Genomic DNA, 56130 nt, shown 5'->3' on the forward strand with positions numbered 1-56130 from the left:
TAGATAATTTCAAAGCCTTTAATGACAAATACGGCTTTGAAAGAGGCGACCAGGCTCTTTTACACACAGCCCGCCTACTCAGCTCGTGCTTAGCCGAGAATTGCGCTTCTTCAACCCGAGACTTTCTAGGCCACATCGGCGGCGACGATTTTGTCATCATTACGACCCAGGAAAACGCCTTGGCCCTCTGCCAAACCATCTGCCGCCAATTCGATCAGGATATCCATTCCCTCTACCCGCCGGAAGACCTGCAGCAACAACACATCCGGGTCCTCAACCGCAAAGGAGAAGAAGAAGTATTTCCCCTCATGAGCCTATCGATCGCGGTAGTTCACAACCAACAAGAAACCTTCGGCAACTATCTGGAAATTTCCGAGCTTGCGGCTAGTTTAAAAAAGAAAGCCAAAAAGATACCCGGCTCCGCTTGGTGTGCGGATCGTCGTTCCGCTGCACCGCCGCAAGCCGCTACTTCCTGACTTTCTATCACTCATTTTTCTTTATTGGTTCTTGTGACCTTGTTCCCAGATCTGCCGCAATCGGCGGGCCGCGCCGCCTATATCCTCAGCGCCCAAAATAGCGGATACTACAGCAGCTCCTTCTAAGCCGCTTTGACGAACCTCCTGCAAATTGGCGGCATCAATGCCGCCAATACCAACGGCGGGGATATGAAGCACTTCTCGCATCGCCTGAACATCCGCCCAAGATAATTGCTGCACATCTTTTTTAGTAGCTGTAGGAAATAAACTCCCAATACCTACATAGTCTGCTCCGCCTTTTTGCGCGGCAACCGCTTCCTCCACCGAGTGCACTGATACGCCAATCAGCGCCTCTTGTCCCAGCTGACTCCGGGCAATAGTTAACGGCAAATCTTCCTGGCCCACATGTAAGCCATCTGCATCAACCGCCAAGGCGATGTCTAGACGGTCATTAATAATCAAAGGAACTCCCAGCTTCCTGGTTACTTCCCGCACCGCCAAGGCTTCTTCGTAGAAAAAACGGCTTGAAGCATCTTTTTCCCTCAGTTGTACCAAGGATGCGCCATTTCGGCAAGCCTCCTCCACGCAAGCAGCTAACGTTCTCCCTTGCAAAAAGCTGCGATCCGTCACCAGATATAATGTATAGTCAACATGGGTCTTTTTCATGCTATTTTACACGCTCTCCTTTTCCAGCTTCTTTCTTGCGTCGCGCTTTTTCACGCAAATAGGCAATTTGTACTACTGTCGGTATGGTTTTACGGTAAGCCGGCCCTGCCAAATCCCAGCCTACTACCAAGGCGCCCAGCGCCAAGCCCAAAGGACCAAGCCAAGCTGCCGCCACCCCCTCGCCTAACAGTCCGGCGCCAGCCTCGCGAGCAAAAGCAGTCGCCACTAAGCGCGCTATATTCCAGCTTACAAGATATCCCACCGCCGGCAAGAAATGTCGCAAAGTCCCTTCTAAAAACAGCCGTTCCACATCCTCCGCCTCAGCGCCTTCTCGCGCCAGCATCTGCCGCAATGGCTCCTTTTCATCCAGAGACAAGTGTTCTATCGCCTGATGAAATACCTGCAGATAAATGCGTTGTTCCAGTTCCGCCTCTGTTTCTTCTTCTGTCCAGGAAATTTGCAGCGTCTTAGCTACATCCCGAACCAAATGCAAATACGAGGGCATGCCTGAAAAATGCCGCTTCACATCATGACTGCCATGCTGCAAAATAGCCGCCAACAATTCTTCCGGCGAAGCCTCCGGCGTTTCGGGCAGATTGTATTCCCGCAAGACGTCCAGATCAGCCGTCTCTGTTTCTTGCAATAACGCCATAAGTCTGGCATTGGATAATTCCATTACATCCCGTTTCATACGCATCCCTCCTTTGCAGTATCATTCGCGCTTTCCGGCAAACTTTCCTGCCCTCTTATACACCGACAAACGCCCTGATCCTCTTTTGCTAGCTACTTCTAAAGTCACAAAAGGCGGCGGAACCTTGTATCCAAGGAATCCGCCGCCTCGTTTCATATCCCTCTCGAGACTGTTTATTTCTTTAGAACCGGCACCGTATTAGCGCCGTGTTCCATCACAGTAACCGTAAAGTCGTCACGGCCGATTTTTTCCTTGGCAATGGCCATAGCCTCTGCCGCGCTTGTCGCCGGAATAATGCCGCCGGCATTATTCATGAAATCTACATTGTTAGGATGCGTCACGATAATCAAGGAAACCTGTTTGGCAATATTAGCCAGTTTAAACGCTACATAACCAGGAATGGTAAAACGTTCCCGCAATGCCAGTTCAAATTCATGAATATCTTTGTGTTTGAACCAGCCGCTGAATTCCGGCGGTTCCGTAATATCGCGGCATTCTAAGAAGCAAATGATAACGCCCCCTGGTTTTACCGCCATGAATGCATTATCGATCGTTTTAGATCCTTGGTAGAGGTTGATATCTTTCGGATACCCACCGGCGGAAGCCAATACCAAGTCCGCTTTAGCCTCGATCGGAATCCCAAAAATTTCTTCCACCGTCTTGGTTCCTTCGCGCCAAGCAGTACGCCAGTTACCAGCCACAAAGCGGGCAAACTTCCCTTCCGGCGTGAACACGGCATTAAGCAAAAAGGCTGGTTTCAACAGTTCCGCATGTTCTTCCATATCCAGATGCATAGGGTTTCCGTCCAGCTTACCGGACACGCAGTCCGGGCTAATCCCCTTGCCCACAACTTCGTTCAAAGCGATGCAGTGGTTGCTTTGAATGGCTTCCCAGCTGCTGACGCCAGGCATAACTGACTTGCGTCCGCCGCCAAAACCGGCCATTAAATGGTATACAATGCCGCCGGTCAAAATCACTTTGTCCGCAGCTGCAACCAGCTTATTCATATACGCTTTAACGCCCCGGCTTGTTGTCCCCATATAAGTAAGCTTTTCCGGATCGCTTGCTTCATGCTGATGAATGCGAACACGCCGGCAAACTTCCTCGCCGCAAACGCTGCGGTCTTCTTCCGGCGTATGCGGACGATGGCTGCCTAGAGCAACCACAATATCAATATCCGAGTCCGGCACGCCAGCCTCGTTCAGCTCATTCAACAGGGTCGGTAAAAATTGATCAAACTTCGTCCAAGCGCGCGTAACGTCGCTAACGATAACAGCTACTTTTTCACCCGCTTTGACCACTTCTTTAAGCGGCGGCGAGTCAATCGGATTGCGCAACGCTTCCTGTACCGCCGCATTGACATCGGTAATCGCCGGAGCGGCCTTGCCTTCAATCACATGCAAGACCTGCTGCGCCGGCACCTGGACCTGCACTTGTTGATCGCCCAGTCCAAAGGTAAATGTTTTTTCCATAATACTAAGAGCCTCCTTTAGTTTCCCAGCCGCACCAAGCAGGTTCCCCCGCCGGATAAGCGCCGGAAAGCCGGAAGCATATCGCTCCGGCTCTTCCCGCCCACTTTTATTCCTATCGTATGAATGCAGCGGTTTTGGTTTTATTGTCTTTCGTATTCGCCGCTATTCCGGACATTTCCTGCAAAAAATTTATACTGCCTGCTTTTCTGCAATACTTTGGATACTTTGATCCGGTTTTACCAAAATCCAAGCGCCAACGCCGATCAAAGCCGACAAGGATGTGAAGATAATAGCCGCTTGCCAGCCGTAGGTTGTCGCAATCCAGGCCGTCACAATCGGCGCCAAAACGCCGCCGACATTGCCCCAGAAGTTCATCCATCCAGCAACCGAGCCGGCGTAAGCGCCGCCAATATCATGACAAGCCGCCCAAGAAGCGTTAAAGGTAAAGCCCAACGACCCCAAAGATACAGTAAGCCAAAGCACGTTCATCCAAGGATCGCCTGCCGTAGCCGCTAAATATAACGTGACACAGCAAACAAGCAAACCAGCAATCCCGAAAATAGTCCGCGCTTTATTTTTTGAAACCCCCGAAGCAACCATGCGGTCACTGATATAGCCTGCTAAAAAGGTAATACCGCAAAGCATCGCCCAGGGTAAAGCGGCCGCCCAACCCATTTTTTGCAGTGAAAATTTCTGCGCCTCCATCAAATACAGAGGCAGCCACGCTAAGAATACAAACATAATGTAGTCCGTAATAAAATATTGGATCCCAATGGCCCAAAACTGACGCGAACGCATAAAAGCGCTCCAAGGAGCCATTTTCTTGCCGCCCGCCACAGCGCCTGCTTCGATATATTCCTTCTCCGCTGCGTTAACCAACGGACTTTGCCCAGGAGTCTCTTTCACATAACGATACCAGAGAAGCGATACAATAACACCCACAACGCCGAAAATAACAAAAACGGAACGCCAGCCTAAAGCCAGCATCAAGGCTACCGTAATGGCCGGTCCGAACACAGGGCCAATAAAAGAACCGCTCAAAAGAAACGAAGAAGCACGAGCTTTCTCCCCCGAAGGAAACCAACGACCGATAAAGTTGTTAAACGCCGGATATACCGGGCCTTCGCCCATGCCAAAGAGGCAGCGAACGGTTGCTAACCCAGGGAAAGAAGACGGAACCGCCGTCAGCACGGTAAAAACTGACCACCAAAGCACCGAGCCGGACACGACGCGACGGTGTCCAAAATATTCCGCCAGCATGCCCCCCGGTATCTGCATCAGCGCATACCCGGCAAAAAAAGCGGTCTGCAGCCAACCAATTTCCATCTTTCCATAACCAAACTCCTTCATGATTTCCGGAGTGGCTACCGAAAAGTTAACTCGGTCCATATAGGACACAAAGCTTACAGCAAACATCAGCCATGCAAACCACCAGCGAGTTTTTGTCATTGTCCCACTTCCTTTTCCTTGCTTTTTGTATACAATAATTATTGCAATTTTATTCCACTCGTTCCGTTTTGTCAATTCATTTTTACAACTTTACACTAATTTACAATACTTGGTTTTCCAAAAAAGACAAATGAAAACAGCAGCCTCAGCTTTATCTGCTGAAACTGCTGTTTTCGTTGAATGAGCCCTTGTAATCAAGCCAACTTAGTAAACATAATTTGATTTCCTGTGCGGCTCATGCGCAAATGATCGCCCTCGGCAATATCTCCTGCTACAATGCGCCGGCTCAAAGCCGTTTCCACACTGCGGCTGATTTGCCGTTTCAAGGGTCTAGCGCCAAACTGAGGATCAAATCCTTCTTCCGCCAGCCAGGCCAGAACGTCTTCATCCCATTCTAAACGGAGCTGCAGCTGGCTCTCCAATCTAGCAGCCAGACGTTGCAGCAAAATAGCGGCAATTTGCCGTACCTGCTCCGCCTCCAGCGCATGGAAGACCACTACATCATCAATACGATTGAGGAACTCTGGTCTAAAATAGCTTTTTAACAGCTGCAACACTTCATCGCGCGCTTTTTCGCCGTGCTGTAAAATATCCGCCGAACCAAGATTGGACGTCATAATAATAATCGTATTTTTAAAGTCCACAGTCCGGCCTTTACTATCAGTAAGACGGCCATCGTCCAAAATCTGCAGCAGCACATTGAACACGTCGGGATGCGCTTTTTCTACTTCATCCAACAAGAGCACGCTATACGGCTTACGGCGGACCGCTTCGGTCAGTTGACCGCCTTCTTCATGCCCCACATAGCCAGGAGGAGCTCCTATGAGCCGCGCTACGGAGTGCTTTTCCATATACTCAGACATGTCTAGGCGAATCATGCTGCGCTCATCATCAAAGAGCACTTCTGCCAGCGTTCTCGCCAGCTCGGTTTTGCCCACCCCAGTCGGCCCCAAAAAGAGGAACGATCCCACAGGACGGTTCGGGTCCTTAATCCCTGCACGAGCGCGCAGAATCGCTTCGCTTACCGCATCGACCGCCTCATTTTGCCCCACAACGCGTTGGTGCAGAATTTCTTCTAAATGGGCCAGTTTTTCCCGTTCTCCCGCCAGCATGCGATTCACAGGAATTCCCGTCCAACGGCTGACCACTTTGGCAATATCTTCTTCGCCAACCTCTTCCTTCAAAAGGCGTCCTTCCGCCGCGCCCCCTCGCTCTTTGGCCGCCATTTGCTTTTCCAGCTCCGGCAGCCGCCCATACTTGAGCTCGGCTAAACGGTTTAAATCATAAGCGCGCTCAGCCTCTTCCATCTGCGCCCGCAACGATTCCATTTCCTTCTTCAAATTACGCTGGGCAAAAATTTCTTGTTTCTCTGCATCCCAACGCTGCCGCAAGGCCGTTTCCTGTTCGCGCAGCCTAGCTACTTCCATCCGCAGTTGCTGTAGTTTTTCAGCAACCGCAGCGCCTTCTTCTTTAGCCAGCGCTTTTTCTTCTATTTCCAATTGCATCAGCCGACGCATAATTTCGTCCAGCTCGCTAGGCATGGAATCAATCTCTGTGCGCAGCTTAGCAGCCGCTTCATCCATCAAATCAATCGCCTTATCCGGCAAAAAGCGGTCGCTGATATAACGGTCCGACAAGGTTGCCGCCGCCACTAAAGCCGCATCCGTAATCCGCACGCCATGATGCACCTCATAGCGATCCTTCAGTCCCCGCAGAATAGAAACCGTATCTTCCACTGACGGCGGCGCCACGAGAACCGGCTGAAAACGCCGTTCCAGGGCGGCATCCTTTTCGATGTGCTTGCGATATTCGCCCAGGGTAGTAGCGCCGATACAGCGCAGCTCACCCCTGGCCAGAAGAGGTTTCAGCAAGTTGCCTGCATCCATGGCCCCTTCCGCCGCTCCAGCTCCGACTACCGTATGCAGTTCGTCAATAAAAAGCAGCATGGCGCCTTCGGACTGAGCCACCGTCTTCAAAACATTTTTTAGACGTTCTTCAAACTCGCCTCGGAATTTTGCGCCTGCGAGCAGCGCTCCCAAATCCAAAGAGTATAGGGTCTTTTCTTTGAGAGACTCCGGCACGTCGCCAGCCACGATACGTCGAGCCAAGCCTTCTACTATCGCCGTTTTCCCGACGCCTGGCTCGCCAATAAGAACCGGGTTGTTCTTGCTGCGCCGGCTGAGAATTTCGATAGTGCGTCGAATTTCCTCGTCCCGGCCGATTACAGGGTCCAACTTTCCCTCTTTAGCGGCTACCGTTAAGTCCCGTCCATAGCGAGCCAACATTTCCTGCGCCTCATCAGCGGCAGTTTCTTGGGGCCAACTCTGACGCAGTTTGGAACGACTCAGACCATGCTTACGAAACCAGGCTACAACCTCTTGCTCGCCATCATCCGCCAAGGCCAGCAGCAAATGCAACGGCGCCACTAATTGTTTTTCTTCTTTGGCCAGACGTTCCGCCACCGCCATAATCCGAACAAAGGCCGTACTAGGACGAAGCTGCCCCTCCTGCCCCCGTACCTGAGGCTGCGAATTCAATAAAGCTTCCGCTTCCTGTAAAAGACGGCTTCGTTCTAAGCCCAGCGTCTCCCAAAAGCGATTCCAGCGCGCCTCGCTTTCCCTCAAAAGTGCTACTAGCAAATGCTTGCCCGTCAATTCCTGATGGTACTGTACGGCGGCAATCTGCTGCGCCGTTTGTATAACTTCCAACGCCTGCGGTTGATATTGTTCTTGGTTCATAGAAAATCCCTCCTTTGGGTATCTTTTAATCTTATTGTAGCAAAGGGATTTTCACAGCACAAGTATTTTTTAGACCTTTTGACTTTTATTTTATCAAAAAGTCAAAACAAGCAATAAAAAAAGCCTGTCCTTGATAGGACAGGCTTTTTTGTAAGTAAAGCTTATTCGGGGCTAATGGCGCTAACCGGACAGGTAGCAGCACAAGCGCCGCAATCAATACAGGTACCTGCATCGATTACAAACTGAGTGTCGCCTTGGGAGATAGCTCCAACCGGGCAAGTGGATTCGCAAGCACCACACTGAATGCAAGCATCGCTAATTTTGTAAGCCATTTGTCTTCCTCCTCACCATACAGAAAGTTGAAATAACATCCAAATACATAATATCACAAAGAGCTTCTTTTACCTAGTGCTTTTTTTTATTTTTGAAGAGCAAATTTATTCAGACTCTAAGAGCTGCAACGCACTACGAACTAACAATTCCGCCGCTGGCGCCAGCACGGCCTCATCAAAATCAAAGCGTCCATTATGATGTCCCGCCGCTAACTTCGCGCCAAACATCGTATAGCACCCCTTGCCGCCTTGCTCTTGCACAGCGCTCAAAAGATAGGCGAAATCTTCGGACGCGCCAAAATCAACGCGTGTTTCAATCTCCGTGAAGAAAGGAATGCTTCTAGCAGCGCTCTCCACCTTAGCTATTACTTCGGTGTCACTTTCCCCGCCTTTAGTACCGCCTACCACATCAATCTGATAGGTTACATCCCACATAGCCGCCGCCGCTTCAATAATGCGCCGCGCTTCGCCCTGCATGTATTCATCCAGTTCGCTGGTAGCGCCTCTCGTTTCCAACTGAAAAAAAGCGTTTGGAGGAATCACATTTCGTCCCTGTCCTGCATGAAGCGTGCCAACGGTAATGCGCGTAGCGCCGCCGCCATGACGAGAAATCGCATGAAGGTTCAATGCCGCCGAACAAGCAGCTAACAAGGCATTTTTCCCTTGTTCCGGAAATGCTCCGGCATGTGAAGACACGCCCGAGTACGTGACATCCATCTTTGTAGTCGCCAAAAAATTGTCGGTGCCGCAAATAACTTGGCCGGTCCGAGTCGCTTTAAAGCCAATATGCGCCCCCAATAAATAATCCACATTTTTTACCGCGCCAGCGCTGACCATCGCTTTAGCTCCGCGCACGCCTTCTTCCGCAGGCTGGAAAATAAGGCGTATTTTCCCGCGCAACTGGCTGCGCTGCGCCGCCAGAGCTACCGCCACCGCCAGTCCAACCGCTACATGGCCGTCATGGCCGCAAGCATGCATAGCGCCCGCCTGTACCGAAGCAAAACCTGCCGCCTGCGGCCGATGCGCTTCTTCTGTACTTTCCACACAATCATTGGCATCCAAATCAAAGCGCAGCGCCACCAACGGCCCCTCGCCGCAATCCATATCCGCCCACAGCGCCGTAAAACCGCCGCGCATCCGGTCAAGCCATTTTTCCGGCGTTCCTTGCTGCAACGCCCGCGCCTCCTGCTCCGCCAAGACCTCCGCTTTTGGAACCCCCATGCGATCTTCGTCGCGCAAGGCGTCTTTCCCTACGGTCAGCACATACCCAAGTTGTTCCAGCCGTTCCGCCACTTTGGCCGCCGTCCGGTATTCCGTCCAGCCTGTTTCCGCATAGCGGTGCACATCACGTCGATCTTCCACCAGTTGCTTTTCGCCTGCGGCTAAGCTTTTCTGCCACTGTTCCATCTTTTTGCCTCCACCCTTCGTGAAACGATCCAATAACGGACGTTTCCGTTTTTCTTGTATACTTAGTTTACCCTTTGTTTTTGATATTGACAACAAACATTCTTGAATATTCGGCGGAATTTAATAAAAAAAGCTGCCGCCTCAGGCGTACAGCTTTTCGATTAAATTTAGGAAGGCCCGGACGACTCCTCTACAAACCATAAATGGCACAATCTCTGAGCAGTCCACAAATCTAAGAACCGGCGTATTTTCCCTTGCGGCAACGGTGGGCTAAACCAATAGCCCTGCAAATAATCGCAGTTCAATTTGCACAAATGACGGAACTGTTCTCTTGACTCAACGCCTTCCGCCACAACCCGCAATGACAGATGATGAGACATCTCGATCACACTGCGCACAACCGCTTCAAATACCGGATCATTTTGAATATCCTGAATGAAAGTTTTATCCAGCTTCACCGTATGAATCGGAAGCTTTGTTAAATAGGTCAAAGAAGAATAGCCGGTACCGAAATCGTCCAAAGAAAACCGTACCCCTGCATCACCTAGCTCATGCAAGACCTTTACGGCCTTATCAAAAGAAGCGATCAGCAGGCTTTCGGTGATTTCCAATTCCAACGCCGCCGGCGGCAGCCCCGTTCGCTCCAGGACATCTAAAACCTGGCAAACAAAACCAGCCTGCTCAATTTGTTTAGCCGATACGTTAACCGCCATGCGCAAATTGCGCCCCGTTACTTTCCGCAGTTCCACAGCATAGGCGCAAGCCTCTTCCAACACCCATAGGCCAATGGCCTCAATCAGTCCATTTTCCTCCGCCAGCGGAATAAAATCTCCCGGCGAAATAATGCCTTCTTTCAAGCGGTGCCAACGAACTAACGCTTCTAATTGAACCACTTCCCGAGTACGCGGATCTACTACCGGCTGATATTCCAAAAAGAATTCTTCATTTTTTAACGCCTGATACAGGTTCTGCTCCAGCGTCGTTTTTCGCTGTAAGCGCTGTTTCATGGACGGTTCAAAAAGAACCCAGCCCTTTTTGCCCCTTTTTTTCACTTCATACAACGCTACATTCGCATGCTGCATCACTTGCGTAGCCGAAGTGCCATGTTTGGGATACATGGCTACGCCAAAACTGGCGCTCAGATGACAAGATTGCTCTTTAACGACAAAGGGATCTCGGAACATTTCCGCCATATTTCCCACCCAGCCGGAAATATTCAAACGCTCCGGCGTCATCGCCGGACAAACCGCTACAAATTCATCACTAGAAGTACGCGCCAGCACACAGCTTTCATCCAAAGACTCACGCAGACGCCCGGCGACCTGCTGCAACAGCAAATCACCGCAGTCTTCTCCCATGGAATCATTCACCGTCTGAAAATTATTCAAATCAATGGAAATAACAGCGCCCTGACAAGAGGCCGCCATTTCCTCCAGCAAATGCAGCAAATACGTACGATTAGGTAGCCCTGTCAAATTATCATAAAAAGCCAGCCGCCGTAGCTTTGCCTCGCCTTGGCGCAATTCTTCCCAAATATCTGGCCGGCACGAAGGAAATCCCATAAATTCGCTCCATTTATCATCCATTTTGTGCATCTCCAGCAGCAAAGTTAATAGCACACTAAAAACATTTTACATGTTTTCTAAGAAAGTTCAAAGCTATTTTTTATCGCTAAAGGATTTTTAACAATAAACAGGATTATTTCTTACAGAGCGAGAACTAACAGACTTAGTGATTTTGCACTCAAAGTCTCTTTTTCTGGTCGTTAGAACTTAAATTCAAGGAGGTTTTTATCTTGTCAAAATCCATCATCATGCGTCTTAGCCTAATCGCTCTTGTTTGCTTATTCCTTGGTTCTCTTTCTTCAGCCGAAGCCGCTACCAAAGAAGAAAAGCGTCAAGATGTACGCAACATGGCCTCGACTGCGTTAAATCGACTCTACGACGCCCGCCCTTCCGCCCGTGAAGCGGTTGAAAACGCTGCTGGTTATGCAGTCTTCCAAAATACAGGCATCAAAATTTTCCTGCTGGGCAGTGGCCACGGCAAAGGAATTGCCGTCAATAACCAAAGCGGTGCGGAAACCTTTATGAAAATGGCCGAAGGCCAAGTCGGTCTAGGACTGGGCGTAAAAAAGTACAACGTGATCTTTGTTTTTGATACTCAGGACGCCTTTAACCGTTTTGTCAATAAAGGATGGGACTTCGGCGGTCAAGCTACCGCTGCCGCCACCGACAGCGTTTCCGGCGGCGCCTTGGAAGGAGCCGCCAGCGTCTCCGAGGGCATTTGGATGTACCAAATGACCGATTCCGGATTAGCGCTAGAGATTGCGCTCAAAGGAACCCGCTATTATAAAGACGGAGACTTAAATTAACCATTCTGAAAAAAGCCAATAGGGGGCGGTGCTGAAACAACGTTTCAGCACCGCCCCCTTCGCCTTATTCAAGTACGAAACTTCTGAATTTCCGTTTGCAATTCTTGGGCTAACTTTGCCAAGCTTTGACTTGCCGATGCAATTTCTTCCATTGACGCAGATTGCTCTTCCGTAGCGGCCGAAACCGACTGCGCCTCTCCAGAAGTCTGTTTGCTCAACACTTCAATTTCCTTCACAGTCCTAACAATTTGCTGTGCAGATACCGCCAAACGCTGCATGGAGGTCGATATATCGCCCACCTGCTCGGATACGCCATCTACCAGGGTGGCAATTTCTCCAAACGTATCTCCTGCCACTTTAACTACGTTCGCCCCCAGTTGCACCTCTCGCGTACCGCTTTCCATCGCCGTTACCGCATTCTTAGTGTCCTGTTGAATTTCGCCAATCAACTCTGCAATCTTCTTGGCCGCCTCTTGCGACTGATCCGCCAGTTTTCGGACCTCGTCCGCCACTACAGCAAAGCCCCGCCCTTGTTCGCCTGCGCGAGCGGCTTCAATGGCTGCATTAAGCGACAATAAGCTTGTCTGCGAAGCAATCCCGGCTATCGTCTCGATGATTTGACCAATTTCCTCTGAGCGTTTCCCCAGCTTTTCGACCACCTGGGCCGAATGATTAACCGATTCTTCAATTGTCGACATCTGGGAAACCGCTTTCCCAATCGCTTCATTCCCATTTTTGGCTTTCCGAGCCGCCAGCGCCGATTGCTGCGCCATTTGCTCCGAATTACCGGCTGCCGTTTGAATGCCTGAAGACATTTCATCGACTACATGAGTCGCATTTTCCGCCGCTCCAAGCTGTTTATCCGCCCCTTGAGCGACTTCCATGATCGACGAGGCTACAGCCGTTACTGCATGCGCCGATTGATCAGCGCTAGCCGTCAATTCTTCCGAAGCAGCCGCCACCTGCTCCGCTGATTCGTTCACATGCTTAAAGATCAAACGCAAGCTGGTACGCATATCCGCAAGCGTATCCGCCAGCCTGCCGATTTCATCCTTTCGAACTATGCTTCGCGGCTTATCCCGAAAATCCCCCTGCGCAAAACCTTCGCAAACGGAAACCATCAATTGCAACGGCGCCGTAATGGCCTTGGAAATCAATTTTCCAACCACTCCCAATACAACTAACAACAACAAGCTGACCCCCAGCATCGTCATTACGGCCTTTGCTACCTCTTCTTTACTGGTCTGATTGGTTCGCTCCGAAATCTCCGCATAGTAAGCGATGAGCTTTTCTAGGTTTTCAATATAACGTAATGTCAGCGGATTCAAACTGCTGACATATACTGCATAGGCTTCTGCATTTTTATTTTGCATGGCTAACTCTAAAACCTGATTTCTAGCTTCGCGATTTTTCTTTTGCGAATCTTTTACAGCATCTAAAAGCTCTGTAGTTTTATTATCTTTCGGAACTTTTTCAATCACTTCCATAATTTCATTGTTTCGTTTAATTCGCTCAGAAATAAAGGCCTTCAATTCTTGGTTTTTCTTGTCATCGGTAGTCAGCATCAATTCTAAGACCGCTGCGCTCACGCCTCTTGCATTCGCGCCATTCTCTGAAAGCAACCGTATCGGCACCAAACGCTGCTCATACGTAGACGTTAATAGCTCACTACTTTGTTTTAAAGAAAAATAACCTACGCATCCCACAATACCAACCGCAATAACTGCAATAACAATCAAAATACCAAGCTTATTCCCCACTCGCAAGTCGTTTAGAAACTGCATTCGCTCACATCCCTTCAATAACCGTTTTTGATAGCCAAAGTAGTTTTTATAGAATTTTCAGTTATATTTCTCGCCCCCAAAGATGTATTCCTTCTTTTCCTATAAGGGTTTTGTTGAATACACCATACCTTAAGGACGTCCCCAATAAAGCGCCACAAATTAGGAGCCATAGCAACACCACGCCATGATAGACCAAGAGTGGTTATCTCCTCAATGAGGTAACCACTCTTGGTCGCTTTCACATTGTGTTCAGCTTAACCCTACTAGAGCAGCCCTAACTATATACGAAATTTGCTGATTTCCGTTTGTAAATCTTGGGCCAGCTTCGATAAACTTTGACTCGCCGAAGCAATTTCTTCCATAGATGCCGTCTGCTCTTCCGTTGCCGCCGACACAGATTGAGCTTCTCCCGACGAATCTTGACAGAGTTTATTTATTTCTCTTACCGACGAGACAATTTGTTGACTAGAGCCGGCCAGTTCCTGCATGACTGCAGAAATTTCGCGTACTTGCTCGGCTACATCCGTAACTACTTGAGCAATCTCTTCAAAAGTTGCTCCCGCCGTGTTGACCACAGTCGCCCCAATTTTAACCTCTTCCGTTCCTTCCGCCATCGCTCTAACGGCTTTATCGGTTTCGCCTTGAATCTCACTAATTAACTCAGATATTTGTTTGGCCGCATCTTGCGACTGCTCTGCAAGCTTTCGCACTTCATCGGCAACCACAGCAAACCCGCGGCCTTGTTCCCCCGCCCGCGCCGCTTCAATAGCAGCATTTAACGCTAATAAATTCGTTTGCGCCGCAATTCCTGATATCGTATCAACAATCTGCCCGATTTCTTTAGACCGTTCGCCCAGTTTAGTGACCACCTGCGCTGAATTGGTTACCGAGTCTTCAATATGAGCCATTTGTGTAACTGCTTTTTCAATAGCCGCATTACCGTCTTTCGCTTTTTGCGCAGCTTGTACCGACTGAGAAGCCACCTGGTTTGAGGTAGCTGCGGCCTGCTCAATCCCGGCAGACATTTGCTCTACAACCTCCGCCGTTGTATTGCTTTCTTTCAATTGATTTTCCGTTCCTTTTGCGACATTGTTGATAGAAATTGCAACTGCCGTTGCCGCATGGGCGGATTGATCGGCGCTGGCTGTCAACTCTTCGGAAGAAGCCGCCACTTGTTCTGAGGATTCATTAACATGCTTTAACACCCCACGCAAGCTATCACGCATATCAGAAAGAGAATCCGCCAACTGTCCGAGTTCATCTTTTCGAACAACCGTACGTGGTTTCTCCCGAAAATCACCTTGTGCAAATTCCCCACAAGCGGCTACCATTTTTCGCAAAGGAACGGTAATGATTTTGGATATAAAGAAGGAAAATCCGCTCAATATGATCAAGGCAACAAAGGATATTCCAATTAACGTTCTTGTGGTTACGGCAGCGGCCGCTTGATTGTCATTATTAATCCTTTTCCCTATCTCCGTATAATAGCTTGATAGTTCTTTTACTTTCCCTATATAAGCATTACTTAACGGAACCAGTTTGGACGTATAAATCGCATAAGCTTCCGCATTCTTATTCTGGAGGGCCAGCTCAAGAATTTCATTCCGAGTTTCGCGATAAGGGCCTTGCGCCTTTTTTATATCGCTCCATAAGGCCGCCCCTTTGGCATCTAAATTCACTTTATTCATTTTAGCTACTAGACGATTAGACTCTTCGACATTTTTAGCAAGTTTATTCTTCAGCACGTTATTCATATTGTCATCGGTAGTTACCATCAACTCCAATAGATAAGCATTGTTTTCATTAACAACCGTTAGCATGCTTGTAATCGCATCATTAGGAACAAAGCCTTCTTCGTACATCGCATTCATCATAAGGCTGCCTTGCTGGGTAGTATAGTACCCCACGCCGCTAACGATACACAAAGAAACAAAGGCCACAAACGTTAAAAAAGCTAGCTTCGTTGCAACTTTCAGGTCATTGAAAAATCCCATTTTTAAACCCTCCTTTGCATGATTCGACGCTTACTCTCTTTCATTAAATCAGTCCCTTATAATTTGGTATTATTCTTTCTTAGTTAAAAATACCCTTCAACTTTCATCTTTTTTGACTATTATTTCCATGTTATTTACTTTCAAAACGGTGGTATGTAACACCATTATCAAACCATACTTTGCTATAAAAAAAGTGCATGAACTCAATGTGAGTTTCTGCACTTCATTTACTTCATGTCACGCTTTAAAATTCAAAACAAGAATTGAAGAAATCCGATCGCACCACCGGCAAAGATAAGCCAAGTAGTATTGATGCGGTACTTAAAAACAGCAATAAGAGAAAGCCCCCCCAGTATGGCCGTCAGCCCGTCAATCACCGAAGAAACCGCCAGCGTCCAAGTAACCGAAGCCATAAGAGCTAGAGAAGCCACGATTACGCCTGCAAGAAAATCTGATGCCATTGCCGAGTTTTTGATTTTCTTCAAAAAGAGACTTATGACAGGTACAAAGATAAAAGACGGCAAGAAAATAGCAACTGTAGCAATGATCGCGCCTGGAAGCCCGGCAATGACATAGCCAATAAAGGTTGCTGTCGTAAACACCGGTCCAGGGGTAATCTGGCCAATCGCCACGGCATCCAACAGTTGCTGAGAAGTAAGCACTTGGTAATTTTGCACAAAGTCCGTCCATAAAAAGGCCAGCAAAACATAGCCGCTGCCATACAAAACCGCTCCGATTTTAAAAAACGTAACGAACAACGTTGCTAATGAAAGCTTAGCGCCAACTGCAGCCTGGGCGATCTCACTTTTCGTCACATCCATAACGGCAAGCATCGGCGTCAACAATACATTCATTTTTATCTTTTGCGCTCTTTTTATCGCTATCATGCCCAAGCCGCTCAGCACCAAAAGAAACAATGGATTACTAGCAAAAAAAGCAAGAGCCAAGGCCATTCCGCCGATTAACATCCCTGGGATGTCTTTAATTGCCGTTTTCCCCAAATTCCAAATCGCTTGAGCAATAATCGCTACTATTACAGGTTTTACGCCATAAAGAGCGAAGGAAACTTGCGGTAATTCTCCATACAAGACATACATATGCGCTAAAAACAAAACAATCAGCATGGCCGGCAGAATGAAAAAAACGCCCGCACCAATTAGCCCCGGCCAGCCAGCTTTTAGATAGCCGATATAAATGGCAAGTTCTGTCGATGTAGGCCCCGGAATTAAATTAGACGCGCCTACTAGCTCAAGAAACTTGCCTCGCTCCAGCCATTGACGTTTTTGTACAAATTCGTTTTCCATCATGGCAATATGCGCAGCCGGACCGCCAAAAGACAACGTACCTAGCCGCAGAAAGGCCAAGCATACTTCCCTCAAATTTGCCTTCGTCTGATGTTCTTGAAGCATAGCTCCCCCCTGCTTTCTTTGAATAAAGGATACGCTCCCCAACGAAAGACTTAAACCCTAAACAAGATGGCTCTCCTGTTACCGTTTTGAAAAAGCAAAATCCGCTAACAGATTTTAGACAGAAACAAAAAACCGCTCTTCATGATAATCTATTGTAAGAATACCATCAACGAGCGGTTTTTCATTTATAATGCGGTAATAAAGCTTGAGAAAGAACCGCACGCGGCAACTAGTTAATGGTTATGGCAAACGTTCCAACTACTTCATCATCCACAACCAGTTGGTAGCCAAAGAGACCGCGCTCAGTCGTATAATTCCACTTAACATTATAGCCATATTTATAGTTTTCTACGTCAGCTTCAATCATCGATGCTTTTGTCTTTTTTATTTCCTTGTCGTTTGTCAAATCTATAATTTTAGCATAGATAATATGTCTGCCCTTGCTCAGCATTACTTGATCCAGCGTATCATAAGTTACTGTAGCGGCATTAACGCCTGCCGGCAGTTTAAATCCCAACGCAGGCGATCCGTTTAACACAAACATTCCATTGACCCTATAAACGGCATCCGTAAAAACATGATTGATAACATACACCGATTTTTCTCCAGCCAAACACACCGACATTGAAAAAAGCAACGATACGATAACTCCCATGACGATTCTTTTTCCCATAAAGCACCCCATCTCTTTATAATCACATAGTAATTCTACTTTTTGTAAAAATTTCCTGCACACTCTTTCCTGCAGTCTCTTTAGTTGTTATCTCAAACCATCTTATTCTCACTTTTTCAACGTTAAACTACGCATTCAACCGGAACTATTCCTTTGCTTAAAACAAAACCGCCCTTCATGATAATCTGTTTTAAGATTATCATGAACGAGCGGTTTTAATCGTTTACACGGTCAGTTCTTGTTATTCAACTGTGACACTTTTTGCAAGGTTACGCGGTTTATCTACGTCGCAGCCACGAGTGACGGCGGCGTAGTAAGCCAGGAGCTGCAGCGGAATGACCGCCAGCAGCGGCGCCAGGTATTTATCGGTCGCAGGAATCTGAATGACATGATCCACATACTTTTTCAGCTGCTCATCGCCTTTGAGGCCAATGCCGATAACGACGGCGTCCCGCGCCTTGACTTCTTTAATATTGCTCAGCGTTTTCTCATACACGTCGGTCTGTGTAGCCAGCGCGATAACCGGCACGCCTTCAATGATCAAAGCCAAGGTGCCGTGTTTGAGTTCGCCAGCCGCATAGGCTTCCGCATGGATGTAGGAGATTTCTTTGAGCTTTAGAGCGCCTTCCAACGCCACGGCGTAGTCCAACGAACGGCCGATGAAGAACACGTCTTCGCTGAAGCCGTATTGCTGCGCAAAGGTTTTAATAGGCTCTACGTCTTCCAGGATTTCATGCGCCTGGGCAGGCAGCTCCCGCAGGCCGCGAATGAGTTCTTGGATTCGTTCGGACGGCAAGGTTTCTTTGAGGCCTGCCATATAGATGCTCAGCATGCACAGCGTAACCAGCTGCGTCGTATAGGCTTTGGTGGAAGCTACGGAAATCTCCGGACCAGCCAGAGTGTACACTACTTGGTCCGCTTCCCTGGCAATGGACGAGCCCAGCACGTTGGTAACCGCCAGCGTGCGCGAGCCAAGGCGCTTGGCTTCTTTCAGCGCCGCCAGGGTATCGCTGGTTTCACCGGATTGGCTGATGACAATGGTCAGCGTTTTTTCGTCGATCAAGGGCGAACGGTAGCGGAACTCGGAAGCGATATCCACTTCCACCGGAATGCGTACCAAGCGCTCAATGAAGTTCTTGCCCACCATGCCTGCATGATACGCCGTACCGCAGGCCACAATGGCAATTTTGCTGATATTGTCCATATCATGACGGGACCATTTCAACTCTTCAAACACGATATGGCTGTCGTCTTTTGCCAGCCGTCCAGTCATGGTTTCCCGCACCGCTTTAGGCTGCTCATAGATTTCTTTAATCATGAAATGCTCGTAGCCGCCTTTTTCCGCAGCTTCCGCATCCCATTTTACTTCGAATACTTTTTTGGTAACAGGTACGCCTTGGCGATTCATCACCCAAACCGCGTCCTTGGTCACGATGGCCATTTCACCGTCGCTGAGAATATACGTACGGCGGGTACGCTTGATGATGGCGGGGATATCGGACGCGATGAAGTTTTCCCCTTCGCCCAAGCCGATAACCAGGGGATTGTCCTGTTTGGTGCAAATCAGCTTGTCCGGATCTTCTTCCGACAAGAATACCAACGCATAAGAACCTTCGATTTCAGCCAAAACTTTTTTTACGGCTTCTTCAAAGTTTCCCTGGTAATGCTCTTCCAGCAAATGCGCCACGACTTCCGTATCCGTCTCGGAAGTAAAGACATGGCCTTTAGCAATCAAGTCTTCTTTCAGTTCCAGATAGTTCTCAATAATCCCGTTATGCACCACCGTAAACTTGCCGGTGCAGTCCGTATGAGGATGGGAATTGACGTCCGACGGACGTCCATGGGTCGCCCAGCGGGTATGTCCAATACCGACATGTCCTTGAGGCGCCCGATTTTCCAGGCGTTTGCAAAGAGCATTCAGACGTCCGACGCTTTTTTCCACATTCACTTTAGCGCCGTCGAAAACCGCAATGCCTGCGGAATCATACCCGCGATACTCCAGCTTGCTCAAGCCTTCCAACAAAAATGGAGTCGCCTGATCGGGACCAATATAACCAACAATACCACACATAATAGTATCCTCCTGCTTACACTTCTTAGGGAGGTTCCTGCCAAGACGCATTGTCCCCGCGGTCACCCTCGGGTTTTGTCGTCTTTTTGCGGCTGCAGGCCCGCCGAGAGGCATCCGCTGATCATCTCGATGCTCCTCTTCCTCGTCCTCTTGACTGTAACACAATCAAGAGCCAGCGCTTCATGGTCGGCTTTGCTTGCCTTGCTGCTTCCACCTCCTTGGGGCAAAACCAGCCTGACAGTAAACGAAGGAGCACCTCCCGTGCTCCTTCGCAACGTCATATATGGCTATTGTACTCGACGTCCGCCGTTTGGTCAACTTACTTCTGTCTTACGACTTCCTTTAAGCTTGTTCGCGGTCAATAACAGCCGCCACTTCCTGCGCCAGAGAGTCAAGCTGTTCTTGCACCGGACCTTCCGCCATCACGCGAATCAGCTTTTCCGTACCGGAAGCGCGCACCAGAATGCGACCTTCTTCGCCCAAAACGGATTCCGCCTTTTCAATCGCTTCGCAGATGGCCTCATTATCCTGCCAGCCGTCTTTGGTTCCTACGCGTACATTGACCAACACCTGCGGGAACCGCGTCATCACGCCTGCCAGTTCAGACATGGCTTTGCCGCTTTCCTTCAAGTTCGCCAACAGCTGCAGCGCCGTCAAAATGCCGTCGCCGGTAGTGCTAAACTGGCGGAAAATGATGTGACCGGACTGCTCGCCGCCTAATGAAAAACCGGAAGCCCGCATGGCTTCGAGGACATAGCGGTCGCCTACCGGCGTCACTACCACCGTGCCGCCTTCTTTGCGGATCGCCTGATGCAGCCCCAAGTTGCTCATGACCGTCGCCACCAGCGTGTGCTCTTTGAGCTTTCCTTGACGCAAAAGAGCCAAGGCGCAAATGACCATGATCTGGTCGCCGTCAACAATATTTCCTTTTTCATCTACAACAAGGCACCGGTCAGCGTCGCCGTCGTTGGCAATTCCCACATGCGCTTTTTGCTGCAGCACTTCTCGCTGCAGCGCTTCCAGGTGCGTAGAACCGCAGCCTTCATTGATATTAATCCCGTCAGGTTGATTATACATCACCGTAACGTCTGCGCCCAAACGCTCTAAGATGCGCGGCGCCGCTTCAAAGGCGGCTCCATTGGCGCAGTCCAGAACTACGCGCAGGCCTTGTAAATCGCCTTTGATGGTTCCGGCTAAGTAATCTAAATACCGATCTAAAAGCTCATGTCCCTGTTCAATAGTACCAACCTGAGCGCCAGTCGGGCGCTTGCCGCCTTTTTCGTCGCAAGACAGCACAAGCTCTTCGAGCTGGTCTTCTACTTCATCAGGCAGCTTATAGCCTGTGCCGGCAAAAAACTTGATGCCGTTATCCGGGTACGGATTATGCGACGCAGAAATAACAGCGCCTGCCTGGGCTTTACAAGAATGTGTCAAATAAGCTACTGCCGGCGTTGGCACTACGCCCAAAAGCACCGCTTTACCTCCAGCAGCGCAAATGCCGGCGGACAATGCCGCTTCCAGCATCGGACCCGATAAGCGAGTATCGCGGCCAATCAAAATGGTCGGCTGGCTTTTACTATGCCGCCCGAAATAGGTGGTCGCCGCCCAGCCCAGCCGAAATGCCAATTCCGGCGTCAGTTCTTTATTTGCAATCCCCCGCACTCCGTCGGTTCCAAACAATCTTGCCATAGTATTTAAAATCCCCCTCTAGAAAATCTTTAACCATGCCGCCTAACGCGGCGGTCCATACGACTCCATTAGCGACAACGCCGCCATATACCCGTCAAGAGCCGCGCTCATAATGCCTCCGGCGTAACCAGCGCCCTCTCCCAAAGGATACAAGCCCTGCAACGTAAGAGATTGAAAATCCCGGCCTCGCAAAATACGAAGCGGCGCAGAAGTACGCGTCTCTACACCGGTCAAGACCGCTCCCGGATGATCAAAGCCCTTAATCTTTCGGCCAAAGTCCGGCAGCGCCTGCCGCAGGGTATCACCGACAAAAGCAGGCAGGCAAGCGCCTAACTGGGTTCGTTTGATGCCTGGCCGATAGCTTGGGGAGGTTAAAAACTCCGTGTTGCCGTCATGGCCGTGCAAAAAATCCCCCACCGCCTGGGCTGGCGCGGCATAACCGCCGCCAGCGGCAGCAAAAGCCGCTTGCTCCCACTGCCGCTGGAAAGCTACGCCCCCCAAAGGAGTGCCGTCATGATCCTCCGGCAGTACATTCACAACCAACGCACTATTGGCAAGCCCCGAAGCGCGGCTGTAGAGGCTCATGCCGTTCGTCACAACGCCGCCTTCTTCAGAAGCGCTGGCAATAACCAAGCCGCCCGGGCACATGCAAAAGGAGTACGCGGTCCGTCCGTTGCTAGGATGATGATAGACCAATGCATAATCAGCCGCCCCTAGGCGCGGATGCCCTGCAGCAGCGCCGTATTGCGCCTGGTCGAGTACTTCCTGCGGATGCTCAATGCGCAGGCCAATGGCGAAGGGCTTGGCTTCCATCGCCGCCCCTCTTGCCTGCAGCATCGCATATGTGTCCCGTGCGCTGTGGCCAATGCCCAAAAGAACCGCCGCGCAGTCCTCGCGTTCTTGTCCGTTGATTTCAACGGCGGCAACGCGCCCTTCCGTCACCTGCAAATCAGTAACCTGATTCTCGAAGCGTACCTCGCCGCCTAGGCGCTTAATCTCTTCTCGCAAATTCTTAACAACCAGCCGCAATAAGTCCGTACCCACATGCGGCTTATGCAAATAGGCGATTTCCGGGGGCGCGCCAGCTTCCACCATAATTTCCAGCAATTCCTGCATCCGCGGATGGTTTACCCGCGTCGTCAGTTTGCCGTCCGAAAAGGTACCGGCGCCGCCTTCGCCAAATTGCACATTACTCGCTGGATTCAGACGCCCAGTTTGCCAAAACTCCGCCACATCCCGGCTGCGCTGCTCCACATCGCGTCCTCGCTCCAGCACCAGCGGCCGATAGCCATGCCGAGCCAACGCCAAGGCGGCAAAGAGCCCTGCTGGGCCTAGGCCCACTACTACAGGCCGCCCGCTTAAGGGCGTTGTTCCCAGGAGGATCGGAGGCCGTTCTTTGGGCTGTCCCAAAACAACATCCCGATCATTACGAAGTTTTTTGCATACCGCCTTTTCCAGCGGCGTTTCTACCTGCAGGGTATGGACAAAAGAAATATGCGGCTTACGCCGCGCGTCCACCGCCCGGCGGACAATTCGCACCTTTTGGATGTCTGCTTCTTTTAGCCCCAGCCGTTTAGCGGCGGCTGAGGCTAAAGGAGTTTCATCCTCCAGAGCGGTACGAAAATTATGAATGACTATCAAACTGCTTGCTCCTATCTTTAAAAAACGCTTTAGCGCTCTACACTAATTTGCACACGTACTTTAGTCGGCTGGAAAACCACGCCCGGCTGCGCCTGCAAGTTCAATTCCCGATCTATATTACCATTCACCTGCGATAAGTCAATGATTTCCGTAGAAATATAAGGCATTCCGTCTAACACAGCCTTATCGCCTTGCGCTTCTACCTTATTAGGCACAATTACCATACGGGTAATCTTGGTTCCCAACGGCAATTGCCCCTGGAAAGCGGCTTCCACATCCAGTTGTTTCTTGATCTGCGGTTTAGACCAAGCAACAAGCACATGCGATACATCGGGTGTAATGGTGACGCCTTCCGCCATCCGGCCTTCACTATTTAAAGCCAAAATAGGAGCTTCCACTTCAAAGGAAGCATCCTTGCCGCTGGCGTCGACGGTTACCACGACCTGGCTGACCGCTGCTACAGCGCTGCGCAGACCTTCTATACGCACTTGTTTCACCGAAGAATCCGTCTTCACACTAGCCGTCTGCGGCTCTGGGCTGCCATTTAGGCGCAATTCTACAGGCACTACTTTAGAGATAATCATTTCCAAGGTAATAGGTACAGGGTTCGGCTGAATCTCTAGCAATTCTACGCCGCTAGGCACATTGACCTGAAACCGGGGCGTATGCTTCCCTTCGCTCAGTCCCTTTAGGTCCAGCACCGCCTTCATATCCGCCGGATTCAAATACGCCACAGCGCTGCGCGGCCCTTTGACACGGACGCGCACGGTTTCCGGCAATTGATGCACTACTAAATCGCTGGCCAGATTGTGTACCTCTACAGGTACGCTATAGCTGACCTCTGCCGGCGGATTTTGTTCATTCATTACATAAAGCCACAAAAAAATAGCGGAAAAAAGCGCTAACAGCTTCATCGCCAAATTTCTGCGCAATAAGTTCGCCAATCCCTGCATCACAGCTTATTGCCTCCAATTAAAGAAGTCCCCAAGACTCGTATGACGCTGCACAACCAAGGGCCGCAGCATTTCCTTCAAGCTTTCCGTATCTAAATAGCGGGTCAGCTTACCGGATCGCGCTACGGAAATCGTGCCGGTTTCCTCGCTGACTACCACCACTACGGCGTCCGTCTGTTCCGTTATACCGATCGCCGCCCTGTGACGCGTCCCCAGCTCTTTACTTAAGCTGCGGTCTTCCGTCAAAGGAAGCAAACAGCCCACCGCCAGGACACGATTGCCGCGCAGTACCGCGGCGCCGTCATGCATAGGCGTATTAGGAATAAAAATATTAATCAGGAATTCATTGGACACAATACCGTCAACTTTGATCCCTGTTTCCGTATAATCCCCCAAGCCAGTCTCTCGTTCCAGCACCAATAGCGCGCCAATTTTGTTTTTTGCGAGCACCGCAACGGCCTTAGCCATTTCCTGCAAGAAATCCTCGGTTTCTTCCTCATTCAAAAAGGCGTTCTTACGAAACAACTTACCGCGCCCTAATTGCTCCAACGCTCGCCGCAGCTCCGGTTGAAACACCACAGGCAAAGCCACGAGCATAACAGTAACCGTCTTTTGCAGCAGCCAGTAGACCACATTTAAGCCCAGCCACTTGCTTCCCGCCGTAGCCAAAAGAAGCAGCATCAGCCCTTTTACCAATGCCGCTGCGCGAGTGTCGCGAATCATATAATACAACCGATATAATACAAAGGCAACTATAATAATGTCAATCACGTCAAGACCGCTCAACGTGGCCAGGATCACTTCAATTTGCGACATCATGGCGAAAACCCCTCACGCTGCTCATACTCAGCCCATAAATTCATACATATTCATTTTTTATTCGTTCTTTAGCAGCTCAATCCCTTTTTACAAATTGATTTTTTTCGGTTGCCTTCAGCATTTTCTTGGTATAAGTGCAAAAATGAGACCATAGACGGTCTCAAAAAAACCAGGTCCACGCTTTTACCGCATGGACCCGGGAAAAAAGTCTTAAATTTTGGTTACTTCATCAACCCAACCGAACTTGTCGGCAATTTTGCCGGATTGAATACCTGTAACATGATCAAACAGCTTCTGCGCAAAAGGACCAGTCTTGTTATCGTGAATGCTGATCTTATGTCCCTTCCAGCAAAGCTCGCCTACCGGCGAGATAACCGCTGCCGTACCTGTGCCAAATACTTCTTCCAGCTGCCCTTTGGCATGAGCTTCGAATACTTCATCAATGGAAATAGCCCGTTCTTCTGCCGGTACGCCCCAGTCTTTACAGAGCTCCAACACAGTTCGCCGGGTCATACCGCCAAGGATGCTGCCATTCAGCGCCGGAGTAATGACTTTACCGCCAATTTTAAAGCAGATATTCATCGTACCTACTTCTTCAATGTACTTGCGCTCACAGGCGTCGAGCCAGAGTACCTGCGCAAAGCCTTCTTTCTTCGCTTCAATCTGCGCTTTCAAGCTGGCTGCGTAGTTCGCCGGCGTTTTGGCTTCGCCAAGGCCGCCTTTGATAGCCCGTACATAATGATCTTCTACTTTGATGGCTACTGGATTAAAGCCTTCGGCGTAATATGCGCCGACCGGCGAAAGGATAATAAACAGCTTATAGCGGTCCGAACTTTTTACTCCCACGTAGGGATCGTCGGCAATAACAAAAGGACGTACATACAAGGACGTACCTTCGCCTTTAGGCACCCAGCGTTTTTCCAGTTCGACCAGCTTATGCAGTCCTTCCCGCAGCAGCTCCGTGTCCATCTGAGGAATACAGAGAATATCCGCCGAGCGGTTGAACCGAGCAAGATAGTCGCGTGTCCGGAAAATGACAACACGGTCATCATCGGTTTTGAAGGCTTTAATTCCTTCAAAAATACCTTGGCCGTAATGAAGGATCATAGCCGCCGGAGAAAGGTCAAAATCGCCATAAGGCTCAATCCGCGGCGAATGCCACCCTTTACCGGTCTCATAATCCATGACAAACATGTGGTCCGTAAAGTAGTGACCAAAGCCGAGCTTATCCTGCGGGGGAAGCTCCTTGGGTGTAGTTACCTTTGTTACTTTAATTTCCGCCATAGTCTGACTGCCTCCTTCTCATGCATACAACCTGTAATAAGTCCGCTAGCATTAGACCCATTATATATCGTTTTTTGTATACATGTCAAGGAAGCTTTGCTGTTTTCGGATAATTTCTTCTGCAGCTTCCATAGCCAGCTTTACCTGTGTCGGAGACGTGCCGCCGAAAGAATTGCGGTTTTCCACGCAAGTCTCCACCTTGATTGCTTCTAGGATATCTTCCTCGAAAAGCGTTGAGAACTGTTGGAACTCGGCGATGGATAAATCCATCAGCCATTTTTCCTGTTCAATGCAATACCGTACCGTCTTACCGACCACTTCATGAGCCTGGCGGAAAGGCAGCCCTTTTTTCACCAGGTAATCCGCCATATCGGTGGCATTGGAGAAATCATGGCGCACAGCCTGCTCCATCTTTTCCTGGCGTACCCGCAAGCCGCGGATCATGGCCGCATAGACCGCTAAGCTGAATTTAATGGTATCGATAGCATCAAACAAGCCTTCCTTGTCTTCCTGCAAATCCTTGTTATACGCCAACGGCAAGCCTTTTACCGTCGTCAACATGGCCATCAAGTGACCAATGACCCGGCCGCTTTTGCCGCGCACCAGTTCCGCCATATCGGGATTTTTCTTCTGAGGCATGATGCTGGAGCCTGTACAATGAGCGTCATCCAGTTCAATAAAAGCAAACTCCGCTGAAGACCAAAGAATGATTTCTTCACTGATCCGAGATAAGTGCACCATCAGGATGGACGCGAAGGAAAGGAATTCCAAAATGTAGTCGCGATCGCTTACAGCATCCAGACTGTTTTGGTACACTTGCGCAAACCCAAGCTGCTCCGCCACATAGTGGCGGTCGATCGGGAAGGTTGTGCCTGCCAGCGCTCCCGCCCCCAAGGGCAGAATGTCCGTCCGGCGCTGCACGCCCTGGAGGCGTTCAAAATCCCGCGCCAGCATGAAAAAGTACGCCATCATGTGGTGAGAGAACAAAATCGGCTGCGCCCGCTGCAGGTGCGTGTAGCCAGGCATAATAACCTGCAGATTGTTCTGCGCCGCCTCTACAAAGGCCTTTTGCAAGTCTTCCAGCAGTTTCGCAATTTCGCCGATTTCCCGGCGCACATACATGTGCGTATCCACCGCCACCTGATCATTGCGGCTGCGCGCCGTATGCAGCTTGCCGCCGACAGCGCCGATGCGCTCGGTCAAGCGCTTTTCAATATTCATGTGAATGTCTTCTAAAGACACTTCAAAGGAAAAATTACCGGCTTCAATATCCGCCAGAATGTCTTGCAGTCCTTGACGAATCGATGCGGCTTCTGCGTCCGTCAGGATGCCGCACCGCGCCAGCATAGCCGCATGGGCCATGCTGCCGGCAATATCTTCTCTGTACATTCTCTTATCAAAAGAGATGGAGGAGTTAAACTCCTCCATCATGGCGTCGGTCGTTTTGGTGAAACGTCCACCCCACATGCTCTTACTCATTTTATACCTGCCTCTTTTTGCATCAGTGCCCGCACTTTGAGCGGCAAGCCGAAGAGGTTGATAAACCCTTCCGCATCCGCTTGATTGTATACTTCGTCACGGCCAAAGGTAACAAAGCCTTCATGGTACAAGGAATACGGAGACTTGCTGCCGGCGCTCAGAATGTTGCCTTTATACAGCTTCATGCGCACAGTGCCGGTAACGGTTTGCTGCGTGCTGTCCACAAAAGCGTCCAGCGCTTCACGCAGCGGCGAATACCACATGCCGTCATAAACCAGTTCGCCGTAACGAATGGCGGTCTGCTCTTTGAAGTGCAGCGTCGCCCGATCCAGCGTAAGGTATTCCAACTCGCGATGAGCATAGTACAAAATAGCGCCGCCAGGAGTTTCGTATACGCCGCGGGACTTCATGCCCACCAAACGGTTTTCTACGATATCCGCAATGCCGATGCCGTGCTTGGCGCCAATGGCGTTCAGCTTGGTCACCAAAGCTACGCTGTCGAGTTTTTCACCGTTGACGCTGACAGGGATGCCTTTTTCAAAACCAAGTTCTAAGTACTCCGCCTCATCAGGAGCCTGCTCCGGATGATTGGTAACCATGTACAAATCCATCGGCGGCTCGTTGGAGGGGAACTCCAAGTCAGCGCCTTCATGGCTGAGATGCCAAATGTTGCGATCCATGCTGTACGGGCGTTTTTTAGTAACCGGCACAGGAACATTGTGTTTTTCCGCATAGTCGATGGCGTCTTCACGAGAACGAATGTCCCACAGCCGCCAAGGAGCGATAATTTTCAGATGTGGAGCCAAGGCTTTCACAGTCAGTTCAAAACGAACCTGGTCATTGCCTTTACCGGTAGCGCCGTGAGCGATAGCGTCTGCGCCTTCTTTTTCAGCGATAGCCACCATGGCTTTGGCGATCAACGGCCGAGCGAAAGAGGTGCCCAGCAGATATTTTCCTTCGTATACAGCGCCGGCTTTCAGCGTCGGCCATACATACTCTTCCAGGAAGGGTTTCACCAAGTCTTCGACGTAAATCTTGCTGGCGCCCGAAGCAATAGCTTTCTCCCGAACGATATCCAGTTCGTCGCCTTGGCCGATATCGGCGCACATGGCGATAACCTCGCAGCCATTATAGTTTTCTTTCAGCCAGGGAATGATTACCGAAGTATCCAGGCCTCCCGAGTAGGCCAATACCACTTTTTTGATTTCACTCATTGTAACTTCCTCCTCGCTTATTTGCCCATTACCAGGGCCATGATGGCTTTTTGCACATGCAGCCGGTTTTCCGCTTCGTCAAAGACTACCGATTGCGGACCTTCCAGAACGTCTTCGGTAATCTCTTCGCCGCGATGCGCCGGCAGACAGTGCAGGACAATGGCCTTTTTATCGGCCGCAGCCAGCACTTGCTGGTTGATTTGATAGTTTTTGAAAACGGCCTGGCGCGCCACCTGTTCGCTTTCCATACCCATGCTGGCCCAGACGTCGGTGTAGAGAACATCCGCTCCGGCGGCTGCTTCCAGCACGTCTTGCGTCAGCTCAATACGACTGCCGGTGTTTTGAGCCACCTGCTTTGCCGCAGCTACAATCCCCGCGTTCGGCTCGTATGCCGTGGGAGTGGAAACGGAAATATCCATGCCGAATTTGGCACAGCCATGCATCAGTGAGTGAACCATATTGTTGCCGTCACCGATGTAGGCCATCTTTAACCCTTTCAAAGAGCCTTTATGCTCTCGAATGGTCAAAAGGTCCGCCATCGCCTGACACGGATGCAGCCGGTCCGTAAGGCCGTTAATGACCGGAATATCCGCATACGCAGCCAGCTCTTCCACTTCCGCATGAGAAAAAGTGCGAATCATAATGCCGTCCAAGTAGCGCGATAGCACACGGGCCGTATCTTTTACAGGTTCGCCGCGGCCAATCTGCAGATCATTGGAGCTTAAAAACAGCGCTTGCCCTCCGAGCTGCCACATGCCGACTTCGAAAGAAACCCGGGTGCGGGTGGAGGATTTTTGGAAAATCATGCCCAGCGTTTTACCGCGCAAGATCGGATGCGCCTCTCCTTGCTGTTGCTTTTTTTTCAAATCCGCCGCCACCGTCAGCACTTGTTCCAGTTCTTCCGTAGACCATTCCTGTATTGATAAAAAATCCCTGCCGTATAGGCTCATGGCTATCCCTCGCTTTTTCCATTATACAAAGATATTCCTCACGCTGTCAAAACGCACCGTGTTCTTTCAGCACGCTGTCCAGAACAGCGATCACTTCTTCTATATGCGCTGCAGTAATATTTAGCGGCGGTACAAACCGCAGCACATTGCCTGCAGTGCAATTGATAATAATGCCTTTTTCCAGGCAAGCTTCCACAATGCCTCGTCCCTGGCCGGCCAGTTCCGCGCCAACAATCAGGCCGCGGCCCCGAACCGTAGTGATGATGCCCGGATATTTTTGCGCCAGCTGCCGCAGTTTGTCCTGCAGCAATTGCCCCAGCTTGTTGGCATTATCCAGCAGGTTTTCTTGCTCCATAGCTTCCAAGACAGCCAAGGCCGCCGCACAAGCCAACGGATTGCCGCCGAAGGTGCTGCCGTGATCGCCGGCATGAAATACCTGGGCCACTTCTTCTTTGGCCAAGAAGGCGCCAATCGGCACGCCGCCAGCAAGCCCTTTGGCCAGAGTAACAATATCAGGCGTAATCCCTTCTTGCTCATACGCAAAAAAAGTGCCTGTCCGGCCAACGCCGGTCTGGATTTCATCAAAAATGAGCAAAGCGCCATGTTTGTCGCAAAGTTCGCGTACCGCTTTTAAGTACCCTGCCGGCGGCACATGCACGCCGCCTTCGCCTTGAATAGGCTCCAGCAATACGGCGCAGGTCTTAGCCGAAACAGCCGCTTCCATCGCCGCCAAATCACCAAAGGGAACATGGGAAAAGCCCTGCGGCAATGGCTCATAGCCTTTTTGGTATTTTTCCTGCGCTGTCGCCGTCAAGGTCGCCAAGGTGCGTCCATGAAAGCTATGCTGAGCTGTGATGATTTCCACTTTGCTCTCGCTTTGCAGCTTGCCGTATTTACGCGCCAGCTTCATCGCGCCTTCGTTCGCTTCCGCGCCGCTATTGGCGATAAAAACACGTTCCAAGCCGCTGCGCTGCGCCAGCTTTTGCACCAACGTAGCCTGCACTTCCGTATAGTACAGGTTGGAGCAGTGGATGAGTTTTCCAGCCTGCTCCGCCACAGCTTTTACCAGACCAGAATGGCCGTGACCGAGAAGATTGACAGCAATACCTGCTAAAAAATCGAGGTATTTTTTGCCTTCGTTATCATATACATACGGACCTTCGCCGCGTTCCAAAACGATGGGATATCTGGCGAACACCGGCAGATAATACTGCGCATCCAGCGCGATAACTGCATTCTTGTTCATTTTCTTTCCTCCTTAGCGCACCACTTCGCTGCCAATACCGCCGGAAGTAAAGACTTCCAGGAGCAGCGAATGCTGCTGGCGACCGTCAATGATATGCGCTTTTTTAGCGCCGCCCTTCAAGGCGCGCACGCAAGCTTCCACCTTAGGAATCATACCGCCGTCAATGACTTTATCAACAATCAACGCCTGCGCTTCTTCAAAGGTCAGTGTAGAAATAAAGCTGCTTTTATCGTTGAAATCACGATAAATACCTTCCACATCGGTCAGAAGCAGCAGTTTTTCCGCCGCCAACGCCCCGGCCACTTCACCAGCCACCGAGTCAGCGTTGATATTGTAGCTTTCGTAATTTCGACCGACGCCGATTGGCGCAATAACCGGAATATATCCTTTATCAAGCAGATCATGGATCAACTGCGTATTAACACTAGCTACGTCGCCTACAAAGCCGATATCCACTTCTTTAATTTCGCCGCCTTCATGGACTTTAGCCAAATGCTTTTCCGCTACAATCAAATCCGCGTCCTTGCCGGTCAAACCAACGGCTTTCGCGCCATGCTGATTGAAGAGGCTCACGATCTGGGAATTAAGCTTGCCTACTAGCACCATCTCCGCTACTTCCACGGTCTCTTCATCAGTAACGCGCAGGCCGCTGACGAATTCCGACTGCTTGCCCACTTTCTTCAGCATCGCCGTAATCTCCGGACCGCCGCCGTGTACTACAACCGGCTTCATGCCCAAACATTTCATCAGTACAATATCCTGAATCACGCTGTGCTTAAGTTCTTCATTCACCATGGCATTGCCACCGTATTTAACAACAATGGTCTTGCCCACAAAACGCTGAATATAAGGCAGCGCTTCAATTAATACGCCGGCTTTTTCTGCTGCTTCCATCATCTTCACTCGTCTCTCCTTTTGGCGGCTCAGGTATGATACTCGCCGTTGATCTTAACATATTCATAGGAAAAGTCGCAGGTCCAAACCGTGGCTTCCGCAGATCCCACGCCCAGATCGACCGTTACGACGATATCGTGCTGCTGCATGACTTTCTGCAGCGCCTCTTCATCGGCACTGGCTTGCATGCCGCCTTTTACTACTTGCTCAGCTCCCAGCCAAACCGCCAGTTTCTCCGGAACAATATTGGTTTCAGAATAGCCTACTGCCGAAACAATACGCCCCCAGTTGGGATCCTGACCAAAGAAAGCCGTTTTCACCAAGGGGGATTTTGCAATGGTCATCGCCGCTTTTTTAGCTTCGTAGAAGCTAATGGCGCCTTTCACCTGAACTTCCAGGAACTTCGTCGCACCTTCACCGTCTCTGGCAATGGCTTTGGCCAAGAAAACGCATACTGCATGCAGCGCTGTCAGGAAGGTCATGTAATCTTCCGTATCCACCCGGTCTACAACCGCATTGCCCGCCAAACCGTTGGCCAATACCGTCACCATATCATTGGTGCTGGTATCGCCGTCAACGCTGATCATATTAAAGGAAACCTGGATGCAGTATGCAAGAGCCTGCTGCAAAACAGGCTGCGAAATAGCTGCGTCAGTGGTAATAAACGCCAGCATGGTCGCCATATTGGGATGAATCATGCCCGATCCCTTAGCTACGCCACCGATGCGCACGGTTTTACCGCCTAATTGCAGTTCTACCGCAATGGCTTTAGAAAAAGTATCGGTCGTCATAATGGCCTTGCCGGCGTTCTTCTCGCCATCCACGGAAAGCTCCGCCGCCGCTTTCGCAATGCCTTGCTTCACTTTATCCATGGGAAGCTCCACGCCAATCACGCCCGTAGAAGCCACAAATATTTCGCTGGCGTCTACATTCAGAGCTTTAGCCGCTTCCGCCGCCATTTCTCTAGCGTCAGCCATGCCCTGTTCGCCTGTGCAGGCATTGGCGCAGCCGGCGTTAACCACGATGGCTTTCGCCTGGCCTTTGGCCGCCACTTCTTTCGATACAGCCACAGGCGCCGCCGCCATAGTATTCAGAGTAAATGTCGCCGCTGCTGTAGCCGGCACGTCGCTGACAATCAGCGCTACATCCTCTTTACCGCTTTTCTTAATGCCGGCTTTTACGCCAGCTGCCTTAAATCCTTTGGGAGCTGTAATACTGCCTGGTATTTCTTTCAACATGCTATAGTTCCTCCTCTAATTTGCTTGTTTACGGATACATGGGGGATAATTCCAAACCGGTTTTTTCCGGCAGATTGAACAATACGTTCATATTTTGTACCGCTTGACCGGCAGCGCCCTTCACCAAATTATCGATGGCAGAAAGAGCTACAACGCGTCGAGTCCTCATATCCACATGCCAGCCTAAATCGCAGAAGTTGCTGCCCCGCACAGCTTTGGTGGCCGGATAGCCGCCGCGCCCCAACAAGCGCACAAAGTATTCCTGTCCATATGCTTCCTCATAGGCGGCATCCACAGCTGCCGCATCCACGCCAGCTTTCAACCGGCCGTAGCAGGTGCTGAGAATGCCCCGCGACATGGGAATTAAATGCGGCGTAAAGCTCAACACAATCGGAGTCTTAGCCAAACCGCCCAACGCTTGCTCAATTTCCGGGGTATGCCGATGCCCGCCCACATTGTAGGCTTTGAGATTCTCATACATTTCGCCAAAGTGGCTATTTAGGCTTAACGAACGTCCCGCGCCGGATACGCCGGATTTAGCGTCCACCACCAGGGAGTCCAATTCCACCAAGCCTTTTTTCACCAGCGGCGCCAACGCCATAATGCTGGCTGTAGTATAGCATCCGGCATTACCGACAATTTTCGCGCCGCGAATATCTTCACGGTACCATTCGGTCAAACCGTACACCGCCTTAGCGTCCTTATGAGTATGCGGCACTTTATACCAAGCTTCGTAAATTGCCGTATCTTTAAAACGATAGTCAGCGCCTAAATCGATAATTTTTACGTTTGTCGCTTCCAAGCGCTTACCTACCGCCATGGCATGACCGTGAGGCAATGCGATGAAAAGCGCATCACTGTCAGCCGCCACCTCATCCAAGGCTTCCATGCTAACCAGCTTGGCCTCCTGCACCGCTTGCAAGTGCGGATATACCTCCGCAATGGACTTGCCGGCGCTGCTCTCCGAAGTAATATAACGAATATCCGCTTCCGGGTGTCCGCCCAAAAGGCGTAATAATTCCGCTCCTGTATACCCGGTAGCGCCAATAATGCTTACTTTCATCTCTTCCATACCTCCTCACGTCTATGTTAAATAATTATACATGTATATGAATATTAATTCAAGTGCTTTCTGCCGATGCAAAATGAATTTCACCAAAAATATCACTTGGAAGGCCGCAATTTCTGCAGCTTTTTTCCGGTGTAAGCCAATGCAGACGCCGTTGGCGGTCCAAAAGCGGCGCTCCGCAACCGCGGCAGCAAGTACGTTCACTAGAGCTATGCTGCATATTACCAATATACACATACGGATGCAACGCTGCTGCAGCCGCCCAAATTTCTTCAATTTCCGCAACAGACGGCCCTGCCTCACGACAACGCCAGGCCGGATGATAGCGGGTCAAATGCCAGGGAATGGGGCGCGACAATCCCTGCAGCCACGAAACGACTTCCGGCACCTGCAGCAACGACACTCCGGCCCTCGGCGCCAAAAGCGTTGTAACTTCTACATGCGCCTGCGTAGATACTATTTCAATCGTCCGCTTTACAGCTTCCAAATTACCGCCCAAATGCCGATAAGCGTCTGCATCCCACGCCTTGAGGTCAATGTTCCAGGCATCTACCAGGGGCAGCAATTGTCGCAGCGGCGCTTCTTCAATCATGCCGTTGCTCACCATCGCCACAACCATACCGCGTTCTTTTGCCAATTTCGCTGCTTCCAGCACATATTCAAACCAAACCAGCGGCTCCATATAGGTAAACGCCAACCCGCAATTTTCTCCGCCAAAACCTGCCGCCGCCTGCAGCAACTCTTCCGGCGTCAATTGCCGAGCGCGGCTTCCCGGCGCCAACTGGGAAATCTCCCAATTTTGGCAGAAAGGGCAAGCCATATTACAGCCCCAGGACCCTACGGAAAAAATAGCCCCGCCAGGATGGAAATGGTAAAAAGGCTTTTTCTCTATCGGATCCAAAGCCGCCGCGCTAACAAGTCCGTAAATCAAGCTGCGCAAACGCCCTCCCCGTACGCCCCGGGCGCGACAGCGTCCATCCGCTCCTTCCGCCAGCAAACAATGATGCGGACACAGCAGGCAGCGCACGCGTCCATCTGTCGCCGGCTCCTGCCACAACGCTTCTTTCTGCACCGCCGCGCTCATACGCCGTACCTACGTACGCGAAAGCGAAAAAGATCCACTGCCGCCGTATCCGCAATACCAGCCTTGCGCTTGGCAATATGCAGTTGTTCCTCCACGGTATCCACTCCTTCCAAGTCAGGCAGCAGCAGCCCTCGACGATGCCCTTGCTGCACAATCACGCCATACTCTTTCGGGTCAAGCTGAGCCTCATTCTCCACCTTTTCGGGTTCCGAAAGGACATCCACCGATACTTGCAGGGTTGGCAGCTCGTCTTCCCGCAACGGATCAAAACGCGGATCTTCCGTAGCCGCCAGTACGGCATTGCGTATAATCTCCGCCGCCAATGTCGTCTGTGTTGGTGCAAAGGTGCCAATACAACCGCGCAGCATCCCATCTTTCTTAAGGGAAACAAAAGCGGCACCTGGGCGCATCCATTCTTCGGGCAGTTCGCCCGGTCCCTGCCACAACGTGCGCTGCTGTACATAGTGACGAATGCTGCGCCAAGCCAAGTCCACGGGCAGCATCAACTGTGAATTCTCCTGCACCAAGGCCACGGCATAACCAACGCCAAAGGGCGCTTCATACGAAAGCTGGCGTACAAAAGGCTTGTGCCCGCAGGCTCCCAGCAAAAAAAGAATGGAGCGTAATCCGCACTCGCCGGCTTCTTCTTGCAGCTCCCATGGCAAATGCAACAGAGGTTCCGCATCCCCTTCCCTTAACGCTGCTACCACCTGCTTATCAAACTGCTCTCCCGCCGGATGATACCCGGCCGGGGCGTTTCTGGTTACGCGGTGCGATAAGTCTCCGGAAGCAATAACAGCCACTCGCTGCGTTCCTGCCAAAATAAGCCTCCGCAGCATTTGACCCATTTCATAGTATTGACGCTGTGCCAAAGCGCCGAAACTCACAGTCACAACCTTTGCTTTATAACCTGCCTGCGCTAGAAAATACAGCGGCACCAAGGCGCCATGATCCAATTCCAGCTCCTGTTCTTGGCAGGAAATTCCGCCTCGGCCCCAAGCGGCAACCAAGCGTTCAGCCAGCTCAGGAGCCCCATTCCAGTATTGCTCTTCCCTGGGAAAACCAAAAGCCCTGAAGGTTCCCTGTAAGCGCTCGCTGCCATTCACCGCAACCGACCTTGCCTTGCTCGGCGCATGGGGCGACATGAGAACCAGCACCTCCGGCTCCCAAGAAGCAATCTCCCTAGCCGCCTCTTCGTACGCGCGCAGCGTAGCAGCGGCCTCCGTTTCTCGCCCCTGCCCAATAGCAGGCAAAAGAATCGGCGGATGCGGCAATAAAGCGCCGCCACGGAACATAGTCATAGTTGTCACATCCTTTCTTGGATTTCACATTTTGTATTGCTTCGTTATTTACTGCCATTTTCTTGCCGCACTTGGCAGCAAGGCTTTCGGAGTATAAAATAGTAGTAAGAAATGAAGGAGGGATCTCTTTGCGCCGCTTACGTTGGGGTCGCGTTTTGCTTATATGTTTTTGCCTTGCTTTTCTGGGCGCGTTTCTTTCCTTTGACGGTTTATCTCCATTAAAGCAACAAGGACAATCGCTTTTGCACGAAGGAACCAAGCAGTTGCCTAGTCTTGATTCATCCGCCCTGCCTAAAAACGCTTGGCAGCGCCTGCATCGGCTTCTCTTTTTGCGTGATGCCGTAGCTGAGCAATTAAAAGGAAGACCGCTCACGCCGTTGCGTGACATTGCTCTGCCCATGCAGCAAGCCTTGATCGCGGTAGAAGATCATCGTTTTTATCAACATGCTGGTGTAGATATGGAAAGCATCCTGCGCGCCTCTTTAGTCAATTTGCAATTTGGCGCGATTACGGAAGGAGGCAGCACGATCACGCAGCAGCTGGCAAAAAATCTTTTTTTAAGCCATGAACAAACCATGGGGCGCAAGGCGGAAGAGTTCGCCTTAGCCTTGCTTCTAGAAGCTCGCTTCAGCAAAGACGAAATTCTCGAACTGTACTTAAACACTATCTACTTCGGATCTGGAGCCTATGGTATTCAAGAAGCGTCCTCGGTTTATTTCAATAAGTCCCCTTCTTCATTGAGTTTGGCGGAAGCCTCTCTTCTTGCCGGTCTGCCTCAAGCGCCGTCGCGCCTTTCTCCTTACAATGATTTTGACGCCGCCAAAAAACGGCAGTCCATTGTCTTGGGAGCCATGAGCCGCTATGGATATATTACGCCTGGAACCGCCACGGAAACGCAAAATACAGCCCTGCGGCTGCGACAGTAAAAAAAGCCTCGCTTCCAAGAAGCGAGGCTTTTTTTATACCCGTTTCACCAAAAGAGCCTTACGCGTCTTGTCCAGAGTTTTTAAGAACTCATCCTGCCTGCGCATGGCCAATGATACATACAGCACGTCCACAATGTAAATTTGCGCCAGCAGATTCTCAATCGATTCACTGCGATAGAAGCTTTCCGGCGTAGAAGTAATAATTTTGATATCTGCCACCTTGGTAAGGGGCGTATTATGCTTTCCAGTAATGCAAATCGTAGTAGCCCCTGCATCCTTAGCTTCCTTCAGCGCGTCTAAAATTACTTTACTGCTGCCGGAGCTGCTGATACCTACCGCCACATCGCCTGGCGACATAAGAGACGCTGACATAACCTGTGCGTGAGCGTCCTCAATACATTGAGTGTAAAAACCCAAACGGAAAAACTTATGATAGGCATTCAAGGCCACACAGCTAGTATTGCCCACTCCGTAGAAATCAACGCGTTTGGCTTTTTCCAATGCGTCAATCGCCATACTCAGCTGATACATATCCAGCACTTCCCGCGTTGCATTGATGGAAAGCACATGGGATTCCGCCAACTTTGCCGCTACATCGGAAATATCGTCCTGCTCGCTGATGCCTTCATGAATATGTTCCAGGGGCCGAATAAAATCCTTGGCAATAATCAGCTTCATTTCCTGATAACCGCTAAGGCTGATTTGCTTGCAAAGATTGGTTACCGTAAACTGGCTAACTTTGCAACAATCCGCCAATTCCGTAATACTCAGCGAAACAATACTGCGCGGATTTTTCAGGACGTAATCAGCTACCAACTTGGTCCGTTTTCCCAAATGATGATATTTTTCTGCAATCCGGCGCAGCACCTCATTCTCAGGCTTATCGCTCTGCGCTTGCAGCTCATCTCCACTTCGCTCCTCAGTCATACCAGTTCACTACCTTTCTCCCCGTTGTTCCCTCAAAAAAAGTTTTTAATTTCTTTCCAGTTGCCGCTGCGCATACCGTCTCCCTCGCGAGTTTTGCTAAGACGCTCAATCGTAAACTCGCGAATATAGGTGTCGCCGCTAATATTTTCGATGTCTTTTACCAGGCGGCCTTCATCTTGAATATTGAAGACCAACAGCGTAAACCACTGCGGTTGCTTGACAGGCTCGGTTTTAACGGCAATGCCCATGGTAACCGGCGATTCTCTTTCTTGGAACTGACGGCTCAAACGACGCTCATAGGTAGCAAAAGGCCAAGCCTTCGGATGCTGAATCAACGCGTATACTTCTGGAAAATAGTCTTTAAATTCTTTAATTTTTATAGCCATATTGGGAGTAAACCGCTGAATCTGCACCGGAGATCCCGGTTTTTCATTGACATAGGTAACTTCCATTTGAATTCCCAGACCGTTGCGGCTGAAATTGTGAGTATACGAAGCAATCTTCGCTTTACGCTTGCCTTGCGCCTCCCAGTCCAAACGGCTCCAGGTTTGATTGTCTTCATCAATAATCATGCGAAAATCGCCATATTGCTTAGCAATTGTTTCCTTCGTATCGTCAAGGCTTGCAAAAGCCACTTGCGCCGTACCTAAAACTGCCACTGCCACCAAAGCAGATAAATATCGTTTCATCTCTAAATCCTCCTCTTTCTTTTCAACATTCTCCAAATTTGTTCTATTTGTAACATATTAGACTTTTTTCGTCTAAATCCTGCTACCGCTAAAAACTATGTCGGAAAAATTGCACAATCCTGCGGCACAAAAAAAGTCCAGGAAAAGAATGCTCTTCCTGGACTTCTTGCTGCAAAATTAACGCTTGGAGAACTGCGAAGCTTTGCGGGCTTTTTTGAGGCCGTATTTGCGGCGCTCTTTTTCGCGAGGGTCGCGGGTCAAGAGACCGGCTTTTTTCAAGGACAGGCGAAGTTCGCCGTCAACCTTGAGCAAAGCGCGCGCGATGCCATGCCGGATAGCGCCGGCTTGGCCAGTGGTGCCGCCGCCTTTTACGCTAGCGACAACATCATACTTACCGAGAGTTTCCGTAACGTCCAAAGGCTGTTTCACGATGAGCTCCATCGTTTTACGGCCAAAGTATTCGTCAAGCTTACGCTCATTTACTACGATATTACCTTCACCGGGGATGAGACGCACCCGCGCGACGGAGGTTTTTCTACGGCCAGTGCCGTAATAACTAACTGCTGCCATGATATGGTCCTCCTTTCCGTATTACCGTACGTTGATTTCAAGTACTTCAGGCTGCTGCGCTGCATGCGGATGTTCCGCACCGCGGTAAACCTTCAGCTTGCGGAACATTTGCCGACCCAAGGTGTTCTTGGGCAGCATGCCTTTAACTGCCAGTTCCAGCATGCGCTCAGGCTTGTCAGCCAACATTTTGCCGGCCGTCGTAAAGGTCGTGCCGCCAACGTAACCGGAATGACGGAAATACGTTTTCTGTACCAGTTTTTTACCGGTAAGAACTACTTTTTCTGCATTGATAATGACGACAAAATCACCAGTATCTACATGAGGAGTAAAAATGGGTTTATTTTTGCCGCGCAGCACTTTTGCTACCTCGGCTGCCAAACGGCCTAACGTCTTGCCTTCAGCGTCTACGATGAACCATTTACGATCCACTTCGGCCGCTTTAGCCATAAACGTGGTTTTCATGTGCGATTCCCTCCCTGTTGCTCATGGCTTCATTATGATTTCCTACCTGATGAGTTCCGGGGCTAATGGAATTCATGGCAAAATCTCATAAAGTAATTTTATTAAAAGACATCCCTGCTGTCAATACCCTGAAAAAAGTAAATTTCATTTTTAGCCCATTGATAAAAAATCTCTTGCAAAAATAATCCTTGCGGCGGTGCTGTCGGAGGCGCCAAAGAGCGATCTTTGGCTTCGACCAAGGCTGCAAATTCATCAACAAGCAGTTCGCCTCTGCCAACAGCTGCAAATGCGCCGACCAAGTTCCGCACCATATGGTATAAAAACCCATTGCCGCAAACATGAAAGGTTAACAAGTTTCCTTCCGTCTGCCAGCCGGCGCTGAAAATAGTCCGTACCGGCTGCACTGGCGCACTGCCTACGGCGCGAAAGCTAGAAAAATCATGTTCTCCCAAAATATATTCCGTAGCTTTCTTCATGGCAGCCACGTTCAATTTTTTACTTACCATCCAAGTATAATGACGACCAAAAGGACTTTCCGGAGCATCTTGCCGCAAACGATACAGATAGCGTTTAGCTACAGCCGACCTGCGCGCATGAAAAGACGGGTCCGCCTCTTCCGCAGACACCACGGCCATATCCGCCGGCAGCATTCCCCGGGCCGCCCTAGGAATTCTCTCCGTCGGTATACGCCCTTCCGTGTCAAAATGGACGACTTGCCCCCGGGCATGAACGCCGGTATCCGTACGGCCAGCGCCAGTCATGCGCAGCTCATGCCCAAAAAGAGGAGCTAGACGCTCCTCTAGCACCTGTTGTACCGCAAGCGCGTTTTGCTGCCGCTGAAACCCGTGGTAGGCGGTGCCGTCGTATGCTACAGTTAATTTAATACGCCGTACCGTCATAGGCTCGCACCCCAACGCAGCCAGGCCAACAGAGAGGCAAAGAGCAGCCAAACGCTAGCAGCCACGGCATCCTGCCCCCGATACTGCAACGGATGCATGCGCGTTCGCCCTTCGCCGCCTCGGTAACAGCGGGCTTCCATAGCCGTAGCCAATTCGTCCGCCCGGCGAAAAGCGCTAATGAAGAGCGGCACCAGCACCGGAACCAAATTTTTTCCCCGCCGCAGCAAAGAGCCGCTGGAAAAGTCAACGCCTCGCGCTTCCTGCGCTTTAATAATGCGTTGTGTTTCTTCTAACAAGGTCGGGATAAACCGCAAGGCAATGGTCATCATCATCGCCAGCTCATGCGCTGGCAGTCCCCAGCGTTTTGCAGGCCGCAGCAATGCCTCCAAGCCGTCTGTAAGCGCAATAGGCGACGTAGTAAAGGTCAAAAGAGACGAAGATACGATCAAAAGAGCCAGTCGTCCCGCCATCCGCCCTCCTTGCTGCAAACCTCCGTCGGTTACTGCAAAGGGTCCCCAAGAAGCCAGTGTTTCCCCTTGCCCGCTAAAAGCATGAATCAGCACGGTAAGCAGCAAAATAGGCCACAGAGGCTTCAATGAGCGAAGGACCAACCCCAAGGGCAATTGAGCGCTCAGTATCAACATAGCTAGAAAGCATAAAAAAGCGGCGTACGAAACAGCGCTTTCCAATAAGAAAATAATCAAAATGCACCCTAACGCGCCTACTATTTTAGTACGCGGATCCAAGGAGTGCACTGCCGAATTCCCCGGGAAATACTGTCCTACAAGAAGGTTATTTAACATGAACTTGCCCTCCTTGCTTTCGGAGAATAGCCGCAATCTCCTGCGCCGCTTCCTTCGGCGTAACCGCTTGGCTCGCATGTAACGGCAAGCCAGCTTGCGTCAGGGCGCTCATAAGCTTAGTTACCCCCGGCGGCTCCAAGCCGCAAGACTTGAGCAAGGTCCCTTCTTCTTGGAAAATTTGCTGCGGTGAACCGTCTAATAAAAGTTGTCCTTGGTCCAGCACTAAAAGACGCTGCGCCAAGCGCGCCGCGTCCTCCATATTATGCGTTACAAGCAAAATTCCCATGCCAGTTTCCTCTTGCAGCTGCAACAACTGACCATAAATCTCGTCACGACCCTTCGGATCCAGGCCAGCGGAAGGTTCGTCTAAAATCAAGTATTCTGGACGTAAGGCAAGAATGCCCGCCAAAGCCACCCGCCGCATCTGTCCTCCTGATAATTGAAAGGGAGAACAAGATCCATGCTCCGCTTCATTCAGCCCCACCAGTTTCATCGCCCAGGAAACTCGCCGCGCCACCTCTTCCTCCGGCAAGCCGGCATTGCGAGGACCGAAAGCAATATCCGCGCTTACGGTTTCTTCAAACAGCTGATGTTCCGGATACTGAAACACCAACCCTACGCGCCGCCGTGCCGCCTTAGAGGTTTCACTGCCGCCGCTAAGCTCACAACCGTCCAAAAGAACCTGTCCTGCGCTCGGCTTAAGCAAACCTGCCAATATTTGCACCAGCGTAGACTTGCCGGAACCAGTATGGCCAATTAAAGCCACCCGCTCGCCAGGAGCTAAATCCAGATTTAAGTCACGCAGCGCATCTTGAGCAAAAGGAGTTCCGGGCGAATAGGTATGTTGTAGTTGTGTTACCATTAGGGACATAATGCTTTCACCAACGCTTCGTCTGTAATTATAGAGGTCTTTGCCTCCAACAACCCTTGCTGCTGCAAATGCCAGGCTACTTCCGCCGCCACAGGCACGTCTAAGCCAAGTTCCTTCAAACGAGGAACCTGGCAGAAAATTTCCTCCGGCGTCCCGTTTGCTACAATACGCCCCTTATCCATAACAACGACCCGATCCGCAGCCACTGCTTCTTCCATAAAATGAGTAATATAAACAACCGTAATACCTTGCTGACGGTGCAGATCGCAAACAGTTTGCAAAACCTCCTGGCGTCCTTGGGGATCCAACATCGCTGTCGGTTCATCCAATACCAAACAAGCCGGTTGCATCGCCAATACACCGGCAATGGCAACTCGCTGCTTTTGGCCGCCGGAAAGCAAATGCGGCGCATGCTGCCGGTACTCGCTCATACCCACTTGCGCCAATGCTTGCTCCACACGACTGACAATCTCCGCTGTAGGCACGCCCAGATTTTCTGGTCCAAATGCCACATCTTCCTCTACTAGCGTCGCCACTAGCTGATTGTCAGGATTTTGAAATACCATGCCAACTTGCTGGCGGATACGCCAAAGTTGCTCGGCTTCCCTCGTATCAAGGCCTGCTACCAAACAGCGTCCTTCCGAAGGAAGTAGCAGGGCGTTTAAATGCTTGGCCAGCGTAGATTTACCGGAACCGTTTGTACCGATGATAGCTACAAATTCCCCCGGCTGAATTGCCAAATCCACCTCTGACAAAGCATAGGTAATTTCATTTTTAAGGCCCTGATAGCTATGACTTAGCTTTTCCAGGCAAATGAACGGTTCCAAACGATTTCTTCCCTTCCTTGGTTTTGCCGCCGACAAGTTAACCGCAAAAATAATCCGGTTTACTTATACGACAAAAACAGGCACGAAAAATCACACTAACAGATGATCTTCCGTGCCTGTGGCAAAGAAAGGCGACCATCCGGTCGCCCCATGCAGTTACACCAACTCGAGAATCGCCATCGGCGCAGCGTCACCACGACGGGGGCCTAATTTCAGCACCCGAGTGTAGCCACCTTGCCGTTCTGCGTATTTCGGGGCGATGGTGTCAAACAATTTCTTCGTAACTTCTTCGTCTACCCAGACCAACACTTGACGACGGGCATGAAGGTCGCCCTTTTTCGCCAAGGTAATCATTTTTTCAGCCAGACCGCTGACTTCTTTGGCTTTCGCCTCAGTCGTCTCGATGCGCTCATGCGCAAAGAAGGAAGTCAGCAGGCTGCGGAAGAGCGCCTTACGGGCGCTAGAATCGCGTCCCAGTTTACGATAGGCCATTCTTCTCGTCCCTCCTCCTTATTCTTCCGTTTCCTTAAGACCGGATCCCAATTCCAAAAGCTTTTTCTTCACTTCTTCCAGGGATTTACGGCCCAAGTTACGGACTTTCATCATGTCGTCTTCCGTTTTTTGCGTCAGCTCAGCTACCGTATTAATGCCAGCCCGCTTCAAGCAGTTATAAGAACGTACCGATAAGTCCAGATCTTCAATGGTCATTTCCAAATTGGGGCCGTCTTCGGGCTCCTTGGCAAAACCACTTTCCGGTCCTTCTTCTTCCGGCACTTCGCCTGCCATGTTTTGGAAGAGCTTCAAATGTGCAATCATGATCGTTGCCGATTTGCTGATTGCTTCTTCCGGCTTGATGCTGCCATCGGTCCATACTTCCAACGTCAGCTTGTCATAGTCCGTCACATTGCCAACACGAGTGTCGGCAATGGCGTAATTGACGCGCTGAATCGGCGAAAAAATAGAGTCGATGGGAATCACGCCAATGACATGATCGCTTTTCTTGTTCTTATCAGCCGGAACATAGCCACGGCCTTTTTCAGCGACAATCTCCATCCGCAAAGAAGAGCCTTGGCCAACAGTGGCAATATGCTTTTCCGGGTTGAGGATTTCCACATCCGAACTGGCGATAATGTCAGCTGCGGTGACACTTTTCTCACCGTCTACTTCAATACGAAGTACAACCGGCTCGTCAGTGTACATTTTTAAACGCAACTCTTTGAGATTGAGAATGATGTCGGTGACATCTTCCCGCACTCCGGGAACTACGGAAAATTCATGATCCACGCCTTCAATGCGCACAGAGGTAACTGCCGCACCAGTCAACGACGATAATAAAATGCGCCGCAAACTATTACCGAGGGTAGTACCATAACCGCGTTCCAATGGTTCACAAACAAACTTGCCATAGCGATTGTCTTCACGGCTTTCGACAATTTCAATTCTTGGCTTTTCGATTTCCATCATTAGGAAGCGACCTCCTCTTCGCGCGTTGCTACTACGCTATGCCACAGAAAGGACATTAACGCGAGTAGAGCTCGACGATGAGATGTTCCACAATGGGGCAGTCGATCTCTTCTCGGCTGGGGAAGCGAGCCACTTTGGCGCTAACCGCCTCAGGGGTCACCGTAACGTCTTCAACCCATGCAGGAACTGTCTTGCTGCCGTAAGTCTCGATCATCATTTTAATGATCGGAGATTCCATGCTGGTTTCATGTACAGCAACTACGTCGCCAACACGAACCTGGAAGGAAGGAATATTTACCCGACGGCCGTTCACAGTCATAAGACCATGACGAACCATCTGGCGAGCTTGGTTGCGGCTAGCCGCAAAACCCATGCGGAAAACCGCATTGTCTAAACGACGCTCCAGCAAGACCAGCAAGTTTTCACCGGTAATACCTTTGGTACGCTCAGCGCGATCAAAGTATTTCCGGAACTGACCTTCCAGAATGCCGTAAATCCGGCGGGCTTTCTGCTTCTCACGCAGCTGCAAGCCATATTCCGAAACTTTTTTGCGTCCTTGGCCATGCTGGCCGGGAGCATAAGCACGTTTCGAGAACGCGCATTTGTCGCCATAGCATTTATCACCTTTGAGGTAGAGCTTCGCGCCTTCGCGGCGGCAAAGTCTGCACACAGGACCCGTATATCTAGCCATTCCTCTTCAACACCTCCCGAAAATTATACTCTTCTCCGCTTGGGCGGACGGCAACCGTTATGCGGAATGGGAGTAACGTCCTTGATCAGGTTTACTTCCAAACCAGATGCCTGCAAAGAGCGGATCGCCGCTTCACGTCCTGATCCAGGACCCTTTACAAATACTTCCACCTGCTTGAGACCATGTTCCATAGCTACCTTGGCAGCTGCTTCTGCAGCCATCTGCGCCGCAAAAGGAGTGCTCTTGCGGGAGCCGCGGAAACCAAGGCCGCCGGCACTAGCCCAGGAAAGAGTATTGCCTTTGGTATCGGTGATGGTGACGATGGTATTATTGAAAGTAGAGCGGATGTGGGCATGACCATGCTCAACGTTTTTCCGTTCTCTTCTTTTGGTTCTAACAACTTTTTTCGCTACCACGCGTGTTTCCCTCCTTTACGGATTATTTTTTCTTCTTAGCGCCAACAGTCCGTTTAGGACCTTTGCGAGTGCGGGCATTGTTTTTCGTGTTCTGTCCACGCACAGGCAAGCCCAAGCGATGACGGCGGCCACGGTACGAGCCAATCTCAATCAAACGCTTGACATTGAGTTGCTGTTCACGCCGCAGGTCACCTTCGACCTTGTAGTTTTTGTCAATCAATTCACGAAGTTTAGCTACTTCTTCTTCCGTCAGATCCCGGGTGCGAGTATCAGGATTGATTCCCGCTGTAGCCAGGATTTCTTTGGACAAAGTCGGCCCAACTCCATAGATGTATGTCAAAGAGATTTCCACGCGCTTATCGCGCGGCAAATCCACACCGGCAATACGTGCCATCGAACAGCCACCTCCTAACCTTGTTTTTGTTTATGCTTCGGATTTTCACAAATGACCATGACATGGCCATGACGCTTGATGACTTTGCATTTTTCGCAAATGGGCTTCACCGAAGGTCTTACTTTCATTTGCCTTGGCCTCCTTCTCTGCGCAGCCCGACGGGCTGCCCCGTTATCCGCCTATTTAAAGCGATAGGTAATACGGCCGCGCTTCAAATCGTACGGTGTTAATTCAACAGTAACACGATCTCCCGGCAGGATACGAATAAAATGCATTCGAATCTTACCGGAAACATGCGCCAGTACGACATGTCCATTCTCCAGTTTAACTTGAAACATGGCGTTTGGCAATGCCTCAACTACCGTACCTTCTACTTCAATTACATCTTGCTTGGACACGAGATCTCCCTCCTCGCCCGCTTCTTACACCTGTTGTGCCATCCTGCCCGCAATCCGCTGACAAATGGCTTCGTCCGTCCGGCCAGCCGCTAAAACGACCGGTCCAGACGCCGTTGCCGTGTACAACTGCGTTTTAGCTAGCTATACACTTTTCCTGCAGTCATTTCATTCACAAACGTGTCAGAATTTCCGGTTCGCCATCGGTAATAGCAATGGTATGTTCAAAATGAGCCGACCATTTACCATCCCTTGTAATAACGGTCCAGTTGTCCCGCAGGGTTTTTACTTCATATGTCCCCATGTTAATCATGGGTTCAATCGCCAGAGTCATGCCAGGCTTCAGCCGCGGGCCGCGCCCGGGAGCGCCGTAGTTGGGAATTTGCGGATCTTCATGCATTTTGCGACCAATGCCATGTCCCACATAGTCGCGCACTACTCCATAACCAAATTCTTCCGCATGAATTTGAACAGCATGTGAGATATCATAGAGACGTTGATCAGCCACTGCTTGAGCAATGCCTTTATAGAGCGATTCTTCCGTCACCTTCAGCAGCTGCGCTACTTCCGGAGCGACCTCCCCTACGGGGAAAGTCATGGCTGCATCACCATAAAATCCATTAATCAACGTACCGATGTCAACACTGATGATATCGCCGTTCTTAAGTTTTCTCGGCCCTGGAATTCCATGTACTACTTCTTCGTTTACCGAAGCGCAAATACTGCCGGGAAAACCATTATACCCTTTGAATGCCGGAATTGCACCGCGTTCGCGAATGTATTCGTCGGCGATTCGATCCAGTTCTTGTGTCGTCACGTCCGGTTTCACCGCTTGCCGGATGAGTTCCAGCGTTTCCGCCACAATCCGCCCAGCTTCACGCATATAGGCGATTTCCTGTTGACTTTTCAGGACAATCATCGTTACGCGCCTCGCAATGTTTTCAGGATATCAGCCAACACTTTGTCAATGTCCTGTCGGCCATCAATTTCAGCATATACTCCGCGATCCTGATAGTAATTTACGAGGGGACGGGTCTGCGCTTCGTAAACGTCCAGGCGGCTTTTTACGGTTGCCTCCTGATCGTCGTTGCGCTGATAAAGCTCTCCATCACAAGCATCGCAGCGATCCTTCTTGCTTGAGGGATTGAACGACACATGGTAGGTGGCGCCGCAGGCGCGGCAGATACGCCGACCTGTAATACGAGCTACCAGATCTTCAGCCGGCACCGTGATGTTAATCACATGGTCCAACCGGCTTCCAAGTTCCTCCAAGGTTCGTCCCAGCGCTTCCGCTTGCTCTAAAGTTCGCGGAAAACCATCCAGCAGAAAGCCTTCTTTGCAGTCCGCCTTCGCTAAGCGCTCGCGTACAATGCCGATAGTAATCTCATCAGGCACCAGTTGCCCGGCATCCATGCATGCCTTGGCTTTTTTCCCGAGCTCCGTTCCTTCCTTAACAGCGGCACGAAACATGTCGCCGGTCGAAATGTGCGGAATGCCCAGTTCTTTTACCAGTTGCGCCGCTTGAGTGCCTTTGCCGGCCCCAGGCGGTCCCATAAGCAAAATTTGCATGTTTGGTCCTCCTTACTTCATAAAGCCTTGATAGTGCCGCATCAATACGAGCGACTCTATTTGCTTCATTGTGTCCAGCGCCACACCCACAACAATGAGGAGGGCTGTGCCACCGAAGTAAACGCCCTGGATATCTGTCGCCCACACTACAAAGTTCGGCAAAATGGCGATCAGAGCCAAGAACAGCGAACCTGCCAGGGTGATCCGGGTCATGACGCGGTCCAGATAGTCAGCGGTCGGTTTTCCTGGACGCAGACCTGGAATAAAACCGCCGTGTTTTTTCATATTCTCTGCCATATCCGAGACGTTAAAGGTAACCGCAGTATAGAAATACGTGAAAAACAGGATTAAAAGCGCATACAGAGTTGTCTGCAGCGGCGTTCCCCACGCAAACCATCCCGCCACCATTTTCACCCATTCCACATCAATAAACTGGGCGATAGTTACCGGAAACATGAGCACGGATGACGCAAAGATTATCGGAATAACTCCCGCCTGGTTAACCTTCAGCGGGATATGGGTGGAATGACCGCCGTACATCTTGCGGCCAACTACCCGTTTAGCATACTGTACCGGAATGCGCCGCTGTCCTTGTTGGATGGCAATAACCAAAACAATCATGGCTATCGCAATCGTTAAGAACAACAACAGTTTAAACAAGCCGACCGTGCCAGCTTCGAAATATTGGTAAATAACGTAGATGCCATCTGGAAGGCGGGAAACAATCCCCGCAAAGATGATCAGCGAAATACCATTGCCGATCCCTTTTTCGGTTATCTGTTCACCCAGCCACATCAAGAAGGTTGTCCCTGCCGTCAGCGTGAGGGCAATCAGAAGAATGGAGCCGATGCCTGGATTGATGATCGCGTGCTTCAAGCCAAGAGCCATGCCCAAAGCCTGCATAAACCCTAACACTACTGTACCGTAACGCGTGATTTGGGTCAGTTTTTTCCGACCGTCTTGCCCTTCTTTACTCCACCGTTCAAAGGTAGGAACTACCACTGTCAGCAATTGCATGATAATGGAAGCATTAATGTAAGGGGTTATACTCATCGCGAAAATGGAAAACTTGCTCAGCGCACCGCCAGCAAACAGGTCCAACAGTCCAAACAGATTGCCGCTGGTAAACAGCTGCTCAATCACGGCTGCATCGACACCAGGTACAGGGATGTGAGTGCCAGCCCGGAACACCAGAAACATGATCAGCGTAAAGACGATCTTCTGGCGCAACTCAGGAATCTGAAAAACGTTCGACAGGGCTGCAAGCACCTAGAACACCTCGACTTTTCCGCCGGCAGCTTCAATCTTGGCAATTGCCGACTTGGTGAACCCATTGGCCTTTACGGTCAACGCTACGGTCAACTCGCCGCCGCCGAGAACACGCACGCCATCATGAACGTTCTTTAAAATGCCAGCTTCCACAAGGGCTACTGGATCCACCTCTGCACCGGCTTCAAACCGATTCAGGGTAGCTACGTTCACTTCAGCGTACTCTTTCCCAAACTTGTTATAAAAACCGCGTTTAGGAAGCCGCAGGTACAAAGGTTTTTGACCGCCTTCAAAACCAGGGCGAGTACCGCCGCCGCTGCGAGCCTTTTGGCCTTTATGACCTTTGCCGGAAGTTTTTCCCAGACCGGAACCAAGGCCGCGGCCAAGGCGGGTGCGGGTGCGTTTCGAGCCGGGCACCGGAGCTAATTCATGCAATTTCATCGTTAGCGCCTCCTCTCGTTAGTTTTGTGGTTCTTCAACAGTAACCAAATGTTCTACTTTGCGGATCATACCGCGGATAACAGGGGTATCTTCCTGCTCAACGCAGCTGTTGATCTTCCCAAGACCCAGAGCTTTTACAGTGGCACGCTGGTCTTCAGGACGACCGATCAGGCTACGCGTCAGCTTAATTGTGAGTTTCGCCATTGTTTCTCCTCCTTAGCCCAGCAGTTCCTGCACGGACTTGCCACGCAGAGCCGCCACTTCTTCGGCTCTCTTCAGCTGTTCAAGACCGCGAAGAGTAGCGCGCACCATGTTGTTGGGATTCGAAGAACCCAGCGACTTGGTGAGAATGTCATGAATACCAGCCAGCTCCAACACCGCACGGGCAGGGCCGCCAGCAATAACACCGGTACCTTGGGAAGCAGGTTTCAACAGAACTTTGCCTGCGCCAAACACACCGAGAATTTGATGAGGAATTGTAGTACCGACAATCGGCACCTTAATGAGATTTTTCTTGGCGTCTTCTACGCCTTTACGGATGGCTTCCGGAACTTCCCCAGCTTTGCCGAGGCCTGCGCCGACATGACCGTTCTCATCGCCCACGACGACCAGGGCACTGAAGGAGAAGCGGCGACCACCCTTGACGACCTTGGCTACGCGGTTAATGAAAACCACTTTTTCCTGCAGGTCGAGGGATGTATGGTCAATTTTGGCCATGACTGTACCTCCTTGTCCTCTTAGAATTGCAGCCCAGCTTCACGCGCACTTTGCGCTAAAGCAGCTACGCGACCATGATAGATGTAACCGCCGCGATCAAATACTACTTGAGAAATGCCTTTCTCAAGAGCACGCTTAGCTACGGCAGCGCCAACCAGCTTGGACGCTTCACAATTGCCGCCTTTGGCGACTTGTTCCCGAATATCTTTATCCATGGTGCTGGCAGAAACCAACGTTACGCCTGCCACATCATCAATGATTTGCGCATAAATATGATGCAGGCTGCGGAACACATTCAGACGGGGTTTAGCCGCTGTGCCGCTGACGTTTTTGCGCACCCGCAGGTGACGCTTCTGCCGCGAATCGTTTTTTACAGGTTTACGAAGCACTGTGTTCACTCCTTTCGCCTATGGCTTACTTCTTACCCTTGCCGCCGGCTTTACCGACTTTGCGACGAACTACTTCGCCTTCGTACTTGATGCCTTTGCCTTTATACGGTTCCGGCTCGCGGTAACCGCGAATCTTAGCCGCCAGGGCGCCCACAGCCTCTTTGTTGATGCCTGAAACTACGATTCTGTTCGGAGCAGGCACATCTAACGCCAGACCCTGGGGAGGCTCAACCTCGACAGGATGGGAAAAGCCAAGAGAAAGAGTTACTTTATTGCCGGACTTAGCGGCGCGATAACCAACACCATTGATTTCCAAGGTCTTGGTAAAGCCTTCCGTTACGCCCACAACCATATTGTTGATCAGCGTACGAGTGAGACCGTGCAAGGAACGATGTTCCTTCACGTCACTGGGACGCTCAACAGTCAGCGTGTTTTCTTCGATTTTAATCGTCAAAGCTTTGGCGACTTCACGCGTCAGTTCGCCTTTAGGGCCTTTCACAGTGACAACGTTACCATCCAACTTGATGGTCACGCCTGCCGGAATAGTGATAGGCATTCTACCAATACGCGACATGTATTACACCTCCTAGAGACAGAACTTCTTACCAAACGTAGGCGACTACTTCGCCGCCGAGGCCCTCGCGACGAGCCTGCTTGTCGGTCATGATGCCCTGCGATGTTGAAATAATGGCGATACCGAGGCCGCCCAAAACTCGGGGCAGCTGCTCTTTTTTCGCGTATACGCGCAATCCCGGTTTGGAAATGCGTTTGAGGCCGGTGATGACTTTCTCGCGGTTCGGGCCGTATTTGAGGCTCAACCGAAGAACGCCTTGTTTATTGTCGTTGACGAGATCATAGTCCTTGATGAAACCCTCGCGTTTGAGAATTTCGGCCATCGCCTGCTTCACTTTAGAAGCGGGGATCTCCACTTTATCATGATGCACCGAGTTCGCATTACGAATTCGGGTAAGCATGTCAGCGATCGGATCAGTCATTACCATGAGAACAAACCTCCTTCCTGTGCTTGGTTACCAGCTAGCTTTCGTAACGCCCGGAATTGCGCCTTTATAGCTCAGTTCCCGGAAGCAGATACGGCACATCTCGAACTTGCGGATGTAAGCATGCGGGCGACCGCAAATCTTGCAGCGATTGTATTTGCGAACCTTGAATTTAGGTTCTTTTTTCCATTTTTCAATCAAAGCTGTCTTGGCCACAACTGTCCCTCCTTTTTACGCGCTGAAGGGCATGCCCATCAGCTTCAACAGTTCCCGCGCCTCTTCATCAGTTTTGGCAGTGGTAACAACGATAATATCCATGCCGCGGATCTTGTCGACCTTGTCGTACTCGATCTCGGGGAAAATCAGTTGTTCCTTGATGCCCATGGTGTAGTTACCGCGTCCGTCAAAGGACTTCGGGCTAACACCGCGGAAGTCGCGCACACGAGCCAGTGCGACATTGAACAGCTTGTCCAAGAAGTAGTACATGCGTTCACCGCGCAAGGTGACTTTGGCGCCAATCGGCATACCCGCACGAATCTTAAAGGCAGCCACGGATTTTTTAGCACGAGTGACAACCGGTTTTTGTCCGGAAATCAGTGTCATATCCGCTAACGCAGAGTCAATCACTTTCGGATTGGCCACTGCTTCGCCGATCCCCATATTCAAAACTACTTTTTCGATTTTAGGGATTTCCATGACATTCTTGTATCCGAACTTTTCCATCATCGCTTTCGCGACTTCGCTAGTATATTTCTCTTTCAGTCTGACCACAAGTGGTACCCTCCTTTCGTGCTGGGTTATTTATCCTTGTCAATCGTTTCGCCGCATTTTTTACAAACGCGAACTTTACCGCCGTTAGCAAGCACATTGCTTTTTACCCGAGTTGCTTTGTCGCAAGCGGGGCACACCAGCATCAGCTTTGCAGCATGAACCGGAGCTTCCTTCACAATGATGCCACCTTGGGGATTGCTCTGAGACGGTTTGGTATGACGCTTTACTTTATTGATGCCTTCTACAACCGCTTTTCCCTTTTTGGGAAGCGCCTGAATAACAGCACCGGTTTTGCCTTTGTCCTTACCGGACAGGACCATGACTTTATCGCCTTTTTTGACGTGCAATTTGGCTTCTGACATGCCGGATTTCCCTCCTGACTTAGATTACTTCCGGTGCCAGCGAGACAATTTTCATAAAGTCTTTATCACGCAGCTCTCTCGCAACCGGTCCAAAAATACGGGTCCCTCGGGGACTCTTGTCTTCTTTGATGACAACGGCGGCGTTCTCGTCAAAACGGATGTAGGAACCGTCTTGACGGCGCAGGCCCTTGTGAGACCGTACGACAACAGCTTTCACTACATCGCCTTTCTTGACCACGCCACCGGGCGTTGCGTCCTTAACGGAAGCGACGATGATGTCGCCGATATTGGCATAGCGCCGGTAGGAACCGCCCAATACGCGAATGCACATAACTTTTTTAGCACCGGTATTATCAGCAACATTAAGAATGGTTTGTTGTTGGATCATCCTTGCTCCCTCCTTCAAGCCTGAAATTTTTCAAAAGTTAAAGCGATTACTTCGCTTTCTCAAGAATTTCAACAACTCTCCAACGTTTGTCTTTGGAGAGCGGGCGTGTTTCCATCAAGGAAACAATATCCCCAGGCTTGCACTCATTGTTTTCATCATGAGCCTTGAAGGTAACCGTTTTCTTCACAGCCTTCTTGTACAACGGATGCTGTACAGTACGCTCCATGGCTACGACTACAGTCTTATCCATTTTATCGCTTACCACACGGCCAATGCGGTTTTTACGCTCGTTTCTTTCACTCACGTCCGATATGCCTCCTTCCATCTGCGACTTGGCACTGTTTCCTTACGCTTCTTGGGTGTTGATTTCCATTTCCCGCTGAATGGTTTTCACGCGGGCGATGGTTTTCTTAACTTCCTTGAGGCGCATGGGGTTTTCCAGCTGACCGGTCGCATGCTGAAATCTCAGGTGAAACAATTCATCTTTCAGGCCAGCCAATTTTTGATCGAGTTCGGCGGCGTTCATATCACGGATTTCTTTAGCCTTCATTTGCTTCACCACCCACTTCCTGAGCTTTCTCCCGCACAACAAACTGGGTCCGAATCGGGAGTTTGTGAGCAGCCAGACGCATAGCTTCTTTTGCTACATCTTCGGCAACGCCGTCCATTTCAAACATGACGCGGCCCGGTTTTACAACAGCCACCCAATATTCGGGCGAACCTTTACCGCTACCCATGCGAGTTTCAGCCGGTTTAGCCGTAACCGGCTTATCCGGGAAAATTTTAATCCAGACTTTACCGCCACGTTTAATATAACGAGTCATGGCAATACGAGCAGCTTCGATTTGACGATTGGTAATCCAAGCCGGTTCAAGAGCTACCAGACCGAATTCGCCGTGACTCACGGTGTTGCCTTTTTGGGCTTTGCCCTTCATGCGACCCCGGAACTGTTTGCGATGCTTAACGCGTTTCGGCAACAACATGATTATTCGCCCCCTTCTTGAGCGGCAGGTTTCTTGGCTTCAGGCAAAATCTCGCCTTTGTAGATCCACACCTTAACACCGATACGCCCATAGGTAGTAGCGGCTTCTGCAAAACCGTAATCAATGTCGGCACGCAGAGTGTGAAGAGGAATGCTGCCTTCGCGATAGCTTTCGCTACGGGCAATTTCAGCCCCGCCAAGACGGCCGCCACACATGATTTTGATTCCTTTAGCGCCCATACGCATCGTACGGCCAACGGATTGCTTCATAGCACGACGGAAAGCAATGCGGCGTTCCAGCTGAGCTGCAATGTTCTCAGCAACCAACTGCGAAGACAATTCCGGATGCTTAATTTCAGCAATGTTGATGTCGAGTTGTTTTTCGGTCAGCTTGCGCAGACCTTTTTTCAACGCTTCAATACCTGCGCCGCCGCGGCCGATAACCATGCCCGGTTTTGCGGTATGAATGTTGATGCGTACACGGTTGGAAGCGCGTTCGATTACAACCTGAGATACGCCGGCAGCAAAGGCTGCTTTTTTAATAAAGTCACGAATCTTGATATCTTCATGCAAGTTTTTTGCATAATCTTTATCGGCGTACCATTTGGCATCCCAAGTCTTGATTACGCCGAGTCGAAAACCATGAGGATTGACTTTTTGACCCACTAGATGTTCCCTCCTTCTCCGCTTATCGTTCCTGAACGACCACGGTCACATGGCTGGAGCGCTTCAAAATCTTGAAGGCTTGCCCACGAGACCGAGGATGAATGCGTTTCATCGTGGGACCCTGATCGACATATACTGCCGATACATAGAGGTTGTCGACATTGAGGTCAAGATTGTTCTCAGCGTTAGCAACAGCTGATTTCAAAACCTTCTCAACAACTTCAGTACCCACTTTGGGAGTGTATTTCAATATAGCAAATGCTTCACCCACATTTTTACCGCGGATCAAGTCAATAACGACTCTCACTTTACGCGGCGCAATGCGGATATTCTTGGCAACCGCTTTGGCTTCCATGCACTAGCCCCCTTTCGGTATGATCACTGCGCTAAACGCAGCCCGCAGCGCTTAGCGCAGCGAAGTGGATTTTTCCGAGCCGGCGTGACCTTTATAGGTGCGGGTCGGAGCGAATTCGCCCAGCTTATGGCCGACCATGTCTTCGGTCACATAGACCGGAACATGTTTGCGGCCGTCATGCACAGCGATGGTATGGCCCACAAAATTCGGCAGAATTGTCGAACTGCGAGACCAGCATTTTACGACCTTTTTGTCGCCGCTAGCATTCATAGATTCAATTTTCTTCAGCAAGCTTTCATGCACAAAAGGTCCTTTTTTGATAGATCTGGACACGACATTGGCCTCCCTTCACGCGGTTATTTCGTGCGTCGTTTGACGATCATTTTGTCGGACTGTTTGCTGCGACGGGTTTTCACACCATGCGCGCATTTGCCCCAAGGCGTAACCGGATGCTTGCGGCCCACCGGCGAACGGCCTTCACCACCGCCATGCGGA

65 protein-coding genes (2 of these 65 running past the window's edge) are annotated in these 56130 nt (G+C 50.5%); 3 read left to right on the forward strand and 62 right to left on the reverse strand.

The genetic code is table 11. The annotated features are described in order from the left end of the window. Positions 1-476, forward strand: the final stretch of a protein-coding gene (locus C508_RS18230; protein ID WP_018703304.1) for a bifunctional diguanylate cyclase/phosphodiesterase. It extends 1465 nt beyond the left edge of the window; 476 of the gene's 1941 nt are visible here — the last part of the coding sequence; its start codon lies off the left edge, out of view; the stop codon is at positions 474-476. Positions 477-497: 21 nt separating this feature from the next. Here C508_RS18230 and thiE read toward each other — a convergent pair whose 3' ends face one another. The 8 genes from thiE to C508_RS18235 form a co-directional block, all read right to left on the reverse strand. Beyond that, positions 498-1142, reverse strand: a complete 645-nt coding sequence (gene thiE / locus C508_RS0109390) for a thiamine phosphate synthase (RefSeq protein ID WP_018703305.1) — start codon at positions 1140-1142, stop codon at positions 498-500. A gap of 1 nt (position 1143) precedes the next feature. Continuing rightward, on the reverse strand, positions 1144-1833 hold the full coding sequence (locus C508_RS0109395) for a YaaW family protein (protein WP_018703306.1): 690 nt from the start codon (positions 1831-1833) through the stop codon (positions 1144-1146). Between the two features lie 173 nt (positions 1834-2006). After that, positions 2007-3305 (reverse strand): NPN-dependent 2-hydroxyacid racemase, LarAH10 family, encoded by a 1299-nt coding sequence (larAH10, locus tag C508_RS0109400; protein ID WP_018703307.1) that lies wholly within the window; start codon positions 3303-3305, stop codon positions 2007-2009. 189 nt (positions 3306-3494) lie between these two features. After that, positions 3495-4754, reverse strand: a complete 1260-nt coding sequence (locus tag C508_RS0109405) for an MFS transporter (protein WP_018703308.1) — start codon at positions 4752-4754, stop codon at positions 3495-3497. Between the two features lie 194 nt (positions 4755-4948). Beyond that, the gene (clpB, locus tag C508_RS0109410) at positions 4949-7492 is read right to left on the reverse strand and encodes an ATP-dependent chaperone ClpB (RefSeq protein ID WP_018703309.1); all 2544 of its coding nucleotides are present in this window, start codon (positions 7490-7492) and stop codon (positions 4949-4951) included. A 161-nt stretch (positions 7493-7653) separates the two neighbouring features. After that, complete coding sequence (locus tag C508_RS0109415) at positions 7654-7824, reverse strand: 4Fe-4S ferredoxin (RefSeq protein WP_018703310.1); 171 nt, start codon at positions 7822-7824, stop codon at positions 7654-7656. Between the two features lie 105 nt (positions 7825-7929). Then, positions 7930-9231 (reverse strand): amidohydrolase, encoded by a 1302-nt coding sequence (locus tag C508_RS0109420; protein WP_018703311.1) that lies wholly within the window; start codon positions 9229-9231, stop codon positions 7930-7932. A 167-nt stretch (positions 9232-9398) separates the two neighbouring features. Beyond that, positions 9399-10817, reverse strand: coding sequence for a putative bifunctional diguanylate cyclase/phosphodiesterase (locus C508_RS18235; protein ID WP_018703312.1), 1419 nt, complete (start codon positions 10815-10817; stop codon positions 9399-9401). Between the two features lie 209 nt (positions 10818-11026). Here C508_RS18235 and C508_RS0109430 point away from each other — a divergent pair, with 209 nt between their 5' ends. Beyond that, positions 11027-11602 carry a lipid-binding SYLF domain-containing protein gene (locus C508_RS0109430; RefSeq protein WP_018703313.1) on the forward strand — a complete coding sequence of 192 codons (576 nt, stop codon included), beginning with the start codon at positions 11027-11029 and terminating at the stop codon, positions 11600-11602. A 68-nt stretch (positions 11603-11670) separates the two neighbouring features. On the opposite strand, the gene C508_RS0109435 is transcribed toward C508_RS0109430, so the two are convergent. From C508_RS0109435 to amrA, 19 genes are all read right to left on the reverse strand, one after another. Further along, positions 11671-13386: a methyl-accepting chemotaxis protein gene (locus tag C508_RS0109435; protein WP_018703314.1), complete on the reverse strand. Its 1716-nt coding sequence runs from the start codon at positions 13384-13386 to the stop codon at positions 11671-11673. A gap of 278 nt (positions 13387-13664) precedes the next feature. Beyond that, positions 13665-15380: a methyl-accepting chemotaxis protein gene (locus tag C508_RS0109440; RefSeq protein ID WP_018703315.1), complete on the reverse strand. Its 1716-nt coding sequence runs from the start codon at positions 15378-15380 to the stop codon at positions 13665-13667. Between the two features lie 251 nt (positions 15381-15631). Beyond that, positions 15632-16789: a chromate efflux transporter gene (chrA, locus tag C508_RS0109445; protein WP_018703316.1), complete on the reverse strand. Its 1158-nt coding sequence runs from the start codon at positions 16787-16789 to the stop codon at positions 15632-15634. A gap of 229 nt (positions 16790-17018) precedes the next feature. Continuing rightward, positions 17019-17462 carry a hypothetical protein gene (locus C508_RS0109450; protein WP_018703317.1) on the reverse strand — a complete coding sequence of 148 codons (444 nt, stop codon included), beginning with the start codon at positions 17460-17462 and terminating at the stop codon, positions 17019-17021. 241 nt (positions 17463-17703) lie between these two features. Further along, on the reverse strand, positions 17704-19533 hold the full coding sequence (glmS, locus tag C508_RS0109455; protein ID WP_018703318.1) for a glutamine--fructose-6-phosphate transaminase (isomerizing): 1830 nt from the start codon (positions 19531-19533) through the stop codon (positions 17704-17706). Between the two features lie 342 nt (positions 19534-19875). Then, positions 19876-21222, reverse strand: a complete 1347-nt coding sequence (gene glmM, locus C508_RS0109460; RefSeq protein WP_018703319.1) for a phosphoglucosamine mutase — start codon at positions 21220-21222, stop codon at positions 19876-19878. A gap of 42 nt (positions 21223-21264) precedes the next feature. Then, a complete protein-coding gene (locus C508_RS0109465; protein ID WP_018703320.1) occupies positions 21265-22863 on the reverse strand; it encodes an NAD(P)/FAD-dependent oxidoreductase in 1599 nt (532 codons plus the stop codon). 29 nt (positions 22864-22892) lie between these two features. Continuing rightward, positions 22893-23816 (reverse strand): CdaR family protein, encoded by a 924-nt coding sequence (locus tag C508_RS18240; RefSeq protein WP_071595786.1) that lies wholly within the window; start codon positions 23814-23816, stop codon positions 22893-22895. 6 nt (positions 23817-23822) lie between these two features. Next, the gene (cdaA, locus tag C508_RS0109475) at positions 23823-24635 is read right to left on the reverse strand and encodes a diadenylate cyclase CdaA (RefSeq protein ID WP_018703322.1); all 813 of its coding nucleotides are present in this window, start codon (positions 24633-24635) and stop codon (positions 23823-23825) included. Positions 24636-24845: 210 nt separating this feature from the next. Next, positions 24846-25919 (reverse strand): branched-chain amino acid aminotransferase, encoded by a 1074-nt coding sequence (locus tag C508_RS0109480; RefSeq protein ID WP_018703323.1) that lies wholly within the window; start codon positions 25917-25919, stop codon positions 24846-24848. Positions 25920-25979: 60 nt separating this feature from the next. Further along, positions 25980-27398, reverse strand: a complete 1419-nt coding sequence (gene argH, locus C508_RS0109485; RefSeq protein ID WP_018703324.1) for an argininosuccinate lyase — start codon at positions 27396-27398, stop codon at positions 25980-25982. Next, a complete protein-coding gene (locus C508_RS0109490) occupies positions 27395-28612 on the reverse strand; it encodes an argininosuccinate synthase (RefSeq protein WP_018703325.1) in 1218 nt (405 codons plus the stop codon). The genes argH and C508_RS0109490 overlap by 4 nt, the downstream gene beginning before the upstream one ends. A 17-nt stretch (positions 28613-28629) precedes the next feature. Further along, positions 28630-29562 carry an ornithine carbamoyltransferase gene (gene argF, locus C508_RS0109495; protein ID WP_018703326.1) on the reverse strand — a complete coding sequence of 311 codons (933 nt, stop codon included), beginning with the start codon at positions 29560-29562 and terminating at the stop codon, positions 28630-28632. Positions 29563-29608: 46 nt separating this feature from the next. Beyond that, the gene (locus C508_RS0109500) at positions 29609-30808 is read right to left on the reverse strand and encodes an acetylornithine transaminase (protein WP_018703327.1); all 1200 of its coding nucleotides are present in this window, start codon (positions 30806-30808) and stop codon (positions 29609-29611) included. Positions 30809-30820: 12 nt separating this feature from the next. Beyond that, positions 30821-31705, reverse strand: a complete 885-nt coding sequence (gene argB, locus C508_RS0109505) for an acetylglutamate kinase (RefSeq protein WP_018703328.1) — start codon at positions 31703-31705, stop codon at positions 30821-30823. Between the two features lie 26 nt (positions 31706-31731). Next, the gene (argJ, locus tag C508_RS0109510) at positions 31732-32940 is read right to left on the reverse strand and encodes a bifunctional glutamate N-acetyltransferase/amino-acid acetyltransferase ArgJ (RefSeq protein WP_018703329.1); all 1209 of its coding nucleotides are present in this window, start codon (positions 32938-32940) and stop codon (positions 31732-31734) included. Positions 32941-32968: 28 nt separating this feature from the next. Further along, complete coding sequence (argC, locus tag C508_RS0109515) at positions 32969-34003, reverse strand: N-acetyl-gamma-glutamyl-phosphate reductase (RefSeq protein ID WP_018703330.1); 1035 nt, start codon at positions 34001-34003, stop codon at positions 32969-32971. A gap of 58 nt (positions 34004-34061) precedes the next feature. Next, a complete protein-coding gene (amrS, locus tag C508_RS18245) occupies positions 34062-35093 on the reverse strand; it encodes an AmmeMemoRadiSam system radical SAM enzyme (protein WP_018703331.1) in 1032 nt (343 codons plus the stop codon). After that, complete coding sequence (gene amrA / locus C508_RS0109525; protein WP_018703332.1) at positions 35090-36394, reverse strand: AmmeMemoRadiSam system protein A; 1305 nt, start codon at positions 36392-36394, stop codon at positions 35090-35092. Before amrA ends, amrS begins: the two co-directional genes overlap by 4 nt. A gap of 128 nt (positions 36395-36522) precedes the next feature. Here amrA and C508_RS0109530 point away from each other — a divergent pair, with 128 nt between their 5' ends. After that, a complete protein-coding gene (locus C508_RS0109530) occupies positions 36523-37320 on the forward strand; it encodes a transglycosylase domain-containing protein (RefSeq protein WP_018703333.1) in 798 nt (265 codons plus the stop codon). 33 nt (positions 37321-37353) lie between these two features. On the opposite strand, the gene C508_RS0109535 is transcribed toward C508_RS0109530, so the two are convergent. From C508_RS0109535 to rplB, 35 genes are all read right to left on the reverse strand, one after another. Then, positions 37354-38247, reverse strand: coding sequence for a MurR/RpiR family transcriptional regulator (locus tag C508_RS0109535; protein ID WP_018703334.1), 894 nt, complete (start codon positions 38245-38247; stop codon positions 37354-37356). A 32-nt stretch (positions 38248-38279) separates the two neighbouring features. Beyond that, positions 38280-38936, reverse strand: coding sequence for a hypothetical protein (locus tag C508_RS0109540; protein ID WP_018703335.1), 657 nt, complete (start codon positions 38934-38936; stop codon positions 38280-38282). Positions 38937-39113: 177 nt separating this feature from the next. Beyond that, positions 39114-39506, reverse strand: a complete 393-nt coding sequence (gene rpsI, locus C508_RS0109545; RefSeq protein WP_018703336.1) for a 30S ribosomal protein S9 — start codon at positions 39504-39506, stop codon at positions 39114-39116. Between the two features lie 21 nt (positions 39507-39527). After that, the gene (gene rplM, locus C508_RS0109550; protein ID WP_018703337.1) at positions 39528-39968 is read right to left on the reverse strand and encodes a 50S ribosomal protein L13; all 441 of its coding nucleotides are present in this window, start codon (positions 39966-39968) and stop codon (positions 39528-39530) included. A 101-nt stretch (positions 39969-40069) separates the two neighbouring features. Next, complete coding sequence (gene truA / locus C508_RS0109555; RefSeq protein WP_018703338.1) at positions 40070-40867, reverse strand: tRNA pseudouridine(38-40) synthase TruA; 798 nt, start codon at positions 40865-40867, stop codon at positions 40070-40072. After that, positions 40864-41670 (reverse strand): energy-coupling factor transporter transmembrane component T family protein, encoded by an 807-nt coding sequence (locus tag C508_RS0109560; RefSeq protein ID WP_018703339.1) that lies wholly within the window; start codon positions 41668-41670, stop codon positions 40864-40866. Before C508_RS0109560 ends, truA begins: the two co-directional genes overlap by 4 nt. Further along, complete coding sequence (locus C508_RS0109565; RefSeq protein ID WP_018703340.1) at positions 41660-42541, reverse strand: energy-coupling factor transporter ATPase; 882 nt, start codon at positions 42539-42541, stop codon at positions 41660-41662. Before C508_RS0109565 ends, C508_RS0109560 begins: the two co-directional genes overlap by 11 nt. Further along, entirely contained in the window at positions 42532-43368 is an 837-nt protein-coding gene (locus tag C508_RS0109570) for an energy-coupling factor transporter ATPase (protein ID WP_018703341.1), read from the reverse strand. Before C508_RS0109570 ends, C508_RS0109565 begins: the two co-directional genes overlap by 10 nt. Before the next feature lie 156 nt (positions 43369-43524). Continuing rightward, positions 43525-43860 carry a 50S ribosomal protein L17 gene (rplQ, locus tag C508_RS0109575; RefSeq protein ID WP_018703342.1) on the reverse strand — a complete coding sequence of 112 codons (336 nt, stop codon included), beginning with the start codon at positions 43858-43860 and terminating at the stop codon, positions 43525-43527. 18 nt (positions 43861-43878) lie between these two features. Then, positions 43879-44832, reverse strand: coding sequence for a DNA-directed RNA polymerase subunit alpha (locus tag C508_RS0109580; RefSeq protein ID WP_018703343.1), 954 nt, complete (start codon positions 44830-44832; stop codon positions 43879-43881). 55 nt (positions 44833-44887) lie between these two features. Further along, on the reverse strand, positions 44888-45523 hold the full coding sequence (rpsD, locus tag C508_RS0109585; RefSeq protein WP_018703344.1) for a 30S ribosomal protein S4: 636 nt from the start codon (positions 45521-45523) through the stop codon (positions 44888-44890). Positions 45524-45546: 23 nt separating this feature from the next. Further along, positions 45547-45939 carry a 30S ribosomal protein S11 gene (rpsK, locus tag C508_RS0109590; protein WP_018703345.1) on the reverse strand — a complete coding sequence of 131 codons (393 nt, stop codon included), beginning with the start codon at positions 45937-45939 and terminating at the stop codon, positions 45547-45549. Positions 45940-45961: 22 nt separating this feature from the next. After that, positions 45962-46333 (reverse strand): 30S ribosomal protein S13, encoded by a 372-nt coding sequence (gene rpsM, locus C508_RS0109595; protein ID WP_018703346.1) that lies wholly within the window; start codon positions 46331-46333, stop codon positions 45962-45964. A gap of 14 nt (positions 46334-46347) precedes the next feature. Beyond that, on the reverse strand, positions 46348-46461 hold the full coding sequence (gene rpmJ, locus C508_RS0109600; protein WP_011197166.1) for a 50S ribosomal protein L36: 114 nt from the start codon (positions 46459-46461) through the stop codon (positions 46348-46350). 51 nt (positions 46462-46512) lie between these two features. Next, positions 46513-46731 carry a translation initiation factor IF-1 gene (gene infA, locus C508_RS0109605; protein ID WP_018703347.1) on the reverse strand — a complete coding sequence of 73 codons (219 nt, stop codon included), beginning with the start codon at positions 46729-46731 and terminating at the stop codon, positions 46513-46515. Between the two features lie 169 nt (positions 46732-46900). Continuing rightward, entirely contained in the window at positions 46901-47647 is a 747-nt protein-coding gene (gene map / locus C508_RS0109610) for a type I methionyl aminopeptidase (protein ID WP_018703348.1), read from the reverse strand. Between the two features lie 2 nt (positions 47648-47649). Beyond that, positions 47650-48297, reverse strand: a complete 648-nt coding sequence (locus C508_RS0109615; protein ID WP_018703349.1) for an adenylate kinase — start codon at positions 48295-48297, stop codon at positions 47650-47652. Between the two features lie 12 nt (positions 48298-48309). Continuing rightward, positions 48310-49566 carry a preprotein translocase subunit SecY gene (secY, locus tag C508_RS0109620; RefSeq protein WP_018703350.1) on the reverse strand — a complete coding sequence of 419 codons (1257 nt, stop codon included), beginning with the start codon at positions 49564-49566 and terminating at the stop codon, positions 48310-48312. Then, positions 49567-50007 carry a 50S ribosomal protein L15 gene (gene rplO, locus C508_RS0109625; RefSeq protein WP_018703351.1) on the reverse strand — a complete coding sequence of 147 codons (441 nt, stop codon included), beginning with the start codon at positions 50005-50007 and terminating at the stop codon, positions 49567-49569. It lies immediately after the preceding gene. Positions 50008-50025: 18 nt separating this feature from the next. Further along, the gene (rpmD, locus tag C508_RS0109630; protein WP_018703352.1) at positions 50026-50211 is read right to left on the reverse strand and encodes a 50S ribosomal protein L30; all 186 of its coding nucleotides are present in this window, start codon (positions 50209-50211) and stop codon (positions 50026-50028) included. A gap of 12 nt (positions 50212-50223) precedes the next feature. After that, the gene (rpsE, locus tag C508_RS0109635; protein ID WP_018703353.1) at positions 50224-50724 is read right to left on the reverse strand and encodes a 30S ribosomal protein S5; all 501 of its coding nucleotides are present in this window, start codon (positions 50722-50724) and stop codon (positions 50224-50226) included. 20 nt (positions 50725-50744) lie between these two features. Further along, positions 50745-51113 carry a 50S ribosomal protein L18 gene (rplR, locus tag C508_RS0109640; protein ID WP_018703354.1) on the reverse strand — a complete coding sequence of 123 codons (369 nt, stop codon included), beginning with the start codon at positions 51111-51113 and terminating at the stop codon, positions 50745-50747. A 25-nt stretch (positions 51114-51138) separates the two neighbouring features. Beyond that, positions 51139-51687: a 50S ribosomal protein L6 gene (gene rplF / locus C508_RS0109645; RefSeq protein WP_018703355.1), complete on the reverse strand. Its 549-nt coding sequence runs from the start codon at positions 51685-51687 to the stop codon at positions 51139-51141. 28 nt (positions 51688-51715) lie between these two features. Then, complete coding sequence (rpsH, locus tag C508_RS0109650; RefSeq protein WP_018703356.1) at positions 51716-52114, reverse strand: 30S ribosomal protein S8; 399 nt, start codon at positions 52112-52114, stop codon at positions 51716-51718. A 27-nt stretch (positions 52115-52141) separates the two neighbouring features. Continuing rightward, a complete protein-coding gene (locus C508_RS0109655) occupies positions 52142-52327 on the reverse strand; it encodes a type Z 30S ribosomal protein S14 (protein WP_018703357.1) in 186 nt (61 codons plus the stop codon). 15 nt (positions 52328-52342) lie between these two features. Next, complete coding sequence (gene rplE, locus C508_RS0109660) at positions 52343-52882, reverse strand: 50S ribosomal protein L5 (protein WP_018703358.1); 540 nt, start codon at positions 52880-52882, stop codon at positions 52343-52345. Between the two features lie 26 nt (positions 52883-52908). Beyond that, a complete protein-coding gene (gene rplX, locus C508_RS0109665; protein WP_018703359.1) occupies positions 52909-53244 on the reverse strand; it encodes a 50S ribosomal protein L24 in 336 nt (111 codons plus the stop codon). A 19-nt stretch (positions 53245-53263) separates the two neighbouring features. Further along, positions 53264-53632, reverse strand: a complete 369-nt coding sequence (rplN, locus tag C508_RS0109670; protein WP_018703360.1) for a 50S ribosomal protein L14 — start codon at positions 53630-53632, stop codon at positions 53264-53266. A 46-nt stretch (positions 53633-53678) separates the two neighbouring features. Further along, entirely contained in the window at positions 53679-53936 is a 258-nt protein-coding gene (gene rpsQ, locus C508_RS0109675) for a 30S ribosomal protein S17 (protein ID WP_018703361.1), read from the reverse strand. A 42-nt stretch (positions 53937-53978) separates the two neighbouring features. After that, the gene (rpmC, locus tag C508_RS0109680) at positions 53979-54182 is read right to left on the reverse strand and encodes a 50S ribosomal protein L29 (protein ID WP_026319463.1); all 204 of its coding nucleotides are present in this window, start codon (positions 54180-54182) and stop codon (positions 53979-53981) included. Then, positions 54172-54615: a 50S ribosomal protein L16 gene (rplP, locus tag C508_RS0109685; RefSeq protein ID WP_018703363.1), complete on the reverse strand. Its 444-nt coding sequence runs from the start codon at positions 54613-54615 to the stop codon at positions 54172-54174. Before rplP ends, rpmC begins: the two co-directional genes overlap by 11 nt. Positions 54616-54617: 2 nt before the next feature. Further along, positions 54618-55280, reverse strand: a complete 663-nt coding sequence (gene rpsC / locus C508_RS0109690; RefSeq protein WP_018703364.1) for a 30S ribosomal protein S3 — start codon at positions 55278-55280, stop codon at positions 54618-54620. 22 nt (positions 55281-55302) lie between these two features. Further along, complete coding sequence (gene rplV / locus C508_RS0109695) at positions 55303-55635, reverse strand: 50S ribosomal protein L22 (protein WP_018703365.1); 333 nt, start codon at positions 55633-55635, stop codon at positions 55303-55305. Between the two features lie 51 nt (positions 55636-55686). Beyond that, complete coding sequence (gene rpsS / locus C508_RS0109700; protein ID WP_018703366.1) at positions 55687-55968, reverse strand: 30S ribosomal protein S19; 282 nt, start codon at positions 55966-55968, stop codon at positions 55687-55689. Between the two features lie 23 nt (positions 55969-55991). Further along, positions 55992-56130, reverse strand: partial view of a 50S ribosomal protein L2 gene (gene rplB / locus C508_RS0109705; protein WP_018703367.1) — the 3' portion only. 689 nt of this gene lie beyond the right edge of the window; the window shows 139 of its 828 coding nt (coding positions 690-828); the start codon falls outside the window, past its right edge; the stop codon is at positions 55992-55994.

Origin of the sequence: Anaeromusa acidaminophila DSM 3853, assembly GCF_000374545.1 — a bacterium.
In the GTDB taxonomy this organism is placed as follows: Bacteria; Bacillota; Negativicutes; order Anaeromusales; family Anaeromusaceae; genus Anaeromusa; species Anaeromusa acidaminophila.

What these genes read in the sequence shown, in the direction of transcription:
- thiE (WP_018703305.1), bottom strand. Translation starts at nt 1,142, where the DNA reads ATGAAAAAGACCCATGTTGACTATACATTATATCTGGTGACGGATCGC.
- C508_RS0109395 (WP_018703306.1), bottom strand. Translation starts at nt 1,833, where the DNA reads ATGAAACGGGATGTAATGGAATTATCCAATGCCAGACTTATGGCGTTA.
- larAH10 (WP_018703307.1), bottom strand. Translation starts at nt 3,305, where the DNA reads ATGGAAAAAACATTTACCTTTGGACTGGGCGATCAACAAGTGCAGGTC.
- C508_RS0109405 (WP_018703308.1), bottom strand. Translation starts at nt 4,754, where the DNA reads ATGACAAAAACTCGCTGGTGGTTTGCATGGCTGATGTTTGCTGTAAGC.
- clpB (WP_018703309.1), bottom strand. Translation starts at nt 7,492, where the DNA reads ATGAACCAAGAACAATATCAACCGCAGGCGTTGGAAGTTATACAAACG.
- C508_RS0109415 (WP_018703310.1), bottom strand. Translation starts at nt 7,824, where the DNA reads ATGGCTTACAAAATTAGCGATGCTTGCATTCAGTGTGGTGCTTGCGAA.
- C508_RS0109420 (WP_018703311.1), bottom strand. Translation starts at nt 9,231, where the DNA reads ATGGAACAGTGGCAGAAAAGCTTAGCCGCAGGCGAAAAGCAACTGGTG.
- C508_RS18235 (WP_018703312.1), bottom strand. Translation starts at nt 10,817, where the DNA reads ATGGATGATAAATGGAGCGAATTTATGGGATTTCCTTCGTGCCGGCCA.
- C508_RS0109435 (WP_018703314.1), bottom strand. Translation starts at nt 13,386, where the DNA reads ATGCAGTTTCTAAACGACTTGCGAGTGGGGAATAAGCTTGGTATTTTG.
- C508_RS0109440 (WP_018703315.1), bottom strand. Translation starts at nt 15,380, where the DNA reads ATGGGATTTTTCAATGACCTGAAAGTTGCAACGAAGCTAGCTTTTTTA.
- chrA (WP_018703316.1), bottom strand. Translation starts at nt 16,789, where the DNA reads ATGCTTCAAGAACATCAGACGAAGGCAAATTTGAGGGAAGTATGCTTG.
- C508_RS0109450 (WP_018703317.1), bottom strand. Translation starts at nt 17,462, where the DNA reads ATGGGAAAAAGAATCGTCATGGGAGTTATCGTATCGTTGCTTTTTTCA.
- glmS (WP_018703318.1), bottom strand. Translation starts at nt 19,533, where the DNA reads ATGTGTGGTATTGTTGGTTATATTGGTCCCGATCAGGCGACTCCATTT.
- glmM (WP_018703319.1), bottom strand. Translation starts at nt 21,222, where the DNA reads ATGGCAAGATTGTTTGGAACCGACGGAGTGCGGGGGATTGCAAATAAA.
- C508_RS18240 (WP_071595786.1), bottom strand. Translation starts at nt 23,816, where the DNA reads ATGCAGGGATTGGCGAACTTATTGCGCAGAAATTTGGCGATGAAGCTG.
- cdaA (WP_018703322.1), bottom strand. Translation starts at nt 24,635, where the DNA reads ATGATGTCGCAAATTGAAGTGATCCTGGCCACGTTGAGCGGTCTTGAC.
- C508_RS0109480 (WP_018703323.1), bottom strand. Translation starts at nt 25,919, where the DNA reads ATGGCGGAAATTAAAGTAACAAAGGTAACTACACCCAAGGAGCTTCCC.
- argH (WP_018703324.1), bottom strand. Translation starts at nt 27,398, where the DNA reads ATGAGTAAGAGCATGTGGGGTGGACGTTTCACCAAAACGACCGACGCC.
- C508_RS0109490 (WP_018703325.1), bottom strand. Translation starts at nt 28,612, where the DNA reads ATGAGTGAAATCAAAAAAGTGGTATTGGCCTACTCGGGAGGCCTGGAT.
- argF (WP_018703326.1), bottom strand. Translation starts at nt 29,562, where the DNA reads ATGAGCCTATACGGCAGGGATTTTTTATCAATACAGGAATGGTCTACG.
- C508_RS0109500 (WP_018703327.1), bottom strand. Translation starts at nt 30,808, where the DNA reads ATGAACAAGAATGCAGTTATCGCGCTGGATGCGCAGTATTATCTGCCG.
- argB (WP_018703328.1), bottom strand. Translation starts at nt 31,705, where the DNA reads ATGATGGAAGCAGCAGAAAAAGCCGGCGTATTAATTGAAGCGCTGCCT.
- argJ (WP_018703329.1), bottom strand. Translation starts at nt 32,940, where the DNA reads ATGTTGAAAGAAATACCAGGCAGTATTACAGCTCCCAAAGGATTTAAG.
- argC (WP_018703330.1), bottom strand. Translation starts at nt 34,003, where the DNA reads ATGAAAGTAAGCATTATTGGCGCTACCGGGTATACAGGAGCGGAATTA.
- amrS (WP_018703331.1), bottom strand. Translation starts at nt 35,093, where the DNA reads ATGAGCGCGGCGGTGCAGAAAGAAGCGTTGTGGCAGGAGCCGGCGACA.
- amrA (WP_018703332.1), bottom strand. Translation starts at nt 36,394, where the DNA reads ATGACTATGTTCCGTGGCGGCGCTTTATTGCCGCATCCGCCGATTCTT.
- C508_RS0109535 (WP_018703334.1), bottom strand. Translation starts at nt 38,247, where the DNA reads ATGACTGAGGAGCGAAGTGGAGATGAGCTGCAAGCGCAGAGCGATAAG.
- C508_RS0109540 (WP_018703335.1), bottom strand. Translation starts at nt 38,936, where the DNA reads ATGAAACGATATTTATCTGCTTTGGTGGCAGTGGCAGTTTTAGGTACG.
- rpsI (WP_018703336.1), bottom strand. Translation starts at nt 39,506, where the DNA reads ATGGCAGCAGTTAGTTATTACGGCACTGGCCGTAGAAAAACCTCCGTC.
- rplM (WP_018703337.1), bottom strand. Translation starts at nt 39,968, where the DNA reads ATGAAAACCACGTTTATGGCTAAAGCGGCCGAAGTGGATCGTAAATGG.
- truA (WP_018703338.1), bottom strand. Translation starts at nt 40,867, where the DNA reads ATGACGGTACGGCGTATTAAATTAACTGTAGCATACGACGGCACCGCC.
- C508_RS0109560 (WP_018703339.1), bottom strand. Translation starts at nt 41,670, where the DNA reads ATGTTAAATAACCTTCTTGTAGGACAGTATTTCCCGGGGAATTCGGCA.
- C508_RS0109565 (WP_018703340.1), bottom strand. Translation starts at nt 42,541, where the DNA reads ATGTCCCTAATGGTAACACAACTACAACATACCTATTCGCCCGGAACT.
- rplQ (WP_018703342.1), bottom strand. Translation starts at nt 43,860, where the DNA reads ATGGCCTATCGTAAACTGGGACGCGATTCTAGCGCCCGTAAGGCGCTC.
- C508_RS0109580 (WP_018703343.1), bottom strand. Translation starts at nt 44,832, where the DNA reads ATGATGGAAATCGAAAAGCCAAGAATTGAAATTGTCGAAAGCCGTGAA.
- rpsD (WP_018703344.1), bottom strand. Translation starts at nt 45,523, where the DNA reads ATGGCTAGATATACGGGTCCTGTGTGCAGACTTTGCCGCCGCGAAGGC.
- rpsM (WP_018703346.1), bottom strand. Translation starts at nt 46,333, where the DNA reads ATGGCACGTATTGCCGGTGTGGATTTGCCGCGCGATAAGCGCGTGGAA.
- rpmJ (WP_011197166.1), bottom strand. Translation starts at nt 46,461, where the DNA reads ATGAAAGTAAGACCTTCGGTGAAGCCCATTTGCGAAAAATGCAAAGTC.
- map (WP_018703348.1), bottom strand. Translation starts at nt 47,647, where the DNA reads ATGATTGTCCTGAAAAGTCAACAGGAAATCGCCTATATGCGTGAAGCT.
- C508_RS0109615 (WP_018703349.1), bottom strand. Translation starts at nt 48,297, where the DNA reads ATGCAAATTTTGCTTATGGGACCGCCTGGGGCCGGCAAAGGCACTCAA.
- rplO (WP_018703351.1), bottom strand. Translation starts at nt 50,007, where the DNA reads ATGAAATTGCATGAATTAGCTCCGGTGCCCGGCTCGAAACGCACCCGC.
- rpmD (WP_018703352.1), bottom strand. Translation starts at nt 50,211, where the DNA reads ATGGCGAAACTCACAATTAAGCTGACGCGTAGCCTGATCGGTCGTCCT.
- rpsE (WP_018703353.1), bottom strand. Translation starts at nt 50,724, where the DNA reads ATGGCCAAAATTGACCATACATCCCTCGACCTGCAGGAAAAAGTGGTT.
- rplF (WP_018703355.1), bottom strand. Translation starts at nt 51,687, where the DNA reads ATGTCGCGTATTGGTAGAATGCCTATCACTATTCCGGCAGGCGTGACC.
- rpsH (WP_018703356.1), bottom strand. Translation starts at nt 52,114, where the DNA reads ATGGTAATGACTGATCCGATCGCTGACATGCTTACCCGAATTCGTAAT.
- rplX (WP_018703359.1), bottom strand. Translation starts at nt 53,244, where the DNA reads ATGTCAGAAGCCAAATTGCACGTCAAAAAAGGCGATAAAGTCATGGTC.
- rplN (WP_018703360.1), bottom strand. Translation starts at nt 53,632, where the DNA reads ATGATCCAACAACAAACCATTCTTAATGTTGCTGATAATACCGGTGCT.
- rpmC (WP_026319463.1), bottom strand. Translation starts at nt 54,182, where the DNA reads ATGAAGGCTAAAGAAATCCGTGATATGAACGCCGCCGAACTCGATCAA.
- rplP (WP_018703363.1), bottom strand. Translation starts at nt 54,615, where the DNA reads ATGTTGTTGCCGAAACGCGTTAAGCATCGCAAACAGTTCCGGGGTCGC.
- rplV (WP_018703365.1), bottom strand. Translation starts at nt 55,635, where the DNA reads ATGGAAGCCAAAGCGGTTGCCAAGAATATCCGCATTGCGCCGCGTAAA.